The organism is Azospirillum sp. A1-3, from assembly GCF_023806445.1.
GTDB lineage: Bacteria > Pseudomonadota > Alphaproteobacteria > Azospirillales > Azospirillaceae > Azospirillum.
In genome coordinates this window covers 1-55588 of the sequence record NZ_JAMSLU010000002.1, presented here as the reverse complement: position 1 = coordinate 55588, position 55588 = coordinate 1, and the positions used below count along the sequence as shown (strand labels likewise).

Below are 55588 nucleotides of genomic sequence, written 5' to 3'. Positions count from 1 at the left end.
CCGCAGGCCCATGCGCTGGAGATCATGGCGTCCCATTACGGCGCTCTGCTGAACACCGCCCCGATCGCCGTGGCGCTGGAGCGGGGCGACTACAAGAAGAACGGCGTTGACGTCACCGACGTGATGAGTTCGGTTGGCGGCGGCACCGGCATCCGCAACATGGTGGGCGGCGGGCTAGGCTACGGCATCGTCAGCACCTCCACCGCGCTGGCCGGCATCAGGCAGGGCATGGACATCCGCATCGTCCACACCGCGATCCGCCGGGTGGACGATCTGCTGTGGGTGACGCGGCCAGACAGCGGCATCTCCTCGGTCAAGGATTTGGTTGGCCGGAAGGTCGGCATCACCGCGCCGAAATCATCCAGTGAACTGATGGTCGTCATGGCCTTCGAGGCGGCGGGCTTCCCCGGCAAGGCCGACATCGTGGCGCTGGGATCGATCGGTTCGGGCTTGTCGGCGCTGGAGCAGGGCGGGGTGGATGCGGCGCTGATCCTGGAGCCGCTCTACAGCGCCCGCAAGGACCGCTACAAGGTCGCCTTCTCGCTGGAGAACCTGCCGTCGATGACGCCGACCGTCGGCGTCGCCACCGGCGACTTCATGCGTAAGAGCCCGGACCAGCTGCGCGGGCTGCTCGCCGCCTGGCGGTCCGCGGTGAACTTCATCTACGAGAATCCGGAAGAGGCCGCGAAGATGGTCGCCAAACGCTATGGCGACACGCTGCCGGTCGATGTCGCCACCGCCTCGATGAAGCGCATGGCGGCGATCAAGTACTGGAGCCAGGGCGATTTCGCCATGGACGCCCTGAACATCTGGGTCAAGGGCATGGAGCGCATGGGCGAATGGTCCGGCCCGGTCGACTGGTCGAAGGTGCTGGACGACTCCTTCCTCGCCGCAGATCTGCGCAAGTGACGGGGCAATCCGCCATGACGCAGCAGACCTCGACCACGGACGGCGCGCTGGCCGTCGTCATCGGCGGCGGCAACGGCATCGGCGAGGAGACCGCCCGGCTGATGGCGGGGCGCGGCTGGCGGCTGGCCATCGCCGACCTCGACCCGGATGCCGCGGAGCGGGTGGCCGGCGACCTCGGCGGAGCCGCGCTGGCGCTCGACATCGCCGACGCCGGCGCGGTGGAGAGGGCGGCCGCCGCCATCGAGGCGGCGCATGGCCCGGTCGGCGCGCTGGTGGTCGCCGCCGCCGTCTTCCAGCCGGTGCTGCCGCCGGCCGAGCTGCCGCTGGAGGTGTGGGAGCGCACGGTCCACGTCAACCTGACCGGCACCTATTACGCCAACCGGGCCTTCGGCACCCGCATGGCGCGGCAGGGGCGGGGCAGCATCGTCAACATCGCGTCGATCGCCGCCATCGGCTCGGTGCCGGTCCATGCCTATGCGTCGAGCAAGGCGGGGGTAGTCAGCCTGACGCTGAACCTCGCCGGGGAATGGGGCCGCGCCGGGGTCCGGGTCAACTGCGTCTCGCCCGGCTCGACCCTGGTGCCGCGGGTGGTCGAACGGATCCGGTCGGGCCGCTACGCCGCCGATCCGGCCGAATTCACCGCGCTCGGCCGGATCGTGCAGCCGCGCGAGGTGGCGGAAAGCATCGAGTTCCTGGCCTCCGACCGGGCCTCGGCGATCACCGGCGTCAATCTGGTGGTGGATGCCGGATGGCACGTCGCCGGCAGCTGGGCGCAGTATGGCGGCGTCCGTCCGGCCCCGTCTCCGCTCCAGGCGGAAGGAGGCACGGCATGAACCCGCTGTCGCTCTCCTACTACACGGTGCCGGAGCTGTCGCCGCCGGACATGGTGACGGTGGCGGCGGACCAGGGCTGCGCCCATGTCGGCCTGCGCCTGCTGGGCGGCCAGCCCGACGGCGATCCGATGCCGCTGCTGGCCGACCCCGCCCTGCGGCGCGAGATGAAGCGGCGCATGGCCGACCGCGGCGTCACCGCGCTCGACGCCAACACCGCCCGCGTCCTGCCCCACACCGACCTCGACGCCTTTGGTCCCTTCCTGGAGGTCGCAGCCGAGCTGGGCGCCCGCCATGTGCTGGCGACTGGCGACGATCCAGACGAGGGGCGGCTGGCGGCGAGGCTGGCACGGCTGTGCGACGATGCCGCCGCTTTCGGCCTGACCGTGCAGTTCGAGTTCGTGTCCTGGATGAGCGTGCCGAGTGCCGCCGCCGCCGCCCGGCTGATCGGCCGGGTGGGGCGCCCGAACATCGGCATCGCGCTCGACGCGCTGCATTACGACCGCTCCGGCGGCACGTCGGCCGAGGTGGCGGCGATCCCGCCCGGCCTGTTCGCCTACATGCATCTCTGCGACGCCCCGCACGACCATGAGACCGACCGCGAATCCCTGCTGCACACGGCGGTGAAGGAGCGGCTGTTTCCGGGTGAAGGCGGCATCGACCTGGCCGGGCTGCTGCGCGCGCTTCCGCCCGGCCTGCCGCTCGCCCTCGAAATCCCGACCGCCACTCTGGCGCGGACGATGGACGCGCCGGCCCGCGTGGCCCGCGCGGTCGCCGCCACCCGCCGCCTGCTGGCGGCGCTCTGAACCCCGCCTTTCAGGAGGATTCATCATGGTCGCCAGCCCCGAGACCGGTACCGCCATCCGCGCCTGCGCCCAGGCGGTGATCCGGGCGATCGAGACGCACGGACACGACACCGCCCGCCTGACGGAGGTGCTGAGCGAACCGCTGGCCGCGCTGGCCGCCCGGCCCGACCTGTGCACGGCCGGCGTGCCGCGCATCGGCAACCACGTCGCCAATTCCCAGTACCTCTACTATGACGGCGACCTGTCGATCCTGCTGTTCGAGCTGCCCGACGGCCAGCCCATCGCCGTCCACGACCATGGCAACTGGGAGAGCATGGCGATCTACCGGGGGCGGGTGAAGCACACCGTCTACGAGCGGCGCGACGATGGCTCGGTTCCCGGTAAGGCCGACCTGAGCGTGGTCGAGGACCGCGTGCTGGCGCCGGGCGACAGCGTGGTGATCGCCCCGCCCGCCGACATCCACGGCTTCATGGCGCTGGAGCAGGGAAGCTGGGGCATCACCGTGGCGAGCGGAACCTACAAGCCCGAGCGCTGCTATTTCGAGCCCGAGGCCGGAACCGTCGTCAGCAAGCGCCCGCGCGGCTGAGTGTCCGCCGCCGCATCCGGAACAAGAAAGACCACAGCGATGGATATGGAACTGAAGGGCAAGGTCGCGCTGGTGCTTGGCGGCAGCCAGGGCATCGGACGGGCGGCGGCGCTGGGGTTCGCGCGCGAAGGCTGCGCGGTCGCCATCTGCGGCCGCGACCTCGGCCGGCTGGAGGAGGCGAGGGCGCTTCTGGAGGCGGCCGGCGGCCCGGTTCTGGCGGTGCCGGCCGACGTCGGCGACCCGGAGGCAGTGGAGCGGCTGGTCGATGAGGTTGCCGACGCCTTCGGCACCATCCACATCCTGGTCAACAACGCCGCCGGTCCGAAACCCGGCACCTTCGACGGGCTGAGCGGCGCGGACTGGGAGGACGCCTTCCGCCTGACGCTGATGTCGGCGGTCAACGCCACCCGCGCCGCCCTTCCCCACATGCGCCGGCAGCGCTGGGGGCGGGTGGTCAACATCAGCTCCTATTCCGTCAAGCAGCCCATCGGCGAGCTGATGCTGTCCAACAGCCTGCGGCTGGGGGCGCTGGGCTGGGCCAAGACGATGGCGACGCAGCTGGCGCCGGAGAACATCCTGGTCAACACCGTCTGCCCCGGCTGGACGGCGACCGACCGCATGACCCAGGTGGTCGGCGCCCGCGCCGCCGCCCAGGGCCGGGCTGCGGAGGACACCGCGGCCGGCATCGCCGCCGGCATCCCGCTCGGTCGCTTCGCCCGGCCCGAGGAGGTCGCCGACCTGATCGTCTTCCTGGCATCCGAACGCGCCAGCTACCTGACCGGCACCGCCATCCCGGTGGACGGCGGCATCGTGCAGAGCACGCTGTGATGATCGCAGAGCAAGTTGTGATGAGTGCAGAGCGCGCCGTGACGGGGAACCCGTCTACCTTCAAAACCCGCTTTTCCGGGAGGATCGAATGACCAAGACCGCTCTGGTGACCGGAGCCGGCGGCGGACTGGGCGCCGCCATTGCGCGCCGTCTGGCCGGCGAAGGATACCGCGTGGCGCTGCTCGACCTCGATGCCGCCGGGCTGGAGGTCGAAGCCGCGCGCATTCCCGGCGCCCTGGCCTTCACCGCCGACGTGACCGACGAGGCGCAGATCGACGCGGTGGTCGCCGCGATGACCGAAGCGTTCGGCGACGGCCCCGACCTGCTGGTCAACAATGCCGGCATCGTCCGCTTCGGCGACCTGCTGGAGCACAGCGTCGCCGATTTCCGCCGCGTAGTGGACGTCAACCTGACCGGCACCTTCATCGTCACCCGCGCCGTCGCGCGGCGGATGGCGGAACGCGGGTCGGGGGCCATCGTCAACATCACCTCGCTGAACGCCGTCGCCCCCAGCCCCGACGCCGGGGCCTATCCGGCGACCAAGGCGGCGGTCGCGCTGCTGACCGAACATCTGGCGCTGGCGCTGGCACCGCGCGGCGTGCGGGTCAACGCCGTCGCCCCCGGCTTCATCGATGCCGGCATGTCGGCGCCGATCTACGCGGATGCGGAGGTGCGCGCGGTGCGCGGCGCCGCCGTCCCCGCACGGTCGCTCGGCACCGCCGACGATGTCGCCGACGCGGTGCTGTTCCTGGCCTCGGACCGGGCGCGCTACATCCACGGACAGCATCTGATGGTCGATGGCGGCGTGTCCTTCAGCCTGAAGATGCACCTGCCCCGCCGCGCGCCGGCGGTGAAGCCCCTGGTGGCCGACCGATGAGCGGGGCGGTCCGCAACCTGATCCTGACCGGCGGCATCGGCCACCCCTTCGCCGACGCCGCTCCGGCTTTGGAGGAAATTCTGGCCGGTGTGGGAGTCGTCTCGACTGTCACCGACGACATCGAAGGCGGACTGGCGGCATTGGAGCAGGGCGGCTTCGACCTGCTCACCGTCTATGCGCTGCGCTGGCGGATGCTGGCCAGCGAGAAATACGCCCCGCATCGCGAGCGCTGGGCCTTCTCGCTGTCGCCCGACGGACGGGAGCGGCTGTCGCGTTTCGTCACCGGCGGGGGCGGGCTGCTGGGCCTGCACACCGCGTTGATCTGCTTCGACGACTGGCCGGACTGGAGGGATCTGCTGGGCGGCGCCTGGGTGTGGGGCCGCTCCTCCCATCTGCCGCGCGGTCCGGTCACCCTGGCCCCCACCGACCTTCCCCATCCCCTGACCGCCGGCTTACCGCCCTTCACCGTCACCGACGAGGCTTACGGCGACTTCGATCTGGCCGGCGATGTCCGGCCGCTGGCGCTCGTGGCGCCGGAAGGGGGACGCGCCTGGCCCGCCCTGTGGGCGCGCGACGTCGGGCTGGGGCGGGTGGTGGCCGACACGCTGGGCCATGACCACGCGTCCCTGGAACACCCAGTCCACCGCCAAATCCTGACGCGCGCTGCCCTCTGGGCCTGCCGCCGACCGCTTTGAAAACCAACCGACCTGCACGAGGAACCGTCCCGATGACCAGCCTCTATGCGCCAGCCGCCCCTTCCGCCGCCATTCCCCTGTTCACGCCGCTCGACGGCATCATCGGGGCGGAAACCGACAGACTCGACTTGTCCCGGCCGCTCGACGACGCGACGGTCGATGCGGTGCGGACGGCCTTCCGCGACCATCATCTGCTGGTAATCCGCAACCAGTCGCTGGACAAGGAGCGCATGTACCGCTTCGCCGAACTGTTCGGCCCCATCGAGGGCCACATGATCCGGCTGGCCGACGGGTCGAAGTGGGACGCGGTCCACACCATCACCAACCTGGATGCCGCCGGCAACCCGGTGGCCAAGCCCTTCATCAGCTCCAACTATTTCTGGCACACCGACAAGTCCTTCCTGCGCGAGCCGTCGCTGCTGACGATGCTGCAGGCGGTGGAACTGCCGCCCAACGGCGGCGACACCCAGTTCGCCGACATGACCGCCGCCTACGACGCGTTGCCGGAGGCCACGCGCCGGCGGATCGACGGGCTGAAGTCGGTGCAGAGCCTGGAGTTCATGCGCCGCTACACCGGCAGCGCCCCGCCGACCGAGGACGACATCGCCGCCGCTCCGCCCATCGCCCATCCGCTGGTCCGCACCCATCCCGAGACCGGGCGCAAGAGCCTCTACATCGGCATGTACAGCTCCCACATCGAAGGCATGCCGGAGGAGGAGGGGCGCACCCTGCTGGAGGAACTGCTGGAGCATGCGACGCAGGACCGCTTCGTCCACACCCACCGCTGGCGGCACGGTGACCTCGTCTTCTGGGACAACCGCTGCCTGCTGCACCGCGCCACCGCCAATTTCGAGATGGGCAAGCACCGCCGCGTGCTGATGCGCGTCGTGGTGAAAGGCTCCGTGCCGGAGTGACGGGTGCGGCATGCCCGGCAGCGGAAACCGGGCATGCCCCGCCTCACGGGATGGTGGCGCCGGGAGCCGTCGTTCGCCCGAGCGCAAGCGCTTCCTCGATCTGGCGGTTCTCCATCGCCGGAGCGATGGCCCGCATGTCCTGCCCGGTCATGCCGAGCCTCGTTCCGATTTGCCGCCACTCGGCGGAAATCGCATTGGCCATGCCAATGGCGATCTTGCGGGCATCGTCCTTGCTCGTCTGGAAATACGGAGCGGCCTCGATCAAGCGGGCCACGCTGAGGTCGTTGCCGTGGATCTCGGAGATGGCGGTTTTCAGGGTGCCCTCTTCCGGAACCGGGTTCACGTCGAACGCCGGAGAGAGGCTCCACTTGCCTCCGGGCGCGGCGAGGAAGCCGTGGTTCCGCAGATGGTCGTCGGTGTTCCGGATCAGGATGCTGAACATCACCCGCCGGAAGAGTTCGCGCATGTCGGTCCGTGGGGCTGCGCAGTGCGTAAGCATCCGCTGGGCCAGATCCACGTAGTTGCCCGGCTCGGCACCGCGCAGCCCCATGAAGGTCTGTGCCGAGATGAAGGGGACACGGGCGTGCGGCTGACCGGCTGCGCGGCCGGCAATGCGGTCGAAACGCCGGATGATCGCGACGGGGAAGCGCTGGCCGGTCGGCAGCACGTCGGCCGTGGACGCCTTGATGCCGACGCGCTCGGCCAGGCGGAGCGCCAGAACCTCGGCACGGGCGACAGCATACTCGTCGTCCATCTTCGCCAGCTTCACGATCCACAGAGCGCCATGCTCATCGCGGGCGTTCACCTTCGGCCTCGCGCCGCCGAGCGATCCGATGGCGGTCTTGAGCAGACCGCCGTGAAGCATCTTCGCCCGGCTCTCCCGGTAGTGGATGGGATCCGCCTCGAATGCCCGGGACTCGGCCACGATCTGCTCGAGGTCGAAAAGGCGCGGAATGGAGATCTCGCCCGCCTCCCTGGGGGCTGCGAGCGGCTTTCCGGCAGGGCCCGGCTTGTCGAAGTAGCGAAGCGCTCCGGAGCGGAGTTCGTCGTCGGCCTCCAACAGGTAGTCGAGTTCCGAGTCCACGCGGCCGCCCAGGGCCATCTTGATGATGGCGCGGCCCCAAGAATCCGGGGAACCATCGGCAATCGGGCCGGGAAGCGCGGAGGCGTTGCCCGTGCGCGCGTGGTAGAATGGAGCTACCTGGAGCGGCAGGTCGGGCGCGATGGCGAAGGCCCGCGGGTTGTCCAGCCACGAGGCGTGATAGGTGAATGCAGACGTTTCGCGGGCGCCCGTGCTCTCGTGGATGAACTCTCCTACCGGAACGGCATTCGTTCCGAGCCGGACGTCGATCTTGCGTGTCGTCATCTCACCAACCCTCCACCTCTCCGTTGGAGACGATGGGGCCGGTCGTGGCTTCATCGAGCTTCGACCCGTTTTTCTTCGCCCGAGGCTTCGAAACGCGGGTTGGCACGTCCTGGCGGAGCATCATCAAGGCAACGTCGTCTTTTGTCTGGTCGAGGAGGTTCGTAAGCAGATCCAGTCGGCCGAGCGCGTTGAGTGCCATCGCGAGCGTGTTGAGCGAGACGCCGGCATCGCCCTTCTCCAGCCGATGCAGGGTCGCTCGGGACACACCCATCGCCCGCGCGAAATCTTCGGCCGGAATGCGGCGGGACCGGCGTGCGAGAGAGATGTCCTGCCCGAGCTTCCCAATTGCCCGAGCCACCGTCGGATAGACCGGCGATCCTTTGATCCTGTGGGTTCCGTCTTCCGCTTTCATCGTCTTACACCTGATACGCAATTTGGTAATTATGTCTCATGTGCGAGACATTATACAGATCCGAGCGAAGCCTTGGGCCGCGCCAGTTTGCGTCTCATAGATAGTACGTTATTCCCAATTTGTGTAGCGTCTGCGATACATTATCAGATATCAGGACGACGCCATGACGCGGGTGCCCGGCCTCAGCTGGGGGCCGCTGCATGGGGTTCCGTTGCAAAGTTTGACGGTGGCTGCGGTGAGCCGCGGTATCGACACCGTTAGGCGGCGGCTCCGAACAGGTGGGCGATGAAGGTCGCCTGAGCGGGCATGTCGTTGACAGGCATGGCGGCAATCTGCCCCTTGCGGACCATCGCCAGGATCTCGTAGCCACCACCGCGATCCGGCGCGCGGGTGGCGGAACGTCCCTGTGTCATCCCTTGTGCCGACCCAGATCCACGATGCCGTCACGGTGGTCCTGCAGCAGATGACGCTGCACCTTCTGTGTCGCGGTCTTGGGGATTTCCGTCCTCGTCTCAACGAAGCGCGGGATCATGAAGGTGGGGATGCGGCTGGCCAGGAAGGCCGGAAGCTTTCGGGGGTCAAAGCCAGAACGGGGAACGATCACCGCCTTGATCTCTTCGCCGAGGATGTCGTCCGCCACGCCGACGACGGCGCAGTCCTGAACGGCCGGATGCTTCAGCAGGGCCATCTCGATTTCCACCGGGGCGATCATCTCCCCGGCGCGCCGGATCAGTTCCTTCATCCGGCCGTGGAAATGCAGGAAGCCGTCGGCGTCGATCATGCCGCGGTCGCAGGTGTGTAGCCACAGGTTCCGCGTCACAGCCCACTACCACCTGCGCACGCTAGTGGAGGCCTGCTTCAGCCGCTACAAACATGTCATCGGAACTCTTATAGGGTTTGACACCGACGACCGCCAGCAGACCGAGATTGGTGTCGCCGTTCTGTTCCAGAAGCCGCATACTCGTTCTTTTTTGTCTTCAATTTTTGGATGGGCCGCACTGCCGGCATCAGCTCTCGTCATTTCGGCGCAATGGCATCGTGGCGCATTCTTGCTAACCGGAGCGAGGTCGCATCATGGTTCAAGCCCCTTTCCAAATGGAGACAGCGGCCGAAACTGCGATCACATTCGGTGCCTTTCGCCTTCATTCAAACCGGCATCTCCTGTTCAAGGATAACAAGCCGGTCGTATTGGGTTCGCGCGCACTCGACATCTTGATTGCGTTGATAGAACGGGCCGGAAATTTGGTCACGAAGGACGAACTGGTCAAACGCGCGTGGCCGAACACAATTGTTGATGAGTCGAATCTCAGAGCGCAGATAGCTTTGCTTCGCAAGGCTCTTGGTGACACCGGGAGCTCAGCCAGTTTTATTGTGGCTGTTCCAGGTCGGGGCTACCGCTTCGTGGCGCCAATCTCATCCTCAATCTTTGCAGATGGAGCCGAAGCTGCGGGCATCCAGAACAACCTCCCACAATTGCTGAGACCACCTATCGGGCGAGATGAGGCCATAAAAGCCGTGCGAGGCCGTTTTCAACGTTATCGCCTCACAACCATCGTGGGACCAGGCGGCATCGGCAAGACCACACTTTGCGTCGCCGTCGCTCAGCAGCTGCTGCCGTCATATAAGGACGGCGTGTGCTTTCTCGATCTGGCTCCGCTGTCGAACGCTCAACTCGTGTCGAGTGTGCTGGCAGCCACACTCGGCCTTGCCATAAGTTCCAAGGATCCGCTTCCCGGCATCATCATGCACTTGCGTGAACGGCGGATTCTGCTTGTCTTCGACAGTTGCGAGTTGGTTGTCGATGCGACTGTGCAACTGGCAGAAGCGCTCCTCCGACAGGCCCCGGAAGTCCACATCCTTGCAACGAGTCGGGAAGGTTTGCGAGCGGAGGGCGAGAGCGTCTATCGATTGGCGCCCCTGGACCTGCCTCCGGTTTCTGCTGGACTGACCTCCAGGGAGGCACTGACCTTCTCGGCCGTGCAGCTCTTCGTCGAACATGCATCGTCTCGCGGCACCGGATTTGCGTTTGATGACAGTGAGGCGCCTCTCGTTGCTGATATTTGCCGTCAACTCGATGGCATCCCCTTGGCCATCGAACTGGCGGCAGGTCGGGTCGGAGCGTTTGGTACGCGAGGCGTAGCAAAACTACTGGACGATCGCTTCCGGCTGCTCGCTGGCGGCAGGCGTACCGCCCTGCCCAGGCATCAAACCCTGGAGGCCACGATCGACTGGAGTTACGAGGCGCTATCGGGTCCAGAGCAGACGCTCTTGCGCTGTGTTGGCGTATTCTCGGGTGATTTCACGCTCGACATGGTTGTTGCCATAATGACGGGGTTCAGTGATCTCGATACCAACATTCCTCTTCATCTTTCCAACCTGATCTCAAAATCTCTTGTCGCGGTCGATGCTCATCAGACAGTCGCAGAGTATAGATTGCTTGATACAACCCGTGCCTACGCGTTGGCCAAACTTTCGCAGCGCGGTGAACTCAATGAGGTCGTACTGCGAGTGGCTGACTATCTGTGCAGGGTCCTTAAACACTCGCATAGCGAAATTGAATCTATACCAGCTGGCGAATGGTTAAGTCGGTACAGCCACCATATCAACAATGTGCGTATGGTGCTGGACTGGGCCTATTCCCCCAAGGGCGATCCTGAAATTGGGCTTGCCATGACCGTGACCGCCATTCCGCTGTGGTATCAGCTTTCGTCGGTCGATGAATGTCTGAGCTGTGTTCAACGCGCACTGTCGAGTATCAACCCAGGACCAGACCGGGATGCGCAGGCACGCGAAGTCATGCAGCTTTACAGAGCGCTTGGTCTGTCTCAGGCTTTCAAGGTTGGCTTCGCTCTCCAGGCGCCGGCGGCCTTCGCCAAAGCTCTGGAAATTGCCGAAACCCTCGGCGATGTGGATGCTCAGTCGGAAGCGCTTTGGGGATTGTGGCTTTGCCAGATCGGGATGGGTGAGTACCGATCATCACTTGGCATCGCGCAACGATTTATGAAACTCGCGGGAAACAGCCTCGATCGCTTCATTGGTGATCGGATGATCAGCATGACGCTTTTCTGCATGGGAGATTGCAGGGGGGCTCGCACCCACGCGGATCGCATGCTTGCTCACGACACGTCCATCTCGGAAACCATTTCGACCAGTTCGGTTCGGTTTCGATTTGGGCAATCGGTGGCCGCCCGCGTTCAGCCTGCCCAACTCCTTTGGATACAGGGCTTTCCTGATCAGGCTATTTTGGCGGTGAAGAGTGCCGTCGACGCCGCACGTGCGTCGGGCCATGCGATTTCGCTGTGCGAAGCACTGGCACGGTGGGCATGCCCTGTCTGGATCCACGTCGGCGATCTGGCGGCTGCGGACGCCTCGATCACCAGCCTGTTGGACTTGGCGGCCACGAATTCGCTTGGTCCATGGGAGGTGTTCGGTCGTTGTTGGAGAGGCACACTTCTGATCAAGCAAGGTCATGTGGATCGCGGCATTCCACTTCTTCGCACGGCTCTGGAGGAGCTTGGAAAGGGAAGAATGTTCACGCTCTACAATGTTAGATTTCTCGGGTTCCTTGCCGAAGGTCTGGCGGCCGCGGGACAGAGCGCGGAAGGTTTCGCACTTGTCGACGCTGCCATCCGACAAAGCGAGGAAAAGGAAGAGCTTTGGTGCGTTGCCGAACTCTTGCGCGTGAAAGGTGAGATTCTGCTGCATGACGGCACAGGTTCTGCTTTGGCCGAGCAATGCTTCCTACAGTCGGTCAAATTCGCGCGACAGCAGGATGCTCTATCCTGGGAGCTCCGCACGGGCATGAGCATGTCTCGTTTGCTGTCTCAATGTGGAGAGATAACGAAAGCACATCGCTCTTTGATGAATTTATACCATCGCTTCACCGAAGGCTTCGAGACCGCCGATTTGAAAGATGCGAAGGCTCTTCTCCACAACTTTTCATAGTAATCGGTTGGGGGTTCACTCCTTCGCGTCCCAGCGTGGACACACCGGAATTCACAACGATTCACTGGCTACTCTTCGGCCTCTTGGGTCATCGTCTTCCAATGCCGATCATTCGGCAATGTGCGATTGAACCACTGTTGAGAGGAGCGAACATGACCAACGCTGTAATGGATGCGCTCGTCCTGCATGGGCCCAACGCACCCTTCACTCTTGCCAGCATCGCTCGCCCGGAACCCGTGGCAGGCCAGGTCTTGGTTCGTATAAAGGCGAGCAGCGTCAACCCGTTGGATCTCAAGATCAGAAGCGGCAGCGCGGCGCACGCGAAACAACCCTTTCCCGCGATCCTGGGAATGGACTTTGCCGGAACCATCGAGGCGCTCGGTGCAGGCGAGTGCGGTTTCGCCGTCGGAGACGATGTGTATGGACTGGCCGGCGGCGTGGGTGGCCTTCAAGGGTCGCTGGCACAGTTTGCCGCCGTTGATGCCAGCCTTTTGGCGCCGAAGCCATCCAATCTCGGCATGCGCGAGGCTGCCGCGCTCCCCCTTGTCTTCATCACGGCTTGGGAAGGTTTGGTCGACCGGGCCCAGGTCCAAGCCCGCCAGAAGGTGCTTGTTCTGGGTGCCGGAGGAGTTGGGCAGATGGCGATCCAGATCGCTTCGGCGTTTGGAGCCGAAGTCTTCGCTGTCGACACAGCTGCGAAGGGAGCAACCATCGAACAATTAGGCGCAACAGCAATCGACCGTGAGCGGACAACTGCTCAGGAGTATGTCGGCGATCACACCGGTGGTCTCGGTTTCGACGTCGTCTATGACACCGTAGGGGGCGCAGCACTTGACACCGCGTTCAACGTCGTTCGGCGTTTCGGTCATGTGGTGAGTTGCCTCGGGTGGAGCACACATTCACTTGCTCCCCTGTCATTCCGCGCCGCGACCTATTCGGGTGTCTTCACGCTTTTGCCGATGTTGACAGGCGAGGGTCGCGCACACCACGGCGACATCATGCGTGAGGCGACAAGGCTTGTTGAGGCGGGAAAGGTCGTGCCCTTCGTCGATCCTCGAAGCTTCAAACTCAACGCGGTCGCCGATGCTCATCGCGAGATCGAAAATCGCACAGCCGCGGGCAAGATCGTGATCGAGATCGCGGATTGAAATGCGACTCCTGCCACCCAGTGCCGCGATCGGTGTCATGCCATTCCCTGACCTGTAACTGATCGACGGCGTCTTTACACGACAACCCGGCCACCCAGGCCGAAGCCTTTCATGGCCGGATCGACATTTCCGGCACCCACTTGCCCGCGCAATCGGGCGGCACCCCGGCACTTTACCGGCGATCCACGCCGGATTGACAAGTGGCCTTCAATTCGAAGGTGCTCTTCAAGGCCCTCCGGCCGGCGACCGTCATCGCCGTTGATCCCGACTTGCTCGCGCTCCGACCTCGTAGACAAGTCCATGCGCGAAGCTCCCGTATTGCTGCTGGTCTTCATCACGGCATGGAAAGATGTCGCAGATCGCGAACAGGTCTGGGCTTCCATTTCGAGACCGTCGCGAAAGCAAAAAACGAAATCGAAAGACGCACTGTCAACGGCAAGATTGCCGTCGACGTCGCCGAATATTGAAGAATTGTCACCCCCCTGAAGAAAGGAAAGATGTCATGCCATTCGTCAATGTGAAACTGGTCGACGGCGTTTTCACGCCGGAAGAGAAACACGCCATGGCCAAAGCCCTGACCGATGTCATGGTGAAGTTCGAGGGCTCCGAGGCCTTCCGCGAGGTGGTGTGGGTCCTCATCGAGGAACTTCATACCGACGGCTGGCACATCGGCGGCAGGCCGTTCGAGGGGCCCAAGTCGTTGATGACGACTCTCTCGAAATCCAAGGACGTCGTTGAAATGATCGACGGCACGCCGACAACCCGCAAAGAGTGGGCCGCGGCAGCGCCAGTCTTGGGCTGACCACCTCGCACTCTCCAACACGGTGACCATGGAGAACCGCTCGACCTAAGTCGGGCGACTGACGGTGGAACCGTGCCCGCCCGACAGAGGGAAGAGACATGAATGCGAGAGAAGCGTTTTCAGCACCCGGTGCGACGAGACGGGATGTCTTGATTGGCACCGCCGCCGTCCTCGCCACGACGTTGCCTCTGGAGACCTTGGCCGCCACGGTGTCGTCGAACTCAACCAGAGCAACCACTGCAGATGGGAGTGAAACCATGAGCAGCATCAAAACGAAAGACGGTGCGCAGATCTTCTATAAGGACTGGGGCAGCGGGCAGCCGATCGTGTTCCATCACGGGTGGCCGCTGAGCAGCGACGACTGGGACAACCAGATGCTGTTCTTTCTCGGAAAGGGTTTCCGGGTCATTGCCCACGACCGCAGGGGCCATGGCCGTTCAAGTCAGACCTCGGGCGGCAACGACATGGACACGTACGCGGCCGATGTCGCCGCGCTCGCCGAAGCGCTCGACCTCCGCAATGCAATTCACATCGGCCATTCGACAGGCGGCGGGGAGGTCACCAGATACGTCGCCCGGCACGGCAAAGGCCGGGTCGCCAAAGCGGTTCTCATCTCCGCCATTCCACCCGTGATGGTCAAGTCCGCGAAAAATCCGGGAGGACTTCCCATCGAAGTCTTCGACGGCTACCGTGCGGCTCTGGCGGCCAACCGGGCGCAGCTCTACCTCGATATAGCAAGCGGCCCCTTCTACGGCTTCAACCGCCCCGGTGCGGCTGTCTCCGAAGGCACGATCCGCAACTGGTGGCGTCAGGGCATGATGGGCGGAGCGCACGCGCATTATGAGTGCATCAAGGTCTTCTCGGAGACCGATTTCACCGACGACCTGCGGATCATCGACATTCCGGTTTTGGTGATGCACGGCAGCGACGACCAAGTGGTGCCCATCGCGGACTCCGCCGAACTCTCGGTCAAGCTGCTCGAGAAGGGCAAGCTCAAGATCTACGACGGCTATCCGCACGGGATGTTCACCACCCACGCCGACGTCATTAACGCGGACATCCTGGCCTTCATCAACTCGTGACGGCCCGGGCAGGCCGATATGCCCGCCCTCAAGCTTCCACATCGGATTTGATAGCTGCCGGCTCAACTGAGACCGGCTGCGGAAAGGTATGTCGTGAAATCCGAACACATGCTCTCCCGCCGTGGATTCTGCCTTTGCTGCATGGGCGCAGCGGGTCTCGCCGCCACAGGGGGTTGGCTGAGTCCACGCGAGGCCTATGCCGAGGCGCGCGGCTTGGTGAGCCTCATCAAGGACAGCGCCGCCAAGTCCGTGATCGCCACCCACGAACTGAGGAACAACATCACCATCCTCGAAGGCTCCGGCGGCAACGTGGCGGTTTCGGGGGGCAAGGACGGCCTCGTCATGGTCGATGCCGGCATCAGCGTGTCGCGCGCCCAAATGACGAAAGCACTCTCCGCGCTCTCTCCGGACCCTGTGACCCATCTCATCAACACCCACTGGCACTTCGATCACGCGGACGGCAACGCGTGGATCGGTGCGGGTGGAGCCAAAATCATCGCACACGAGAACACCCGCAAGTACCTCTCTCAAGTGCAGCGGGTGGAGGACTGGGATTACAATTTCGTTCCGCTGGAACAGAGTGGAGTGCCGAAGCACGTCTTCGCCACGGAGCATTCGCTCAAGCTGAACGGCCAGTCGCTCGCCATGAAGCATTACGGTCCGGCGCACACCGACGGCGACATTTCAGTGATGTTCGGCGAGGCAGACGTCCTCCACGTTGGCGACACCTACTGGAACGGAATATATCCGTTTATCGACTATTCGACGGGGGGCAGCATCGATGGGATGATCGCCGCCTCGGATGCAAACCTCGCTGCGGCGACCAGCAACACGATCATCATTCCGGGCCACGGAAATCCGGTGAGCAACCGCGCTGAGCTGCAGGACTTCCGGGACATGCTCGTCGTCATCCGCGAGAATGTCGCCGTGCTGAAGCGCCAGGGACGCACGCGGGAAGAGGCGGTTGCGGCCAAACCGACGGCGGCTTTCGACGCCAAGTGGGGCAATTTCGTCATCGATCCGGGCTTCTTCACGCGGCTGGTCTATGCGGGCGTCTAGCACGCTCCTTCGGTCATCCGGTAATCCGGGCGCTCTCCTTCCCCCGGTTCCGGCGCGTCGACGGACCCCGATCTGCCGACCATCGAACCAACTTTGGAGATGACCATGTCCGAAACAAAAAGCGCTCTGCTCATCGATATTCCTGTCGAGCTGAAGGAGGTGAAGTCAGTCCACAGCATCGGCGGCCTCGAGTTCGAAGGCGACCTGCCGGCGTCGCTGTTCCATCTTCATTTGATCACCACGGACATTGCGAATTGGAAAGCGGCATCGGACGTGATCGTGGTCTTCCATACCAATGCGGGCCACGTCACGTTGAACGACGCCGCCTACAATGCTTCGCGCAATATCGCCACTGGCAATCCCTACAAAAAGCTGGTAGCCGACCTCATTGATGTCGGCGTCAAGGTCGAACTCTGCGGCGCGACCGCACAGGTGAACGGCTGGGGAAATGCCGATCTTCTCCCCAACATAAAGGTCAATCTCGATGCCATGGCTCGCACGATTCAGCTTGTGCAGCAGGGCTTCGTCAAGATCACGGAGTGACGATCGGTATCCCTGATACAGGCGCTACGATAGCGCCGAAGAGGCCGCCATGCTCCAATCGCCATTCGGATTTCATTCGACCGCATCGGAAGTCCTGAGAGGCGTCGACCTCCGGGGGACGACGATGATCGTCACCGGCGGAGCAAGCGGTATCGGAATCGAGACGACGGCGGCACTCGCCGCGGCCGGGGCATCTGTCGTCATCGCCGCTCGCCGCCCGAAAGCCGCTGAAGAAGTCGCAGCGGACATCCGGATCAGAACCGTCAATCCGGGCATCTCGGTCCGCCAATTGGACCTCGCGGACCTCCGCTCCGTCGGGCATTTTGTCGACAACTGGGAAGGCCCCATTCACGCGCTCGTCAACAACGCGGGCATCATGGCGCTGCCGGACCTGCAGCGCTCTCCCCAAGGATGGGAGATGCAGTTCGCGACCAACTTTCTGGGGCATTTCGCCTTAACCCTCGGCCTCCGTCGCTCCCTCGCCCAAGCCCAAGGCGCACGCGTCGTGTCCGTGAGCTCCAGTGGGAGCCTGTTCGGCCCGATTTTCTGGGACGACCCGCATTTCCGCTTCATCCCCTACGATCCGCTCCTCGCGTATGCGCAGTCGAAGACGGCATGCACACTTCTGTCGGTGGGCATCAAGGATCGATGGGCCGATGACGGGATCGTGTCGAACGCGCTCAATCCGGGAGCCATCGCGACCAACCTCCAGCGTCACACAGGCGGGCTCCGTACGCCCGAGCACCTTCGTAAGACCCCCGAGGAAGGCGCGGCGACGTCGGTGCTCCTCGCGGCTTCGCCGTTGATCAAGGGAGCGAACGGACGCTATTTCGAAAATTGTGTCGAGGCTCAAATCGTGCCTGGTCGCCCCCAGTCGGTGTTGGAGGGCGTCGCTGCATATGCGCTCGACAGCGCGAACGCTCAAAAGCTCTGGGAGATGGGCCTCGGACTTTTGGAAAAATGCAAATGACGTTATCCCGGAATTAGGATTCATCGGTCTCGGCAACCAAGGGCCTTCCACGGCGAGAAATTATCGCGCAGGGGAATGTGCTTCATCTCTAAGCTACTCACCCGCCATCCGTCGAACGTCTGGAGAACACTTGCGACGAATCCGCCGTGGGGTTCCCAGACGCGCGGGCACGGAGGCGCGCAGCCTCACGACGTTCGCCGAGTGCCGCTGAGGCACCTGCGTTCGACGTGAGGAAGTCATCTGCACCATCGCACCGGAATCGAACGAGTGTCCGATAGCGAGATGAACGGGACATGGTCAATGGAGGACCGTCTCGTCTTCCCGCCAACCGACGATACACGGTCGGCCCACTGCACAGCTACGGGCTCCACCGCGAAGCCTGGGAATTCACGGATGGGCCGTCGCGGGTTGGCAAGCTTGAACTTCGCCGCGCCATTCTGGAAATCACGTCAAGGGAGCGCGCCCAATGACCCATGCACCGATCAGAGTTGGCATCATCGGCGTTCACCCCGACCGCGGTTGGGCCTCGACCGCCCATGTGCCTGCGTTGAGGGACCTGCCGCAGTTCCGACTCTCTGCCCTGAGCCACAGCCGGATCGAAACCGCGAGGGCGTCGGCTGAAAAGTTTGGTTTCGAACACGCGGTGTCATCGACCGACGAACTTGTGAACCATCCTGATGTCGACTTGGTGGTCGTGACCGTGAGGGTGCCGGAACACCGTGGTCTCGTGACCGCGGCGCTTCAAGCAGGAAAGTCGGTGTTTTCCGAATGGCCACTCGGCATGAACCTTCGGGACGCCGAGATGATGAACTCGCTCGCCGGCGAAAAAGGCGTCTCGGCGATGATTGGCCTTCAAACCCGTGCTAACCCGACCCTCCGGCACATGCGCAACCTGATCAAACAGGGTTATCTCGGCGAGGTGCTCTCGGCGTCCGTCATCGGGTCGGGTATCACCTGGGGGGAGGAACTCGAGGTGGCTTTTCGCTACACCTTGGACCCGGCCAAGGGCGCGAGCATGCTGCATGTGCCGTTCGCCCATACGATCGACGCCTTGTTGTTCGTGCTCGGCGAGGACTTCCACAGTGTGTCCGGGACGCTGATTCGTCGCCGTCAGACGATAAGGATCATCGGGAGCAAGGAAGTCGTCCCGCTCGACGTCGCGGATCAGATAGCTTTCATCGGCAAGCTCACGTCCGGCGGCTTGGTGACGAGCCATTTCCGCGGCGGGTTGTCGCGCGCAACCAATTTCCATGTGGAGATCAACGGCACTAAGGGCGACCTGTTGCTGACGAGCCCCGTTGGCTACATAGGTCTGGGCGGATTCAAGCTCATGGGTGCACAAGCGGACGAGACCCTTCACCCGATCTCCATACCCGAAGGCTTCGGTGCCGACGACAATGTTCTGACGGGCAATGTGAGGAGGCTCTACCAACTGATCGCTTCCGACATGACGTCCGGTACCTCTCAAAGTCCAACGTTCGGAGATGCCGTCAAACTGCATCGGTTGATCGACGCGATCGAGCAAAGCGGCGGGGTGGCACGCTATGTCTGAATTGACGCGGGTGCCGTGGATGTATGTGCCCGTTGGACCTGTGGTCCTGCAGGTCCGGGGGATTCACACCGAGTTTCTCAGAGACGCGCTGCCCCAATCAGTCAGACTGTCCGGCGGTGGCGGGGCATTTTGCCTATACACTCATCAATGCCCATGCCCTTATCAATGAAGGATCTGGTGCAGGAAGTTGCGCGTCCGTTCGTGACGCGGTGCATCGAAGAACTCGTCGGGTGCGGCGCACTCCACAATGCGGCCGCCGTCCATGAAGACCACCTTGTCGGCGACCCGACGGGCGAAGCCCATCTCATGCGTCACCACGATCATGGTCATGCCGTCCTCAGCCAGGGACACCATGGTCTCCAACACCTCCTTGACCATCTCCGGATCGAGCGCGGAAGTTGGCTCGTCGAACAGCATCACCCGCGGCTCCATGCACAGGGCGCGGGCGATCGCCACCCGCTGCTGCTGCCCGCCGGAGAGCTGGCCGGGGAATTTTGCCGCCTGCTCGGCGATGCGGACGCGGCGCAACAGATGCATCGCGCGGTCTTCGGCCTCCCGGCGCGACGTCCCACGCGCCAGCATCTGCGGCAGTGCGCAATTGTCGAGGATCGACAGATGGGGAAACAGGTTGAAGTGCTGGAACACCATGCCGACCTCACGGCGGACGGCATCGATGTTGCGCACGCTGTCGGTCAGCTCCACCCCATTGACGGCAATGCGGCCGGCCTGATGCTCCTCCAGGCGGTTGATGCAGCGGATCAGCGTCGATTTGCCCGACCCCGATGGGCCGCAGACGACGATGCGTTCACCGGCCGCCACCGTCAGGCTGACCTGGGCGAGAACCTGGAAGGTGCCGTACCATTTGTCGACCGCTTCCAGTAGGATGGCAGGGCCGCCGTCGGTTCGGGCGGCAAGTTCGGGCGTGGTCATCAGCGGATGTCCTTTTCCTTGACGCGGCCTTCCAGCCAGCGGGCATAGAGCGAGATGGCGAAGCAGATGAGGAAATAGACCGCTCCCACGAACAGGTACCCTTCGGCGTAGGGAGCCGGCCAGACAGGGTCGGAGGCGGCGGTGCGCGCGGCGCTCAGCATGTCGAAGACGCCGACGATCAGCACGAGGCTGGTGTTCTTGACCATCACGATGGCGGTGTTGGTCAGCGGCGGAATGACCTTCTGGATCGCCTGAGGCAGCACGACGTGCCATACCGCCTTCCACACCGGGATGCCCAGCGCGCGGGCGGCCTCCATCTGCCCGCCAGGGACGCCCTGCAAGCCGCCGCGAATCACCTCCGCCAGATAGGCGGCGGCGAAGATGGTCAGAGCGGCCAGCGTGCGGCCCAGCTTGTCGACCGTCCAACCCGCCGGCAGCAGCAGCGGCATCATGATCGAGGAGATGAAGAGCAGCCCGACCAGCGGCATGCCGCGGATGGTCTCGATCACCAGCACCGAGAGGAAGCGCGGGACCGGCACCTTGGAGCGGCGGCCGAGCGCCAGCGTGACGGCAATGGGAAAGCCCATCCCCAGGGAGAGGATCGCCAACAGCAGCGTGACCGGCAGGCCGCCCCAGTTGGCGGTGGAGACGAAGGGTAGGCCGGCGAAGCCGCCCCACATCAGCGTTAGCATCACCCCAACCGCCACACCCCATGTCGTCAGCAGGCGGCGTCCCCAGTGCCGTGGCGGCAGCGACACCAACACCATGGCCAGCACCAGCCCGATCACCGCCAACGGGCGCCATTGTTCGTCCGCGGGATAGACGCCGAACAGGATGAAGCGGATTTTGGCTGCGACGAAGGCCCAGCAGGCACCGCCAGCACCGCAGCGGCTGGGATCTGCCGTGCTCCACACGGCATCCAGCACGCCCCAGCGCAGCACCGGCAGCAGCGACAGGACAAGGACGCCGGTCAGCACGGTCAAGCCCGCCGCGATCAGGTCGCCGAACAAGATTTGCAAAATGGGGGTGCGGCGTCGCCGCGGCGGTCCGTCCGGTGCCGCAGCGGGAATCACAGTTGTCATCGTCATGATCTGAAACTTTCCCATCAGCCGGCTCATCGGGTGACCAGCGCGGTTCTGGCGTTGCACCAGTTCATCAGCAGCGAGACCGCGGTGCCGATGGTCAGATAGACGGCGAGTAGAATGGCGATGCTCTCCAGCGCCTGGCCGGTCTGGTTGATGACGGTGCCGATCACCAGCCCCAACTCCGGAAAGCCGACGGCAAGCGCCAGGGTGGAATTCTTGACCGTCGAGAGATACTGCGTGGTCAGCGGCGGGATGATGACCCGCAACGCCTGCGGCATGACGATCCGCATGAGCGTCTGCCGCTCGCTGAGGCCGAGCGCCCGCCCGGCCTCCCACTGGCCGCGACCGACGGCGTCGATGCCGCCGCGGATGATCTCGCCGATGAAGACGGAGGTGTAGAGCACCAACCCAACCATCAGCGCTGCTAGTTCCGGCGACAGCCGCATTCCACCGGTAAAGTTGAAGCCACGCAGCTCGGGCAGGCTCGCAACAGCGCCGATGCCGGTCGTCCAGGAGAGGAGCAGGACAGCCACCGCCGCTCCGGCGACGGGCAGGACGCGCGCCATCCCCCTTGGACGATCCTGCCGGCGCAGCAGCCGAGCCAGCAACACTGCAACGGCGAGGATGGCCGTCGTTCCTAAAGCGAAACCCCAGCCGTTGCCGCTCCATTCGATGCCCGGCAGATAGAGGCCGCGCTGCGACAGATAGATGCCGGGCAGGGGGTGCACGGCGTTGCGCGGTGCCGGCAGCGCCGTGGTGGCGAGCGCGTACCAGAACAGCAGTTGCACGATCAGCGGCGTGTTGCGAACCACTGTGACGAAGACGGCCGCCACGCCCGTCAGCATCGGGTGCGCCGCCCGCTGCGCCAACCCGACGAACAGGCCGAGCAGGGTGGCGAACAGGATGGCGAGAGCCGAGATCATGAGGGTATTGCCGATCCCCACCACATAGGCCCAGGCGAAGCTGTCCGCCGGGCTGTAGGGGATCACGCTTTCCGAAATCGGGAAGTTGGCGGGCCGGGTGAGGAAGTCGAAGCCGACGCGGATGCTGCGGACGGCCAGATTCTCGACCGTGTTGACGGCGAGCCAAGCCAGCGTCCCGACGAAGAGGAAAAGAAGAAGTGCCTGACCGGCCCAGGCCCGGAGGCGGGGGCTGTCCCAGAGGGCGGCGAGCATGGGCCGATCTCCTGGATGCTGTGTGGATGCGCGGGGATTACTGGAAGGCGAGCGGGAACATCAGCCCATCGTCGCGGAACAGGCGGTTGTAGCCGCGGTCGATCTTCAGCGGGCTGCCCGTGCCGAGGTTGCGGTCGAAGACCTCGCCATAATTCCCGAGCTGCCTGACGATGTTGTAGGCGAACTTGTCGTCCAACCCGAGCCCCGTTCCATTGCCGGGCTCCAGCCCCAGGAAGCGGCGGATGCGGGGATCGCTGGAGCTGAGCTTCTGGTCGAGGTTGGCCTGGGTGATGCCAAACATCTCCGCCGCGGTCAATGCCTGGAAAGACCAGTTGACGATGTCCATCCACTGGTCGTCGCCATGCCGCACCGCCGGGGTCAGGGCGTCCATGTAGGGGGTGGCCGGGAAGATGACGTAGTCGGCCGGGGTCTTCGCTTGGGTGGCGCGGATGGAGGCGAGTGCCGCCGCGTCGGTGATCAGCGCGTCACAGCGGCCAGAGAAGAAGGCTTGGCGCAGCGCCGACACGCTGTCGAAGACCACGGTCGTCAGATCGAGCTGATGCTCGCGGGACACGTCGTTCACCACCACTTCGGTGGTCGAGCCCGTCTGCACGCACACCGACGCGCCCTTCATGTCCTGAACCTTGGTGACGCCAAGGCTCTTCGGCATCAGGAAGCCGGTGAACTCGTAATAATTGGGGGTGGTGAAGTTGATGCCGTTGCCGTCGCGCTGGATCGTCCAGGTCAGGGTGCGGGGCAGGATGTCGATCTCGCCGCTCTGCAGGGCCGGAATGCGCTGCTGCCCGCTGAGCGGCACGAATTCGGCCTTGTCCTTGTCGTTGAACACCGCGACTGCCACGGCGCGGCAGGTCTCGACGTCCAGTCCGCGCCAATAGCCCTTGTCGTCCGGCGCGCTGAAGCCGATGGTGCCGGAGCTGGCGGCGCAGATCACCCTGCCACGGGCCTTCACAGCGTCGAGGGTGGTGCCGGCCGTCGCCGGACGCGTGGTCGCCGAGCCAAGAGCCAGGACTGCCGCGGTTGTTGCGAGGGCGAGGCGGGCGGCGCGGCGCCAGCCGGATGTCTTTTTGGTCATGCGGGAAACTCCTGTTCGTCGTCTTGTTTGTTGTGCGCCCGCCATTGTCAGGGGTGCGTGTTTGCGTCCGCCGCGGCTAGGCGGCCTGCGCCCTGGCCGTCCGTGCGGCGATGTCGTCGAGGAAGGCGGTGAGGTCGTCCTGCAGGTCGGACGGATCCTCCAGCCCAACGCTGATGCGCAGGATCAGGTCCTCACCGGCCCAGAGGCGGGCGGTGCGGTTCCGCTTGACTGGCATCGGCGCCATCAGGCTGCGGGTGCCGCCCCAGGAGGCGCCGATGGCAAAGGTGCGCAGCACGTCGAGGGCCGGCGAGACATGCGGCGTCGCCGCGGGCGTGAACACGACGCTGAAGACGCCGCTGGCCCCGAGGAAGTCGCGTTTCCACACCGCATGGCCGGGAGAGCCGGCGAGAGCCGGATACAGCACCTCCTCCACAAGCGGGTGGCCGGCTAGCCGTTTAACCAGCGCCATCGCCCCGTCGGACGCCTGCCGCATTCGCACGCCCAGTGTCTCCATCCCCCGCAGCACCAGCGAGGCATCATCGGGCGAAACACCGATCCCGTAGCGGCCGAGCGCGCTGCGGATTGGCGTGATCAGGGCCTCGTTCCGCACGGTGAGGGACCCCATTAGCAGATCGGAATGGCCGCTGACGTACTTCGTCAGCGCTTCGGTCACCAGATCGGCGCCATAATCCAGAGGCTTGAAGTTCAGCGGGGTGGCCCAGGTGTTGTCGCAGCCGACCAGGGCGTCATGGCGGTGCGCCACCGCCGCGATGGCCGGCAGGTCCTGGACCTCCATGGTGGTGGAGCCGGGGGATTCGCACCAGACGATCTTGGTGCGTCCATCGATCCGCCGCTCCAGGTCAGCGACGGAGGTCGGATCGTAATAGTCGACCTCAATGCCGAATTTGACCAGATCGCGGTTGGCGAAGTCGCGCACCGGTGGATAGGAGGTGTCGGCGATCAACATCCTGTCGCCGGCTTGCAGGAAGGGCAGCACGGCAAAGCTGTTGGCTGCCTGCCCGGACGGCAGAAGGAAGGTCCAGATGCCGTTTTCAAGCGCCGTTAGCTTGGCCTCCAGCGTCCGGGTCGTTGGGGTGCCGTAAAGGCCGTAGGTATAGCCGGTGTGCCCGCGTTCGCCACGTGTCGCGTAGCCTTCGGCATTGGCGAATACGATTGTCGATCCACGATGGACGGGCACGCTGAGGCTGTCGAATCCTTCGGTGGCAACCGAAGGATTCACCACGCACTGGGTGAGATCTTTCATGGGAGGCGTCCTTTGACTGACGCCCCCGATTTGACGCCACCAACCCTATTTCGTCCAATATTGATTTCCAGCTAGTCTATTCTCCCAGGTTATAAGGAGCCCGCCATGAATCTGCGACAGGTCGAAGTGTTCCACGCGGTGATGACCAATGGCACTGCGTCGCGTGCGGCGGAGGTGCTGCGCATTTCGCAGCCCGCCGTCAGCAAGGCGATACAGGAGTTGGAGCGGGATATCGGTTTTTCGCTGTTCCACCGCGCGAAGGGGCGCATGATCGCGACGGAGGAGGCGCGACTGTTCTTTCAGGAAGTGTCCTCGTCCTTTGCCGGCCTGATCCATCTGCGAGCCGCCGCCGCCCGCATCCGCGACTTCGGCTCGGGCGAAATCCGGGTCGCCTGCCAGTCGGCGATCAGCACCACCATACTTCCGAAAGCACTGCGCGCTTTCCAGCTGCGGCACCCAGATGTGTCGATCACCGTCCAAGCACGTATGTCGTCGGTGGTGAAGGACCTGATCGCCTCCGGCCAGTTCGATGTTGGGCTGGCGGCCGACGAAATCGACGTCACCGGGGTGGATGCAACGCTGTTCATGCAGCAGCGCCTGGTGATCGCAGTTCCGACCGACCACCCGCTGGCGCAGCGCAAGGTTCTGCATCCCGCCGATCTTCACGGCACCCCCTTCATCGCTCTCGCTCCGGAGGACACCGCGCGCCGACGGCTGGATGGCGTGCTGGCGGCCCACGGCGTGATGCCGAAGATCGTGTTGGAAACCCCCTATTCCACGACGGTCTGCGCCATGGTGCAGGCCGGGATCGGCTGTGGTTTGGTCAGTCCGCTGACCACGGAACCCTATCTCGGCCATGGTTTGGTCGCTTGCGCATTTGAGCCGGTGATCCGTTCCCGCACCCTGCTCCTTCTGCCACCAAACCGCCGTCCGTCTCGCATCGTTGCCGATTGCATTAAGGAGCTGATGGCTTTTTCGTCTGTCGAAGCGGGCGCAATCGACTGATCATCAATAGGTCTAAGTGGTGCATCCACCAAGCTGTTTAGACATTCGGGAGCGCGGCGACACCCACTCGGCTCGGCGCGCGATGGGGTTCTGTTGCAGCATTTGCAACAGGGCTGGGATCGGGTGGAACCTCGGCCGGTTCGGCAGCTGGGGTGGCGAGGTGATACGATCCAAGAAGAGCCCGTTCAAGGGCCGGCAGTTCACGGCGGCGGTGATCCTGTGGGCAGTGCGCTGGTATCTGCAGTTCCCGATCAGCTATCGTGATCTCGAGCGGATGTTGGCCGACCGCGGCGTGGCGGTCGATCACACCACGCTCTATCGCTGGATCCAAGCCTACGCGCCGGAGCTGGACAAGCGCCTGCGCCCGCACTTGCGCATGACGACCGGCTCCTGGCGGGTGGACGAGACCTACGTTAAGGTGAAGGGGCGCTGGATGTATCTGTACCGCGCCGTCGATGCGCGCGGGCACACCATCGACTTCCTACTTAGCGCCAAGCGTGATGCCGCGGCCGCGCGCCGCTTCGTCCGCAATGCCCTGAGGCAGCAGCACACGGTCAACCCGTGCACCCTCACGGTGGACAAGAACGCCGCCTATCCGAGTGCGATCATGGCGATGAAGAAGGACGGCGAGCTCTGGCGATTTGCCAAGCTGCGGCAAGTCAAGTATCTCAACAATATCGTTGAACAAGATCACCGACGGATTAAGCGGTTGATCCGGCCAGGGCTCGGGTTCAAGAGCTTCCACACGGCGCGCCGGACTATCGCTGGTTACGAGGTCCTGGCGATGGTGCGCAAGGGGCAGGTTGCCGCCATTCCCGCCAACGACATGCCCAACCAAGCGACTTTTATTGCCAGCCTGTTCGGCGTCGCCGCCTAAGGTTGTTCGCTCTGGAGCGACCTTCACCCATGCTCAGACTTTGCAACGGAACCTATCGGTCAGGCCGCTCAGAAAACCATCTCCAACGGCATATGGATAGAAATCTCTGAGACGGGAAACTAGCCTCGGCCGCGCACATGTGTGGCGGGATAGAAGCCGGACCCGCTGATGCAACACAGCCATCATGTGTGTAACAAGTTGCCCACCGGAACCACCACCGTTGCTCAGAGCTGGACAAGTTCATTGCACTGTGAGGTGCTGGGCGGTTCCGGAGCCGTGGTCGGTGGAGGTAGCATGGACGGTCGTACGCGCGATCCGATTGCAAGGCTGATCTGGGTCTTGCGCCGCGGAGGACACTTGGCGCGCAGGCTAGCGGTCGTCTTGGTACTGCTGGCCCCGGTCGCAGCAGCAGGTCGGGACCTGACGGGCACAGAGTCGGGGACGATCATCGTCTTGACGTCGTTTCCCGCCGGATTCTACGAGCCGGTGCGGGAGGCCTTCGAGCGCGCTCATCCGGACCGGCATTTGCGCGTTATCAACACAAAAACCACCGCGGCGATCACCCGGCTGCAGGACCGCGAAGGGGAGGGCGTTGATGTTTTCTGGGCCTCTGCCCCAGATGCTTTTGAGGTTCTGAAGGCGGCGGGATTGCTGACCCCGATCGCATCCCGGCCGACCGGCGCCCCGTCGACCATCGGCAACCAGCCGGTCGATGATCCTGACGGTAGCTATCTCGGCTTCGCGTTGTCCGGTTACGGGCTGGTCTGGGATCAGTTCTACCTCGACCAGCATGGGCTTGCCGCTCCTCGGGGATGGGAGGATCTGCGGCGTCCCGGATATGCCCGGCACCTGGGCATAACAGCGCCGTCGCGGTCGGGCACCATGCATCTGATGGTGGAGACGGTGCTGCAACTCCAGGGCTGGGAGCGCGGCTGGGCGACATGGCTTGAAATCGCAGGCAACCTCGCCACGGTGACGGCGCGCAGCTACGGCGTGGTGGAGGGGGTTGCCAAGGGTCGTTTCGGCATTGGATTGGCCATCGATTTTCTGGGACAAGGGGTAGGCCAATCGGCGGAGCAGGGGCCGGAGGTGGAAGAAAAGCTACCTGCTACAGGCGGCTTGCGGTTTGCCTATCCGGTCGACAGCGTTTTCCTCCCGGCCAGCGTCGCGATTCTGCGCGGTGCTCCCAATCCGGCGGGGGCGAATGTCTTTGTCGATTTCCTGCTGTCACAGGCTGGGCAGGAACTGATGCTGCGTCCCGACATCGGACGGCTGCCGGTGCGTCCAGACAGCTATGTGGACGCACCCGCCGGCTACCCAAATCCCTATGCACGGGAAACCGGCGACGACCTCTTCCTGTTCGACCGGGGCCTGTCCAGCCGTCGCTACGAACTGGTCAACCTGCTGTTCGACGAGCTGATCACCTTCCGGGTGAAGACGCTCAACCGTGTCTGGCAACTGATCCATGAGGGTGAAACCCGTCTCGCCACCACCCCCGATCCGGTGGCGCGCGACCTGCTTCGCGCCGCGCGAAAGGCCGCCACCGGGGTTCCGGTCAGCGCCGCCCAGGCTGCCGATCCGGCCTTTTCCGCCGCGCTGCGCCGTCCCGCCCGCGGTATGCCGGTCTCGGCACGGCAGGGAGAGCTGGAGGCGGAATGGCGAGCCTTTTCCAAAGACCGGCTGGAGGCGGCTCTGTCGGCGTCCGAACGGGCCCTGGTCATCCTGCGCGTGGCGGCCGGAGAGGGGGGATGGCCATGAGCGCCCAGGCAAGTGTCCAGGCGGCCCCGCCGTCCGCGATGGGTGGCGGGACGTGGCCGGTACGCTTCGGCATCCGGGTTCGCCTCTTTCTTGCCTTCGTCGCCGTCGCGGTCCTGTCAGTAGTGGCCTGCGCGCTCGGCTGGCTGTCCTATGACCGGCTGGGCGGCACGCTCGACGAGTTCGCGGAAAGCCACCTGCCTGCCCTGGGCCTGGCGGCCAAGCTGGCGGAGGAGGGTGGAGCCATCATCGCCACCGCTCCCGTCCTGGCCGGCAGCCGGACGGAGGCCGAGATGGACGCGATCCGCGAGGCGCTGGGCCGCCGTCTGGCCGCCCTGCATTCACTGACGGACGCCATCGAAGGCGGCGTTCCCGGCCTGCGTCCGGTGGTGGATGCGCTCAGCCGCAATCTGTCGGAGCTGGACGGCACGGTACGTCACCGCTTGGCGCTTGGCCGCCGCAACCAGGAGGCCATCGAGCGTCTGCGCTGGCTACACGCTGATTTCCTCGACGAGATCGAACCCCTGGTGGCGGACGCGCGCTTCAACATCCAGAGCGCCCTGGCGTCGGTGGAAAGTGGGAAGCCTTCGGCGGATGCCGTCCGCGTCCTGCGGGAAGAGAACCGGCGGAGCGAGGCGGTGCTGCAGATCGGCGCCAACGGCAATCTTGCGGTCGGGCTGATCGCGCGAGCGGCGACGCTCGCCACGCCTGAGATGCTTGACGACAACGCCGGATTCCTCGACGAGACCGCCGACCGGCTGCAACGCGACCTCACAGCGCTGGCCGACTGGCCCGACGGCGTGTCGCTGGGTCAGGTGGTGGGCCAACTCCTCGCCCTCGCCCGCGGGGCGGACGGCAGTGTGCCGGCGTTGCGCCGGGAAGAGCTGGAGACCACCGCCCGTGGGCAGGCGCTGCTCGCCCGGAACCGGGACATCGTGGCCCGGCTGAATGGCCTGATCACCCGACAGGTCCAGGCGGTGGAAAGCGATTCCCGCGCCGCCGCCGGGCGCTCCGCCCAGGCCATCGCGTTCGGCCGCTCCGCCCTGCTGGCGAGCGCCGTGGTCAGCTTGCTGGTGGCTGTGCTGGTGGCGTGGCTCTACGTCAATCGCAATCTGATCTCCCGCCTGACCCGGCTGGGGGACGCCGCCCGCGCCATCGCCGCCGGGGACCTGAAGGCTGAGATCCCGTTGGGCGGCAACGACGAGTTGTCGGACATGGCGGCGGCGCTTCTGGTTTTCCGCGACACGGCCATCGCGGTGGAGGAGGCGAATGCCCAGGCGATGATCGACAACGCCCAGGCAGGTCTGGCGATCACCGACGGGGATGGCGTGATTGAGTTCGTCAACCCGCTCGCCGCCGCCCTGATCGCCCCGCCGTCCGACGGTCGTGCCGAACAGGGTGGAGGGGCGCCCCGCCTTGCCGACCGGCTTGACGCCGAGGGCGCCGCCCGCGTCACGGCGTTCTTCGCCCAGGCGTCCGCCGGTCCCGAGGAGGGCGCCGCGCCGGCCCTGTCGATCCTGACCACAGGGCGGCGTCCGGACGGCGGGGCCGTGCCGGTGCAGGTCGGCGTCCGTCCCTTCTGGCGCCGCCAGCAGCAGCGCTTCATCGTCACGCTGACTGACATGACCGAGCGGGTGGAGGCTCAGCACATCCTGGAACGCACGGTGCAGGAGCGCACCGCGGACCTCCGGGCCACCAACGACCGGCTCGAACGGGCCATCGCCGAGCACCGGCGCACCGAGCGCGACCTGCGCGAGGCGCAGGCGGAACTGGTCCAGGCCGGCAAGCTGGCGGCGCTCGGCCAGCTTGCCGCCGGCGTTGGACATGAGCTGAACCAACCGCTCGCCGCCATCCGTTCCTACGCCCACAACGGCCGCAAGCTGATCGAGCTTGGCCGGACGGAGGAGGCCGGCGGTAATCTGGGCAAGATCGCCGACCTGACGTCCCGCATGGCGAACATCACCAACCACCTGAAGCGCTTCGCCCGGCGCCCCGATACCCGGCTGGGCGCGGTTGAACTGGGGCCGGTGATCCAGGGGGCGCTGTCCCTGTTCGGCGATCGTTTGCGCGAAGAGGCGGTTGCCGTCGCGATCGAACTGCCGGATGCCGGTACCCCCTTGCGGGTCCGTGCCGAGGAGGTGCGGCTGGAGCAGGTCCTGGTCAATCTGCTGAGCAATGCGCTGGATGCCGTGGCCGCCGCCCCGGTCCGCCGCATCCTGATCCGGGCGGAGGCTTCGGGCGGCGCGCAGGCCGGGGAACCCGACACCGTCCTTATCGAGGTGCGCGACAGCGGTCCCGGGATCGCCGCCGAACTGGCCGGGCAGATCTTCGATCCGTTCTTCACGACCAAGCCGATGGGAACGGGGCTGGGTCTGGGGCTGTCGATCTCGTACAACATCGTCCGCGACTTCGGCGGCGTGCTGTCGGTGGCCGAGAGCGGCCCCGGCGGAACCGCCTTCGTCCTCACCCTGATCCGTGCGTGAAAGCCCCGCCATGACCGTCCTGCTGATTGACGACGATCCGGAAGTGCTCGATTCCAGCCGCCAGACATTGGAGTTGGAAGGGTTGGCCGTCCTGGCGGTGACCGAGGCCGAGGCGGCTTTGGCACGGCTCGGAGCATCCTGGCCGGGAATCGTGGTGACCGACGTGCGGATGCCGGGCATGGACGGCTTCGCCCTGCTGGACCGGATCCGGGCGGTGGATCCGGAGGTTCCGGTCGTGCTGATCACCGGGCACGGCGACATCGCCATGGCGATCCGCGCGGTTCGCGAGGGCGCTTACGACTTCATCGAGAAGCCCGCCGAACCCGGACATCTGGTCGAGCTGGTGAGGCGCGCCCTGGACCACCGCGCGCTGGTTCTGGAGAATCGGCGCCTGCGCGCCCAGCTCGCCGACGGCGGGCTGGAGGGACGCATCATCGGCCGCTCGCCGGCCATCGAGCGCCTGCGTGCCGCCGTGGCGAACCTCGCCGATGCGGAAGTCGATGTTCTGCTGTTCGGCGAGACCGGCACCGGCAAGGAGCTGGTCGCCCGCAGCCTGCACGAGGCCGGGCGGCGGCGGAGCGGCAATTTCGTGGCGCTGAACTGCGGCGCCATGCCGGATTCCATTATCGAAAGCGAGCTGTTCGGCCATGAGCCCGGGGCCTTCACCGGGGCGCAGGGCCGGCGGATCGGCAAGCTGGAATTCGCGGCCGGCGGCACGCTGTTCCTCGACGAGATCGAGAGTATGCCGATGCATCTCCAGGTCAAGCTGCTCCGCGTCCTGCAGGAACGGGCGATCGAGCGCATCGGCGCCAATCGGACGATCCCGCTCGACCTGCGGGTGATCGCCGCCACCAAGGTGGATCTGCTGAAACTGGCGGGCGAAGGTAGGTTCCGCGAGGATCTCTATTACCGGCTGAACGTCGTCACCGTCCCGTTGCCCCCGTTGCGGGAACGGCGGGAGGACGTCCCTCTGCTGTTCCGCCATTTCCTCGATGCCGCCGCGACCCGGTCGCGCCGGACGGCGCCGCCGCTCGACGCAGCCACGCTCGGTCGCCTCGCCGCCCACGCCTGGCCGGGCAACGTCCGCGAGCTGCGCAATGTCGCCGAACGAGTGGCGCTGGGGTTGGGCGACGGCCTCACGCCAGCCTCTTCCGCCCTGTCGGCGGCCGGAACGGCGGAGATCGAGCCGCTGGCCGACCAGATCGACCGCATCGAGAAGCAGTTGATCGAGGACGCCCTTGCCCGCTGCGGCGGACGGGTCGGCGAAACGGCGGAGCGGCTGGGGATCACCCGCAAGACGCTGTATCTGAAGATGCGCCACCATGGCCTAAGCCGGGACGATTTCACGGAGGAGTGAGCGGAGCGGCCCCAGCTATATTCTCGGGCATGTTCCAGGCATTACCCAGCCGCACCGGCGGATGTTCCCATCCTGACCCATCGATGTCGTGCGAAGTCAGACCGCGCAAGACCTGACCTTTTGGCACGCGGATTGCTGAACTTCCAAGCATAAGACATCATGGGAGGAACAACACCGATGCTTCGCACCACGCTCGCCAGGCGCACCCTTGGCAATGCAGCCGCCGCCCTGGCCGTTCTGCTGCTGTCCGGCACCGCCGCCTTCGCCCAGGACACCAGCGGCAAGCTGGTCATCGTCACCTCCTTTCCCAAAGACCTGACGACCGCTTACCAGCAGGCCTTCCAGAAGGCCCATCCGCAGGTCACGGTCGAGATCCTGAACCGCAACACCAACGCCGGCGTGAAGTATCTCCAGGAAACCGCGTCTAACAACGGCGTCGACCTGTTCTGGGCGTCGGCTCCCGATGCGTTCGAGGTGCTGAAGTCCGCTCAGCTCCTGCAGCCTTACAAGCCCAAGGTGGAGGGCATTCCGGAGAAGGTCGGCGCCTATCCGGTCAATGATCCCGAAGGGATGTATTCCGGCTTCGCCGCGTCCGGCTACGGCATCATGTGGAACACCCGCTACATGAAGGCCAACGATCTGCCGGTTCCCAAGGAATGGGCCGATCTGACCAAGCCGGCCTATTACGACCATGTCGCGATCTCGGCCCCGTCGCGCTCCGGCACGACGCACCTGACCATCGAGACCATCCTCCAGGGCGAAGGCTGGGAGAAGGGCTGGCGTACCAACAAGGAGATGGCCGGCAACTACCGCACCATCACCGAACGCAGCTTCGGCGTGCCGGACGGCGTCAATTCCGGAGCCTTCGGTGTCGGCATCGTCATCGATTTCTTCGCGCTGTCCTCCCAGGCATCGGGCTTCCCGGTGGAGTTCGTCTATCCCACCGTCACCACCATCGTTCCGGCCAACATCGGCGTGGTGAAGAACGCCCCCAACAAGGCGGCGGCCGAGACCTTCGTCGATTTCCTGCTGTCGCCGAAGGGCCAGGAGGTGCTGCTGGAGCCGGCGATCCGCCGCCTGCCGGTCAATCCCGCGACCTATGAGAAGGCGCCGGCCGGCTACCCCAACCCGTTCAAGGACAAGTCGCTGGGTGCCCAGGTGAACTTCGACGTCAACGTCTCGCAGGCCCGCTACAATGTGGTGGATGCGCTGTTCGACCAGCTCATCACCTTCCAGCTCGACGACCTCAAGGCGGCGACCAAGGCGATCCAGCAGGGCGAGGTGGCGCTCGCCAAGAAGCCCAACGACAAGGCCAAGGCGCTGCTGGCCGAGGCGCGCGACCTCGTCGCCGCCATGCCGGTGACGGCGGAGCAGGCCGCCGACCCGCAGCTGGCCGGCGCCTTCACGGTGGAGCGCAAGTCGGCCAAGGACGCGGTGCCGGAACGCCAGGCGCAGATCGAGCAGAAGTGGGCCGCCTTCGCCAAGGAAAACTACGCCGCCGCCCGCAAGAAGGCCGACGAGGCGATGGCTTTGGTGCGCTGACGCGCCGTCGCGTCGCGCACGGGGGACGCGACGGTTGCGTCCCCTTTCTTCTCCCCAGATCAAGGGGCCTTTTCCATGACGTCACTTGCGCTCACGCGCGACCGCATCGCGCGCGTGCGGCCGGGGCCGGCGCTGGCCGCGCTGCTGATCGCCGCCTTCCTGCTGCTGTTCCTTGTCGTTCCGGTGGTCCAGGTCATCTTCGTCGCCTTCCAGGACAAGACGACGGGGGCCTTCACCCTGGTCAATTTCGCCGACTTCTTCCGCAACGACCTGTTCATGCGGTCGTTTGGCAACTCCGTCTACGTCTCGGCGATGTCGGTGGTGGTGGCGAGCCTGCTGGCACTGCCGCTCGCTTATCTGACCACGCGGTTCGAGTTCCGCGGTGCCGTGCTGATCCAGAGCCTGGGCATCATCCCGCTGATCATGCCGCCCTTCATCGGCGCCGTCGCCATGCAGCTGCTGTTCGGGCGCAACGGCACGGTCAACCTGCTGCTGCGCGACCATTTCGGCTTTTCGATCCCCTTCATGGAGGGGCTGAACGGCGTCATCTTCGTCCAGAGCATCCATTATTTCCCCTTCATCCTCATCAACCTGTCGGCCAGCCTGAAGAACATCGACCGGGCGATGGAGGAATCGGCGCAGAATCTCGGCTGCCACGGCTTCCGCCTGTTCCGCCGCATCGTCTTCCCGCTGGCGATGCCGGGCTATGTCGCCGGTGCGTCGCTGGTCTTCATCAAAGTGTTCGACGATCTCGGCACGCCCCTGCTGCTGAACGTCAACGACATGCTGGCGCCGCAGGCCTATCTGCGCATCTCCTCGATCGGCATCGCCGACCCGATGGGCTACGTCATCTCTGTCGTGCTGATCGCCTGCTCGCTGCTGGCGCTCTGGGTGTCGGCACTGGCGATGCGCGGTAAGGATTACGCCACGGTGCAGCGCGGCGGCGGCGGTCTGGCCAAGCGGCGCCTGAAGCCGCTGGAACTGGTGGCGGCTTACGGCATCGTGCTGCTGATCCTGGTGCTGGTTCTGGCGCCGCATATCGGGCTGGGGCTGCTGTCCTTCGCCACCATCTGGTCCTTCAGCCCGCTGCCCGACGCCTTCACGCTGAAGCACTATCACACTGTCTTCACCGAGAGCGGGCAGTACATCACCAACACGCTGCTTTACGCTTCGCTGGCGGCGTTGCTCGACGTGGCGATCGGCACCGCCATCGCCTATCTGGTCCTGCGCACAAAGCTGCCTGGGCGGCAATGGCTGGATTACGTCGCGATGGCGGCGCTGGCGGTGCCGGGCGTGGTGCTGGGCATCGGCTATCTGCGCAGCTTCTACGGCGTGCCGATGCCCTTCTCGGGCCAGCCGCTGTCGAACTTCTGGCTGATCCTGGTCTTCGCGCTGGCGATCCGCCGGCTGCCCTACGCGCTGCGCGCCTGCACTGCGGCCCTGCAGCAGGTCAGCTCCTCGCTGGAGGAAGCGGCGGAGAATCTCGGCGCCACCAAGCTGCGCACGGTCGGGCGCATCGTCGTGCCGCTGATGTCGGGCGGCATCCTCGCCGGCTTCGTCACCAGCTTCGCAACGGCGGCCGTCGAGCTGTCGGCGACCATCATGCTGGTTCACTCGCAAAGCGACGCGCCGCTGGCCTACGGCCTCTACGTCTACATGCAGTCGGCGGCGGGGCGCGGTCCGGGTGCGGCGCTGGGCATCTTCGCCGTCATCATCGTCGGTCTGGGCACCTACCTGTCGCATGTCGTGATCGAGCGCGGTCGCCGCGAACGCGGCCAGGACCATTGACGGTGAAGACCACTGACAGAGCCCCCGAAGGGAACCCCATCATGAACCACCAGTTTTCTCCGGCCGCGCTCGTCCCCCGGATCGAGAGCGTCGGCGTCGACATCGAGGGCGTCAATCTCTCCTACGGCAGCAACCTTGTCCTGAAGGACGTGAATCTCGCCATCAGGCCGGGCGAGTTCTTTGCGTTCCTCGGCCCGTCCGGCTGCGGCAAGACCACGCTCCTGCGGCTGATCGCCGGCTTCAACACCGCACAGGGTGGGGAGGTCCGCATCGGCGGGCGCGACATCTCCACCCTGCCGCCGCACCGCCGCGACGTCGGCATGGTGTTCCAGAGCTACGCCCTGTGGCCGCACATGACCGTGCGTCGCAACGTCGCCTTCGGGCTGGAGGAGCGTCGCGTGCCCCGCGCCGAGATCGAGCGGCGGGTGGATGCCGCCCTCGATCTGGTCGGGCTGAAGCATCTGGCCGACCGCCGGCCGTCGCAGCTGTCGGGCGGCCAGCAGCAGCGCGTGGCGCTCGCCCGCACCGTGGTGATCGAGCCGAAGATCCTGCTGCTCGACGAGCCGCTGTCGAATCTCGATGCCAAGCTGCGCGTGCAGATGCGCCAGGAGCTGCTGAGTCTCCAGCGTAAGCTCGGCCTGACCACCATCTTCGTCACCCACGACCAGGAGGAGGCCAACACCATCTGCGACCGCATCGCGGTGATGGACGACGGCAAGGTACAGCAGGTCGGTACGCCGCAGGACCTCTACGACCATCCGGCCAACCTGTTCGTCGCCGGGTTCCTCGGCACCGCCAATGTGCTCGACGGCACGGTGCAGGGCCGCGACGGCGGCACCGTCTTCGTCGCCGGCGGCGTCACGCCGGTGGCGCTGCCGCCGTCGGTGGCGCCGGGGGCAGCGGGCAAGCTGATGTTCCGTCCGCAGAACCTGATAATCCGTGAGGATGGCCGCCAGGACGGCGGCCCCCCGGCCCCCGGCCACGCCCGGCTGACCGGCACCGTCCGGCACCGGGAATTCCTGGGCGCCTCCATCCGCTACGCGGTTGACGTCGGTGGACAGCTGGTGCAGGTGGACGCGCCGCATCAGGCGGGCGATGCTCTGCTCGCCCCGGATGCCCCGATCATTCTCGACCTCGCGGCCGACAAGGCCCGCTTTCTCAGCCGATAAGGTGCCGCCATCGTGACCGATCCCGCCGCCGACAGCCCCATCCGTCGCCCCATCCGCGCCGTCGCCTTCGATCTGGACGGCACGCTGGTGGACAGCGCGGCCGACCTCATGCATGCCTCCAACGCCCTGCTCGCCGAACTGGGGCGACCGCCGGTCGATCTGCCGGCGGTGCGTTCCTTCATCGGCGATGGAGCGCCCAAGCTGGTGGAGCGCGTGCTGGCAGCCACCGGCGGGGTCCCTGCTCCGGAGGAAGCCGCCCGCTGCCTCCAGCGGTTTCTGTCCATCTACGAGGCCGACCCCAGCGCCCACAGCGCCCTCTATCCGGGCGTTGCCGAAACGCTGGAGGCCCTGGCGACAGCAGGCTTGCGGCTCGGCGTCTGCACCAATAAGCCGATGGGGGCGACGGCACGGCTGCTGGACGATCTGGGCATCGCTGGCCTCTTCGCGGCGGTGGTCGGCGGCGATAGCTACCCGACCCGCAAACCCTCGCCCGAGCCGGTCCTGGGTCTGCTGGATCGGTTGGAGGTGCGGCCGGACGAGGCGGCCTTCGTCGGCGACAACGAGCACGACGTGGCCGCCGCCCGCGCAGCGAAGGTCGCGCGGGTGCTTGTGGTGCCTTATGGCTACGCCCGGGTGCCGCTCGATGGCCTGCCGCATGACGGCATCCTCGATGGGTTCGCCGATCTGCCGCGACGGCTGTCATGCTGAACGCCGTGATCTTCTGCCGCCATGGCGAGACCGAGAGCAATCTCGGCGGCTGGCTCGCCGGGTCGCGGGACGTGTCGCTGACCGAACGGGGCCGGGCGCAGGCGCAGGATGCCGCCGCGGCCCTGCTCGCCGAAGGGCGGACAGTGCCGGTCGTCTACAGCAGCCCGCAACGCCGGGCGCTGGAGACGGCGGCCATTCTGGCTGATGCCCTGAAAGCTCCCGTCATGCCTGTACCCGGATTGGAGGAGCGGCGCTGGGGCGATCTTGAAGGTGGCGCCATTCCCGCCGATCTGTTGCGGGAGCAGGTGCCGAACGGGGAAAGCCTGACCGGCTTTCACGCCCGCGTCACCGCGGCACTCGATGGCCTGCCGGTGCCGGCGGACGGCCGTCCACCGCTGATCGTCGCGCATGCCGGCACATGGCCGGTGCTCTGCCGATGGATGGGCCGGCACTCCAAAATGCTGTGGCCGCCGAATGCATCCCCCGTCCATCTGACGCGGCAGACGGGCATGGTTGGGGTGGACGTGCCCGGCTGAAGTGGCGAGGCTGAGATCAATGGGCTTGGTCCATAACCCCGCTCAGGTGGATGGCGAGTTCGACCGAGAAGCGTCGTTCCGGGCTTTCGACGTCGATGCCGAATAGCTCGGCGATGCGCGTCAAGCGATAGCGCAGAGTGGTGACGTGCACGCCAAGATGGTCTGAACAGGCCTTGGTGCGGCATCCGGTCTTCAGATAAGCGGAAAGCGTCTCCAGGTAGGGCGTTCCATGCCGGCGGTCGTACTCGACAAGAGCGCCGATGCTGTCGGCGACATAGCCGCGCACCTCGTGGGTGTTCGCCGCGGCCAGCAGCATCGGCAGCGGGCCGAACTGCCGGGCATCCAGCACGCCGGGGCGACCGAACTCCTCGGCGACCCGGATCATCCGCCACGAGCGCTCCCATGCCTCCGCATAGTCCGGCGGAGCCGTGCAGCGGCTCGTCAGCACGACGAAAGGTTCGGCGTGCAGGATATCGGCGACGGAACGCGCAATCTGCGCCATCAGCCGCTTGACCGGCGCCTGGCTGCGCTCGTCGACGGCAGGAATGAGGCAGACCAGTCCGGCCGGAACGGTGACGAGCGTACCGGTAACCCCGCTCGGCCCCAGCAGCCGCTGGACCGGAAGGTGGAGGTCTGCCGCGGCGCTCACCGCCCGCGGACTGCGGCCGGGCAGTCCGACCACGATCATCTGGGTCGGCAGAACGAGGTTGAGGCCGAGCCGAAGCGCGCGCTCCCCGATGTCGCGATGGTCGCGCCAGCGCCGTTCCACCAGTTCCAGGAACAGATCGGTGAGCGTGCGGTTCTCGTAGCGAAAGCGGATGACGTTGCGCAGCATCTGGATGCTGAGAGCATGCTTGATGCCGTCGAGCAGGAGCTGATCGGACTGGCCGTAGGGCTGCGGCCCCGGAAAGATCATCAGCGCACCGACCACCTCGCCGTCGGCGGTCAGCGGGTCGATGCGCGGGGCCGTGCGGATGCGCTTGCCGCCGACCTCCCAGAACAGGGTCGCTTCGCCGGCAGCGGGATGGTCGATCGCATCGCGCGCCGCCTTCATGATCGACGGGCCGAGGCTGGTCGCGACCGCCGCCTGCCAGTCGACATCGCCGATGTCGCTGCCGCAAGGCGCCCTATCGGCGGTGACGAGGTTTGCGGTGAAGTCGACGATGACGATCGAGTAGGGCAGCAGGTCGCGGAAGAGCGGCAGGAGAGTGGCCATCGCCCCGTCTTCCAGCGCTTGCCGCAGAAGCGACGTATTCACCTCCAGAGCCCGCTGCAAACGTTCGGCGGCAAGGGACTCCGCCCGCAATCGGTGCTGGCGTTCCACCGCGATCTCGCCGAGCTGGACGATCATGCCGATGAAGGTCAGGTCTTCCTCGCTCACCTCGACTATGCTGCGGGAGACGACGCTCAGCACCAGCGGCCGGCCGCTGTCGTCGGTGCAGTTCATCGGTACGACCAGCACGCTGTGATAGTCGCGCTCGAACGCCTCCCGGCGGTAACCGGGAAATTCCTCCGATACCCGGGCGTCGGGGATGAAAACCGGCTCGTTCCGCCGCAGGGCGACCAGCGATGGGCTGGTCGCAAGCTCCCAGCGGTCGGGCAGGGGGCGCTGGATCAGCGTCGGGTCGTGACGGACGACGACCAGGGCATAGCCATGCTCGACGTCCACCGCCATGATCGACCCCATCGACCAGTTGGCATGCCGGCAGGCGGCCAGGACCAGGCGCTGAAGCACCGTCGCCAGATCGCCGCCTGAATTGATCAGGCTTGCCACCACGCGCAACGACTGGATGCGCGATGTCTCGACCACGTTTCCTCCGCTGAAGGGACAGGCCCCGGATCAAATCCTGCTGACTCTAACCCGACTATGGCGGTCGGAAAAAGCCGGAACCTCAGCGTCCCTCCGTCGGTTCCCCGTCCGCCGTCTCAACGCCTGTCGCGTCGACGATCATTTGCGGCTTGGAGATTGCGACCCCGGTCAGGCTTTCGGCCGGCAGCGGGAGGAAAGCCGCAAGTCCGGACTTCTGCCCCCGTTCCCGTATGACGCGACGGACGAGGACGAAGCCGGTCAGTCCGGCGCAGCCGGCAGCGGCATAGACGAACAGGCCCGACGGGCCGAAGCTGTCCATCAGCAGGGCGCCGGGGACGGGGCCGATCATCGCTCCGGCGGCCCAGACCACCAGCAGGCCGCTGACCGTGGGAATGATGCGACCGGCTGGGACCACGTCGCAGGCATGGGCGACGCACAGGGCGTAGATGCACAGGACCTGACTGCCCCACAGTGCGAAGCCCGTCCATACCAGCCACTCGGGGCTTCCGGCCGGCAACAGCGCCATGCCGGCGGACAGAATGGCGCCGTTCGCCGCCACGGCCGCGATGACGATGCGCCGGTCGCGCCGGTCCGACAGCGCGCCGAGCGGCCATTGGGCGAGCAGGCTGCCGCCCTGGAGCGCAACGAGCAGTGTGGCGGCGGCCGACGCGGACATGCCGATGCGCAGCCCGTACAGTGGAGCGAACGCGGTCATCGTGCCGGTTACCACGCCGACCGCGAAGCAGCCGACCAGGGCGGACGGCGCCAGCCTGAACAGCCCGCGCAGGTCGAGCGTCACGGCCGTCGGCAGGGCAGTGCGGGCAGGGCGGGCGGCGGCAACCGGTAGCACCGAGAGCAGGATCAGGAGGATCAGCAGGCGGAAGGGCTGGTCGCCGCCGGGGTCGAGCAGAAGGGGACCGGCCATCAGCGCCAGCTTGGTGGTGACCATGTAGATCGCCAGGATGCGCCCGCGCTGGCCATTCTGCGCTCCGGTGCCGATCCATCCTTCGACCACCGTGAACAGGCCTGCGAACCCGACGCCGGTCATCGCGCGCAACAGGAACCAACCGATGCCGCCACCGGCCAGCGGCAAGGCCAGGACCAGGATCGCCATGAGCGCGGCCAGTCCGGCATAGGCACGGACGAAGCCGAGACGGCGAACCACCCTGGGGGCGGCAAGGCAGCCGGCGGCGAAGCCGATGCCGTAACCGGACGCGACCATGCCGATATCGGCCGCCGACAGGCCCTGTGCCTGCATGCGCAACGGCAGCAGGGCCTGGAGCAGTCCGTTTCCGGCCTGAAGCAGAATGGCAGCGGCCATGACCGGCAGCAACGGCGGCATCAATCTCCGCGTCTCCGTCCGGCTCAGGTCCGGGCGGGGGTGAGGGCGCCGACCTTTTCGGCCTCCATCTCCTCCATGTCGAGAAAGCGGTCGCCGATGCGCGGGTGGGCGCGGCTGCCGTCCGACGCGCCGATGGCAACCAGCAACTCGTCGGGACCGGGTGCGTCGGGAACCTGGAAGTTCGCGGTCAGGAAATGGGCCCGCTTGCCGGTCTCGGTCTTGTGGATCATCGGCAGGGCGAGCAGCGCGCCCGGGGCGTTGCGGGTGTTGGTGAAGCTGAGGAAGGTGGTTCCCTGCGCCGCTTCGCGGAACATGTTGCCGAAGCGCAGGGTATGGATCAGGGCCGAGGCATGCTCGACCTCGCCGTTGACGCCGACCGAAGCGGCCTTGCCGTAGGCTTCGATACGTTCTGCCGGCATCAGGGCGACAAGCCGTCGCGTCATCTCCGCCCCCAGCACCGGCGCCACGCGCAGGATTTCCGGCCGCAGATTTTCGACGAAGCCCCGGCCGGCCCAGGGATTGCGCAGCACGGCGGCAACCACGACCGACGTGATCGGCCGTTCGGCCGGCTTGCCGCCTTCGACGATGGTCTCCTCGATGAAGGTGGAGATCTTTCGCAGTCCAATGTCCATGATGGTCCGTTCGATTTTCTTGAATTTCGATCCCGTCGCCGGCCGAACCGGGTGAGTGCGGCCGGCGACCTGACGCTGTTTAATTGGGCGCTGCCTGGTCCGCGCGACGGTTCAGCTTGCCGCCTTGGCGCTGGCAACCCATTGCTCGAACGTGGGTTTGTTGGCGGAGAGCCATTCCTGGGCGAGTGCGCGGATGTGGCTCTCGCTGGCGCCCTTCTCGCTGATGCTGCGTTCCCAGCCGGCCCAGGTCTGCAGCGGAAAGCCGATGGATTCGACCAGAGCCTTCACCGCGGGGTTGGCGGCGATGAAGTCGCGGTTGGCAACGGTGTTCCAGTTCCACGACGCCATGGCCATCCGGCAGGGATCAGCGTCGCCGGCGCAGCCCGATACGCCTTTGACGAGGGCGGTTCCCTTGTTGGGCACCGACGGCGGCAGGGCGTCGAACGGAGTGGGCAGCCAGACCACGTCCTTGCCCGGGATCAGCGTGTTGGTGACGCAGGACGGACTCCAGGCATAGAAGAAGGCCGGTTCGCCGCGGCGGACGCGGGCGACGGCCTCCACCATCAGCGGCTCGTACTTGCCGCGGACCGAGTTGACCGTGTCCTTCAGGCCGAACTTGTCGAGCTGGTAATCGACCACGTCGCCGCAGCTCCAGCCGGGATCGCAATTGACCAGATCGGCCTTGCCGCCCTTGCCGAACAGCGCGGCGATCTTCGGATCCTTCATCTGCTCCAGCGAGGTGATGTGATGGGCGTCCGCCGTCTTCTTGTCGATCAGATAGCCGTTGACGCCGCCTTCCTTGATCAGTCCGCCGCCGACGATCATCGCCTGCTGCTCCACCTTGCGGAAGGCGGGTTCGCGCTGGGGGAAGTTGATGTCGGTGGCGATGTCCAGGTCGCCCTGTGCGGCCGCCTGGAAGAACAGGGTCGTGCTGAGTGTGCTGAGCTTGACCGAATACCCCAATTCCTTGAAGGCGGCGGAGACGATCTGGGCGGTGACGTAGTTGGCGCCCAGACTGTCGGATTGGGCGTAGCGGATGGTCTTTCCCTTGCCGGGCAGGTCGGCGGCAAGTGAGGGTTGGGCGCCGGCCAGGGCGAGGAACGCGGCGACGGACAGGGATTTGACGGCCGATCTGGCGGTGAAGAAGCGCATGGCGGTCTCCTCGAGCGGGGCGGGACGGGATTGGATGAGGCCGGGACTGGAAGTACGGCGCGGGCTGGGATCACTGGTCCGGACTGGAGATGACGGGATTGGAGACGGCCGATCGGGCGACCCCTTTGTCCTCCACCGGTCTGCCGGAGCGGACCAGCGCCCGCAGGCTGCGAAGCAGCGGGCGTCCGCCTGGGCCGCCGGGCTGGGCCAGCTTCTGGGTGATGCGGTCGAGCACCATGGCGAGCAGGACGATGGCGATGCCCCCCACCGCGGCGCGGCCGACGTCGAGCCGACCGAGGCCCTGGAGCACCACCAGCCCCAGCCCCTCCGCCCCGATCATGGCGACGACCACCGACATCACCATCGCGGTCAGCACCGTCTGGTTCAGGCCGCCGAGGATGGTCGGCACGGCGAGGGGAAGCTGGACCTCCCACAGCAGCTGCCGCTTGGTGGCGCCGAAGGCGAGGCCCGCCTCGACCATCTCGGTCTCGACCATGCGGATGCCGAGATTGGTGAAGCGGATCAGCGGCGGTGCCGCCGCCGTCACCACCGCCACCTCGCCCGGTACCGTGCCGACGCCGAACAGCATCACCACCGGAACCAGATACACGAAGGTCGGGGTGGTCTGCATGATGTCGAGGATCGGACGGACCACGCCCCACAAACGGTCGCTGCGGGCGCAGCCGATGCCGATCGGGATGCCGACGGCCGCGCAGATGACGATGGCGGTGGTGATCAGCGACAGGGTCGTCATCGCTTCCGACCACACCCCCAGGGCGGCGATGGCGATCAGGGCGACGCCGGTGAAGCAGGCGACGCCCAGGCTTGCGAGGCGCCAGGCCAGCAGCACCGCCACCGCCACGACGGCGAGGAAGGGGATTTCCTGAAGCAGGAAGATGTTGAGGGTCAGGACATATTCGACCGGCCATTTGATGGCGAGGAAGAGCGGGCGCAGGTTCAGCGCGATCCAGGCGACGCCGTCCTGAATCCAGGCGTCGACGGGGAAGACGTTCAGGTCGTTGGCGTCAAGCATGCAGACCTCCCACGGGGTGAGGAGGGGCCGACGCGATGCCGGCCAGGATGCGGTCGCCGGCGAGCGTTCCGGTCAACCGGCCCTCCTCGTCGACGACCGCCATCGGTCGTCCGGCCCGGTGAGCGCGGGCGGCATCGAGGAGGCTGTCGCATTCGCGCACGGTGACGAAATCCTTGCGGAGGGTTCCGAAGTTTGCGTCCCCATAGGGCTTGCCCTCGCGCAGGCCCCGCAGCGTCTCGGCGTCCAGCACGCCGACGACGTGCCCGCCGTCGTCCAGCACCAGCCCGCCGCCATCGCCGGTCTCGGCGAGGCACAGTCCGGCGGTCAGCGGCACGGGCTGCACCGGGCTCATCGCCGAGCGGGCATCGAACAGGCGCGAGCGGTCGACCTCGCGGGTGAAGGCAGCAACATAGTCGCTGCCGGGCTCCAGCACGATCGACTGGGGCGTGCCTTCGCGGACCAGTTCGCCATCGGCCATGATGGCGATCCGGGTGCCGAGCTTCAGCGCTTCCTGGAAGTCATGGGTGATGAACAGGATGGTCTTCTTCAGCGTGCGCTGGAGGCGCAGCAATTCGTCCTGCATCTCCGTCCGGATCAGCGGATCAAGCGCGCTGAACGCCTCGTCCATGATGAGCACGTCGGCGTCGGTGGCAAGCGCGCGGGCCAAGCCGACCCGCTGGCGCATTCCGCCGCTCAACTCGTGGGGATAATGGTTTCCCCAGCGCGCCAGTCCGACGATCGACAGAACCTCTTCCGCCCGGCGCCGCCGGACCTGGGGGGACACCCCCTGGAGCTTCAGGCCGAATTCCGCGTTCTCGGCGACGGTGCGATTGGGCAGCAGGGCGAAGTGTTGGAACACCATCGAGATCCGCGTGCGGCGAATGTCGCGGAGTTCCGCCTCTCCGGCGGCGACGATGTCCTGGCCGTCCAGCAGGATGCGGCCGGCGCTCGGTTCGTTCAGCCGGTTGATGCAGCGCGCCAGGGTGGACTTGCCCGACCCGGACAGCCCCATAACCATATAGATGGCGCCGCTCTGCACCGACAGTGAAACGTCGTTCAACCCTACGACAATTCCGGTCTTTGCCAGCACTTCGGACTTCTTCGCACCGGCCGCGAGCATTTTCAGAGCCGGCTCGGGAGATTTGGAGAAAACTTTACAAAGATTCTCTACCCTCAGTCGTTCGGTCACAACCGTCTCCCATCGTTGTGGTCGGTGGGCTTTCCCTGTCTTCAAAGTTTTTTACTTATGCCCATTTAGAAAAACTGAACCTCTTCCTGTCTTCCCGTCAAACGGAGGAAACGCAGCCCAATCATTCCTGCGAACCGGAGCATGCGGGCGCAGCCTCTCCGTCATCTCAGGGGCGAAAAAGCAGTCGGCAGCAGGATGCGGTTTTCCGCCGTTTCGATCAGTGCCGTTAGCTTCGGGATGAAGACCTGCCAGCGCGGATCCTCGGAGAGCCGTTGGCGGCGGGCGGTGCGGTCCTCGAAATCCGCGTATCCCCACATATGGACCACATGGTTGAGTGGGCCGATCTCGCTGACGAAGTAACCGATCAGGTTGCCGAGGATCGGTTGCTGAATCTCCAGCCCTTCATTCTGCACGAGCGCCAGATAGTCGCGCAGCTTGCCCGAGCGGATGCGGTACATCCGTTCCTCGACGATCATGGCGTGCCTCCCGTGCGGTCCTCGGCGATCTCCTGCCGGATTTTGCGGGCGATGCGGAAGCACTCGACGCCGGCGGGAATGCCGCAATAGACCGCGATCTGGATCAGCGCCGCCTGCAGTTCGGCGTCGGAAAGGCCGTTGCGGATGGCGCCGCGCAAATGAATCTCGAACTCGTGCATGCGGCCCAGCGCCGCGATCATGCCGAGGTTGAGCAGGCTGCGCTGGCGGCGGTCGAGCGCGTCGTCCGCCCAGCATTGCCCCCAGCAATATTCGTTGACCATCTGCTGAAAGGGGCGGGAGAAGTCGTCGGCCGCAGCCATCGCGCGGTCGACATAGGCGTCGCCGAGCACGTCGCGTCGGACGCGTTCACCCGCCCGTTGCAGGGGCTCATCCATGGCTTGCGATCTCCCTGGAATGGTTGGCGGAATGGTCGGCGGGCTTCAGGAAGCGTCTCATCAGCCCCGCCACCGCGTCCGGCGCCTCGATCAGGATCGAATGACGCAAGCCGGGCAGGATGTGCAGTTCGGAACCGGGAATGCTGTCGTGCATGGTGCGGGCCATGCGCGGGTTGGAGCCGATATCCTCTTCGCCCGTCGCGATCAGGGTTGGACAGCGGATCTGGTCGAGGAAGCCGCCGAAGTCGGTTTCCGCCAGGACGCGGTAGGCGGCAGCGTAGCAATCGGGGTCGTTCTCGGCGTTGCGCCGACGCAGCACCCGGATCAGGTCCGGATTGCGTTCCTGGAACCCCTCCGTCAGCCAGCGCGACAGGGAGGCATCATAGTGCGAACCCGGCCGGCCGGCCTGCAAGGCGGCCAGGCGGTCCAGCACCCGCCGCCGTTCCTCCGGGTTGCGGCCGGCGACGGTGGACAGCAGCACGAGACGCTTGACGCGCTCGGGGTGGTTCAAGGTCAGACGCTGCGCGATCAGCCCGCCGAGCGAGAATCCCGCCAGGTTGAAGCGGTCGAACCCGACATGGTCGGCCAGAGCCAGCGTCTCGCCGACGAAATCGTCGATCTCGTAGCGGCCCTTGATCCGGGTGGAACCGCCATGGCCGCGCAGGTCGAAGGTCAGGATGGTGAAGTGGTCGGCGAGCCGTTCGACCACACCGCTCCAGGCCTCCAGGTAGGAGCCGACGCCGTGGACGCAGACCAGCGGCTCCGGACCCCGGCCGTCAAGCCGGTAGTTCAGCGTCACCGGCCCGACTGTGAAGTGACGGGATGCCGCCATGGTCAACGTCCCGCCGCAGCCATGCGCGGCGCCGCCGCGGCAATGCGGCGATCCTCCTCGCGCTGCCGGTCCCGTTCGCGGGCGGCGAAGACGGGCAGCACCTCGCGGGTGAACAGGTCGAGCGTCTTGCGCTGCAACTCGAACGGCAGGTTGAAGGACAGGCCGAGCGAGAACTGGTCCACGCCCGCCGCCTCGTAATCCAGAAGCTTTTCGATCACCTCGTCCGGCGTGCCGAACATGAGGTTCTTCAGGACATTCTCCGGCTTGTAATTGTCGCGGCCGGCGACGCTTTCGTAGGAAACGGCGGTCGGGAATCCGTTGGTCACCGTGCCGATGTTCTGGAACAGGTTCTCGAAACTGCGGCCATAGTCGATGCTGTGCCGCACTGCCAGTTCGGCCTCCTCCGGCCGCTCGTAGCAGCAGGTGCGGCGCTGCATCATGAAGCGCGGGCGCGGCACCTCAGGATGGTCGGCCACCGCCTTGCGGAACTTTTCGCCCAGCACGGCGATCTCGGCGGCCGGGGCGGCCAGCGGCGTCGACAGGATGCTGGCACCGATGCCGACCGCCCAGTCGAAGGTGCCGGGATCGCGGGCGGCCACCCAGATGCGCGGGTGTGGCGTCTGCAACGGCTTGGGTACCGAGGTCGCCAGCGGGAATTTCCAGTAATGGCCGTCATGGGCGTAGTCGCCGGCCCACAGCTTCTGCACCGCCGGCACCAGCTCCTTCATGTAGGCGACACCCTCCTGCTGGGGCATGCCGCCGGCCATGCGGTCGAACTCGTACTGGTAGGCGCCGCGGGCGATGCCGAACTCCAGCCGGCCGCCGGTCAGATGGTCGCACAGCGCCGCCTCCCCGGCCAGCCGGATCGGACTCCAATAGGGAGCGACGACCGTGGCGGTGCCGAGGCGGATGCGCTCGGTATGCTGGGCGAGCCAGGTCAGGATGGTGAAGGGGTTGGGGGAGATCGTGCACTCGATCGTGTGATGTTCGGCGGTCCACAGGGTCTCGAAACCGCCCTGGTCGGCCATTCTCACCAGCTCCAGCATGGTGCTGGTCACGTCGCTCATCGGCGTGTCCGGTGAAAAGCGCTCCATGGCGAGCGCGACGGCGAACTTCATGTCCTGATCCTTTATTCGGGGGAGAAGAAGCCCGGTCGGGGCGGATCAGCGCAGCCGGATGACGAAGGGGTCCTGCATGGCGCCGGAGTAATCGATGACGACGTTCTTCGAGCGCGAGAACTCGCGCATCACGTCGAAGCCGCCACGCCGGCCGTAGCCGCTCTGCTTGAAGCCGCCGTTCGACGACATGTAGGCGGCGGCGCGGTAGGTGTTGATCCAGACCGTGCCGGCGTCGATCCGGGTGGCGAAGCGCATGGCGCGGTCGATGTCGCTGGTCCAGATGCCGGACGCGAGGCCATAGCGGGTGTCGTTCGCCATGGCGATCATCTCGTCTTCCGAGGCGAAGGGCACCACGCCGACGACCGGTCCGAAGATCTCGTCGCGCATGAAGCCCATGTCGTTGCGCGCGTCGGCCAGCACCGTCGGCTCGTAGTACCAGCCCTTTTCCAGGCCGGCCGCCTGGGGCCGCCGGCCGCCGGCCGCCAGCCGGGCACCGTCGCGCAACCCCGAGGCGACATAGCCCTCGACCTTGGCGAGCTGGGCCGACAGGGCGAGCGGACCGATGTCGGTGTTCTCCTCCATCGGATGGTTGACGGTGATGCGTCCGGTGCGGGCGACCAGGGCTTCGACGAAGCGGTCGTAGATGGAGGCCTCGACGAAGCAGCGCGACCCGGCGACGCAGGTCTGCCCGGCGGCGGCGAAGACGCCGGCGACCACACCGTTTACTGCCCGCTCGATGTCCACGTCACCGAACACCACATGGGGCGACTTGCCGCCCAACTCCATTTGGCACGGCACGAGGTTGGCGGCGGCATTGGCGGCGATGCGGCTGCCCGTCTGGGTGCTGCCGGTGAAGACGATCTTGGCGATGGCGGGATGGCGGGTCAGCGCCTCTCCGGCGGTTCCGCCGCCGCCGGTCACCACATTCACCACGCCGTCCGGAAAGCCGGCTTCCGTGACCAGCTCGGCAAGCGCCAGGGTAGAGACGGTGGCGTGTTCCGACGGTTTGATCACCACCGTGTTGCCGATGGCCAGACAGGGCGCCAGCGTGCCGGTCAGCAGCATCAGCGGCGAGTTCCACGGCGTGATCATGCCGACGACACCCAGCGGCTCACGCAGGTTGAAGTTCAGCATGTCGAGCTTGTTTACCGGGATGGTGTCGCCCTGCAGCTTGTCGGCCATCCCGGCGAAGTAGAGGTAGCTGTCGGGGATGGCGCGCATCTGGGCGCGCATCTCCTTGATCAGCTTGCCGTTGTCTCGGGTTTCCATCAGCGCCAGTTCTTCGGCGTTGGCGAGGATCAGCTCGGCCAGACGGCGCACGAGCTTGCCGCGGTCGCTCTGGGTCATGCGCCGCCAGGCCGGATCGACGAATGCGGCCCGTGCAGCGGCGACGGCGTCGTCGACATCCTCCGCGCCGGCGTCGGCCAGCTCGTACCAGGGCTCGGCGGTGGTGGGATCGTAGCTCGGGATGTAGCGGCCGCTTTTCGGTTCCACGAACCGTCCGCCGATATAGAGGGCGCGGCGGGTGCCTTCGAGCGATCTGCAGGTGGTGTGCATCGCGATCTCATATTTTTGTGAAGGAGCGGCGGGGGTCAGCCGTTTTCGGCGAAAGCGCCGGGCCAGGAAGAGGTGCTGCCGTCGACCATCGCCAGCCGCCCGCCATCGCTTGAGTCGATGTAGATGCCGAAGCGGTCCGCTTGCCGTTCCCGGACATAGCGGCGCAGCATCGCCCGGGTCTCGCGCATCGGCATGGCCTCGAAGGGCAGGGCGTCGAGCGCGAAGAAGCGAAAGCCCGGCGGCAGGGTCGTGGTTGCCGCGTCGGTGGAGAGGCGGGCGCGATAGACCAGACAGCCGGCGTCCTGTCCGGTGATGTCGAAGACCGAATAGAGGAAGCTGTCATCCGGCCGCAGCGGCAGCGTACCCCCGTCAGCCAGAAGCAGTGACCGTTCGGCTTTGCGGCTGCGACCACCCGGCAGGCGCCAACCGCCCGCTCCGTCGGACTGCAGCAGGATGCCGTCGTCCGCCTCGACGAGGTAGCCGACCTGAATGCCGTGCGGTGCCTCTGCACCGGCGTCCAGAGGGTCGCGCACCGTCGTGTACTTGCCTCGGCAGAAGCCGAGCGGAGCTGTCCGGCTTGCCGTTTCGCTTGGACCGAAGTCCTGTACACGACCGATGAGAATGAGATGGTCACCGGCGAAGACACGGTCATGCACCGTGCAATCGAACCAGGCGAGGCAATCGGTCAGGACCGGCGCGCCGGTGTGTTTCGGGCCAAACCCGGTTGAGCGGAATTTCTCAGGTGAACGGGAGGCGAAAAGGCTGGAGACATCGGCCTGTCCCTCGTGCAGCAGGTTCACGGCAAAGGATGGCGCGCTGCAGAAGATCGGAAAACTGTACGACCGGTTGCCGATACAGACCAGGACAAGCGGAGGATCGAGTGAAACGGACGTGAAGGAATTCGCCGTGATCCCACGCGGATTTCCCTCTTCGTCAAGCACGGTGACGACCGTGACCCCGGTCGGGAACATGCCGAATGCGTTTCGAAGGTCCCTTTGATTTATGGGCGTTGGTTCATTCGAAGAGACTGTCACGTCAACCTCCCTTCCATGACAAGGACGAGGCTACGCCAGGCGGACGCGGCCATCTTCCTCCGGGGCAGCGGAAGCTGCGACATTTTGTCCCATCGATTCCGAGGAACGCCTCCTGTCCCGGCAGCTACGACGCGGATGCATCGGTTACCGCCGCCCTGGTGGGCGTCGGGTTGATTGTGACGATATGGCCGGGCACAAGTGCCTTCTTATGCGATGTCGCATAATCGACGCCTTATTTCCATAAGGCTCCTTATGCGTTAAGTGAAAAGTTTCCCAAAATAGGATCGTAGCGAAATAAACTGTCTGCTAATTTCGTTTCCTTTCCGTTGCCTGTTTGTCCATGCATGTCAAATGCGATAGGTTTCCCCACATATTGTGTAAATAGGTTTCTGCATTTTCATCCTCTGGCGCATCTGTCCCGATGACGGATGAGCGTGTCGCCAAAAGCACAAGGCCGCCCAAGTGAGGCGGCCTTTGTCGTTGACGGGATAACCGTCCTGCGGCGTGATGAGGTATGAGCACGAAGGAATTTAGGTGCCTTGGCGACTGGTGCCGGCACAACGACACTGTCGCCGTCCGGTGCCGAGCCTGCGGCCGCATGGTGGAGCTTGACCCGCACCCGCTGCTGATGCGCTGGGGGTATGGCCGGCATCCGGCCAACTTGCCATGGCGGTGTAGCGCGTGCGGCGCCGGGCGGGATAGGATCGCTGTGGGGATTGATGCGAGGATACCGTGGCGGTAGTTAGCTGCCCTGCCCTACCGTAGCGCTACGCTCGCCAGATACAGCAGCAGCATCGTCCAGCAGCCGGATGCGTAGCCCTAGAGGAACTTGAGGCGCGGGCTCATGGCGTGCCCTTCCCTTCCGCCTCAGAGCGCAGGACAGATGCCGCCAGCCGGACAGGATCGTCAGGGCGCACCCACATGTTTCGGTTGGCGTTCCAGTTGTTTGGGTCGGATAACTGCCGCACCACCTCCATGATGGCTTTCCTGTCGGCCTCTGCTGTGGAGATGGCGGCCTGCAATTCCTTGATCTGCTGCGCTGCGCCGACAAGAGCCGGTCCCCACACATAGGGGTGGATCAAGCCGTCGTTGGCGCTTTCGCCCATGGTCTCCAGGGCTTCGGGGCTGAGTTTCATTGGGCTGGTCTCCTAGAATAAGGGCATCAGGTCGCACGTAGCGCCGTCAATCCGGCACTGCTTGGCTTTCGCCAGTAGCTCGTCAGCCTTGGCGGTGTCGCCGGCCCATTCAGCGGCGTCGGCAGCGCGCTTGAGGCTGGCGGCTTCTTCGCGGTAGCTGCCGAACAAGTGCGAATTGTCGGCCGGTGGGCGGTAGCGTGGTACGTGGCCGCGGGGAAGGCCGGTGATGGGCTTGGGCATGGTGGTCAGTCCTGGTAGTATCCGCGAAGGGCTTGGGCCAGCCTGATTTCCTTCTCCAGCGATTTCCGAAGATCGGGGGTGGCGTCCCTCGGGATAGGGCCGCTGAACACGCCCATGTTGGAACTGACTGTGCATTCGTCTCTCCCGCGCAGTATCTTCGCGCGCTTGATGTGTGCTCTGCGGCTCATTGTCAGGCTCCGTTGTCTTTCCGCTGGGGGATCGGGGGTGGGGGAGGAGAGGCTAGGCGGCGGTCATTTCGTCGGCGAACAGTTCCGTCCAGACAGGCACGCCGCCTTTCGGGGGAAACTTGACCGTGTACCGCAGGCCAAGCCGGCCGCACGGCTGCACGTTCGTTACCGTTCCAGCCACGCCACGCTGAGCGTACACGCCAACGTCGCCACCGAAGCGGTATGCGGCGTCTTTCGAAATCGTGACCTTGCTGCCGACGGTGAAGGTCATGCCGCAGCCCTTTCATTCATGCCGCGCTCGTAGCCGCGAAGGTACGCAGCCCGCAGCGGCGGGAAGCGCCAGCGAGACGAGCAGTCGCCGTTGTCCATCATGGCGTCGATCCAGCCGTCGCACTCCGCTTTCGCGGCTTGATCGCTGTGGCGAACCTGCGCTGTGGCTTGGGCGATGCTCATGCTGGCCTCCGTCGTTTTGTGTTGCCAAGTGTATTCGCTTCGCATACCATGGGCAAGAGAAAAAGGAGGTGGTATTGTGCGACAAACGGTAATCGGAGCGCATACCTTGGCTAAGAACAAGCCCACCACCTTCCGCCTGTCCGCCGATGTCCAGGCGGCGCTTGAGCGCTTCGCCGAAGACGAGCGCCGCTCAGTGTCGAGCGCGGCGGAGGTGTTGATGGAGGAAGGGCTTAAGCGCCGACGCTACCTGACGCCCACGGGCAAGCTCGGGAAGCTGGCGCAGGATCGGAGCGAATGAAATGAATAAGAGCGTGTACGTGATTGGGGCTTCATCCGGACCTGTGAAAATCGGCGTCGCCTCTGACGTAAAGCGCAGGTGCGTTGCCTTGCAGACCGGAAATCCGGAAGAACTCGTTGTTCACTTCGCGAAGGAAATACCAGACGGGAAGGCTCGCGCAATTGAGGCCGCCGCCCACTCTCTTCTGAGGGAGCGGAGAAAGTGCGGAGAATGGTTCGACATCAGCGTTCGTCAGGCCAGGGAGGCAATCAAGCAGGCGCTTGATACGCTTGATGAGGAACGCGAGAGAACGGATGAGGACAAGGAGGATGATAGGCGCGAGTTTATCGCCTTCCTCGAAAGGCACCAACTGACACAGGTCGAGTTCGCCGCTTGGCTGGGCACCGAAAAGGGCACGGTCTGGCGCTGGACCCTGCCACCGGACGACAAGAACAGCCGCGCCGTGCCGCTGGGCATCCGGGCGTTCTGCATCGCCTACGACCTGATGTCGCCACGGCTGCGTGACCAGCTCGTAAAGCGCCTCAAGTCAGGCGGTGCAGGCGTCCGCCGCGAGACAAAGGGGGATGAGTGATGCAGAGCGGCGACTACATCGACGTTGAGCAAGGCCAGTACGGCCATATCGACGCCTGCCCATTCTGCGGCCATGAGCACAAATACCCGCAGCTTTTCTATAACGGGTATGGGCCGCCTCCGTCCTACGCCGTGACGTGCGGGGCTTGTGGAGCGCAGGGACCGACCAGCCGAGGCCGCGAGCGTGATGACCACTTCGGGGCGCGTGAGGATGCGGTGCGCCTGTGGAACCAAGCGTCGGCTCGCCTGTCCGCCACCCCTTCCCAGGAGCCCAACCCATGAAGCTGACCAGCAATCAGTTAGCGACGCTCAATCGGTTGGCCTGCCTGACGCAGCCATGGAACCCGTCCGGCCGATCCAGCCAGCTTATCCTTGCCGCCCTTGGCCGAATGGGACTGGCGCAGCGCCGGGACGGCTATCCGGTTGGATGGGAGATCAACACGGCGGGCCGTACCGCTCTGTCCGCCAAGGAGGCCGAGAATGGCTAACCTCACCGACGCCGAAAAGGAGCAGGTAGCCGCCTTGGTCCACAGCCTCATCGGCTACCAGATGACCCTCGACAAAGAGGAAGAGATCGCCGCCATCACCGGATGCGATGCCGAGGACGCTGCCCTGGATCACAACATTGAGCGGTGCCAGGAATGCGGTATCTGGACTCAGTCGTGCAACATCAATGCGAACTTGGCAGCGGACGGGGAAGTCATCTGCGTGGACTGCATCCCGGAGGGCGAAGAGGATGGCGAAGATGATTGAGGCAGCGCGTCTGCCCTCCGCCACCGACACCGATACACAGGGGGGAAGCCATGTCTGAGACCATGACCAAGCGCATGGGCCGCACGCTGCATGAGATGGGCAACGCGCGGTCACAGGCGAGCGGTGAGTGGGTCGCACGGCATCTGCTGCAGGCGATGCGAGCCGCCACGGGACCGATGGTGCAGGCCGGGAACGGAGAGGTGTGGGCGGCAATGATCGATGCAGCGCTGAAAGAGGTAAAGACGCCATGACCGCCGCCGAATACTGGAAGCGCTGCGCCCTCTGGCTGGCAAGCGTCCACGGGGCCAATGCTGAGCATGCCGCATCCGTGAAGTCTGTGGGAAAGGGAGAGAAGCGGCGCCAGCGGGATATTGCCACCAAGGCAGCGGACATGATCCGTGGACACTGGCCGCCAGACACCCGCCCCTGCCCCACCGATGAGGGGGTGATTGACCGATTGGAACGGGCAAAGGCCGCACTGCAACCGGAAGGGACGCCATGAGCAAGGAAGACGACGCCATCATCCAGGCCGTGCAGGGCGCGCTCTTTGCCGCTAACCCCGACAACGAAGTTGGATGGGACGAGTGCGGGGAACTCGCCAAGGCAGCCATTGCGGCCTATCTGGGATCGCTGGAGGCGGCGGGATGGGCGGTGGTGCGGAAGGACGCGACGATCAAGCAGGTCTACGCGGCCATCAAGTCGCCAGACCAGTACGATCCGGCCATAGCGACCTATCGGACCATGGTCGCAGCATCTCCTAAGCCGCCAGGACTGGGGGATTGAATGCGCAAGCCGATTGATGCGTTGTTCGACACGGCGTCCTTTGCCTGCACCAAGTGCGGGGCGAAAGCCTGGACGTGCTCGTGCTGGGTGAAGTGCTCGTGCGGCTGGTCATTCGAGAATGGCGGGCAATGCCGCAACCCGGTCCACGGCAACCTCATCGCCCTGGAGTGCCCGACATGCGGCAGGAAGGGAGAGGCGCCACGGGAGAGCCACGATCTGCCAGGAACGGCGCGCGTTGTCACTCCCTGCCCCGACTGCGACAAGCCGGGCGACCGGCCGGAAGTCCTCTACTTCGACAAGGACGGCCGACAGATTTTCGATGACGTGGCGTTCTGAGTGATGCGGTAGGCCTGCGCTACCTGACGGACTTGGGGAGCTCTGAGCGACAGGACGCCGGGCGAGGCACTACCCGCCCGGCAGCAACGATCAACCATCCGCCATAATGGCAGCGTATTCCTTGTCCAACTCGTTCATCCGATGGCCGCCGCGCCAGTCGGTCTGGTCCC

At 65.4% G+C, this 55588-nt stretch carries 60 protein-coding genes (1 of these 60 cut by a window edge); 35 read left to right on the top strand and 25 right to left on the bottom strand.

Translation table 11 applies throughout. The features are described from left to right. The 8 genes from M5E06_RS13560 to M5E06_RS13525 all read left to right on the top strand — a co-directional run. Window positions 1–909 carry the 3' portion of an ABC transporter substrate-binding protein gene (locus M5E06_RS13560; protein ID WP_252138610.1) on the top strand. It extends 72 nt beyond the left edge of the window, so 909 of the gene's 981 nt are visible here — the last part of the coding sequence; its start codon lies beyond the left edge, outside the window; its stop codon occupies window positions 907–909. Between the two features lie 14 nt (window positions 910–923). Next, on the top strand, window positions 924–1742 hold the full coding sequence (locus tag M5E06_RS13555) for an SDR family NAD(P)-dependent oxidoreductase (RefSeq protein WP_252138609.1): 819 nt from the start codon (window positions 924–926) through the stop codon (window positions 1740–1742). Beyond that, window positions 1739–2545: a sugar phosphate isomerase/epimerase family protein gene (locus M5E06_RS13550; protein ID WP_252138608.1), complete on the top strand. Its 807-nt coding sequence runs from the start codon at window positions 1739–1741 to the stop codon at window positions 2543–2545. The genes M5E06_RS13555 and M5E06_RS13550 overlap by 4 nt, the downstream gene beginning before the upstream one ends. Window positions 2546–2570: 25 nt before the next feature. Further along, entirely contained in the window at window positions 2571–3131 is a 561-nt protein-coding gene (locus tag M5E06_RS13545) for a cupin domain-containing protein (protein WP_252138607.1), read from the top strand. 39 nt (window positions 3132–3170) lie between these two features. Then, window positions 3171–3959, top strand: a complete 789-nt coding sequence (locus M5E06_RS13540) for an SDR family oxidoreductase (protein WP_252138606.1) — start codon at window positions 3171–3173, stop codon at window positions 3957–3959. Between the two features lie 88 nt (window positions 3960–4047). Further along, the gene (locus tag M5E06_RS13535) at window positions 4048–4836 is read left to right on the top strand and encodes an SDR family NAD(P)-dependent oxidoreductase (protein WP_252138605.1); all 789 of its coding nucleotides are present in this window, start codon (window positions 4048–4050) and stop codon (window positions 4834–4836) included. Continuing rightward, window positions 4833–5531: a ThuA domain-containing protein gene (locus M5E06_RS13530; RefSeq protein WP_252138604.1), complete on the top strand. Its 699-nt coding sequence runs from the start codon at window positions 4833–4835 to the stop codon at window positions 5529–5531. Before M5E06_RS13535 ends, M5E06_RS13530 begins: the two co-directional genes overlap by 4 nt. A 32-nt stretch (window positions 5532–5563) precedes the next feature. Further along, window positions 5564–6445: a TauD/TfdA dioxygenase family protein gene (locus M5E06_RS13525; protein ID WP_252138603.1), complete on the top strand. Its 882-nt coding sequence runs from the start codon at window positions 5564–5566 to the stop codon at window positions 6443–6445. Window positions 6446–6488: 43 nt separating this feature from the next. Here M5E06_RS13525 and M5E06_RS13520 read toward each other — a convergent pair whose 3' ends face one another. From M5E06_RS13520 to M5E06_RS13505, 4 genes are all read right to left on the bottom strand, one after another. Then, a complete protein-coding gene (locus M5E06_RS13520; protein WP_252138602.1) occupies window positions 6489–7811 on the bottom strand; it encodes a type II toxin-antitoxin system HipA family toxin in 1323 nt (440 codons plus the stop codon). A 1-nt stretch (window position 7812) separates the two neighbouring features. Beyond that, window positions 7813–8223, bottom strand: a complete 411-nt coding sequence (locus M5E06_RS13515) for a helix-turn-helix domain-containing protein (protein WP_252138601.1) — start codon at window positions 8221–8223, stop codon at window positions 7813–7815. Between the two features lie 257 nt (window positions 8224–8480). Beyond that, window positions 8481–8636, bottom strand: a complete 156-nt coding sequence (locus M5E06_RS13510; RefSeq protein WP_252138600.1) for a hypothetical protein — start codon at window positions 8634–8636, stop codon at window positions 8481–8483. Beyond that, window positions 8633–9043: a class I adenylate-forming enzyme family protein gene (locus M5E06_RS13505; protein WP_252138599.1), complete on the bottom strand. Its 411-nt coding sequence runs from the start codon at window positions 9041–9043 to the stop codon at window positions 8633–8635. Before M5E06_RS13505 ends, M5E06_RS13510 begins: the two co-directional genes overlap by 4 nt. Before the next feature lie 254 nt (window positions 9044–9297). Between M5E06_RS13505 and M5E06_RS13500 the strand changes: the two genes are divergently transcribed. From M5E06_RS13500 to M5E06_RS13460, 9 genes are all read left to right on the top strand, one after another. After that, window positions 9298–12168, top strand: a complete 2871-nt coding sequence (locus M5E06_RS13500) for an ATP-binding protein (RefSeq protein WP_252138598.1) — start codon at window positions 9298–9300, stop codon at window positions 12166–12168. A 152-nt stretch (window positions 12169–12320) separates the two neighbouring features. After that, window positions 12321–13316, top strand: coding sequence for a zinc-dependent alcohol dehydrogenase family protein (locus tag M5E06_RS13495; RefSeq protein ID WP_252138597.1), 996 nt, complete (start codon window positions 12321–12323; stop codon window positions 13314–13316). Window positions 13317–13516: 200 nt separating this feature from the next. Further along, window positions 13517–13783 carry a hypothetical protein gene (locus M5E06_RS13490; RefSeq protein WP_252138596.1) on the top strand — a complete coding sequence of 89 codons (267 nt, stop codon included), beginning with the start codon at window positions 13517–13519 and terminating at the stop codon, window positions 13781–13783. A gap of 35 nt (window positions 13784–13818) precedes the next feature. Further along, window positions 13819–14118, top strand: coding sequence for a tautomerase family protein (locus M5E06_RS13485; RefSeq protein ID WP_149272682.1), 300 nt, complete (start codon window positions 13819–13821; stop codon window positions 14116–14118). A 257-nt stretch (window positions 14119–14375) separates the two neighbouring features. Continuing rightward, window positions 14376–15200 carry an alpha/beta fold hydrolase gene (locus M5E06_RS13480; RefSeq protein WP_252138595.1) on the top strand — a complete coding sequence of 275 codons (825 nt, stop codon included), beginning with the start codon at window positions 14376–14378 and terminating at the stop codon, window positions 15198–15200. Window positions 15201–15293: 93 nt separating this feature from the next. Continuing rightward, a complete protein-coding gene (locus M5E06_RS13475; RefSeq protein WP_252138594.1) occupies window positions 15294–16259 on the top strand; it encodes an MBL fold metallo-hydrolase in 966 nt (321 codons plus the stop codon). A gap of 105 nt (window positions 16260–16364) precedes the next feature. Next, window positions 16365–16802, top strand: coding sequence for a DsrE family protein (locus M5E06_RS13470; RefSeq protein WP_252138593.1), 438 nt, complete (start codon window positions 16365–16367; stop codon window positions 16800–16802). 124 nt (window positions 16803–16926) lie between these two features. Continuing rightward, window positions 16927–17772 carry an SDR family NAD(P)-dependent oxidoreductase gene (locus tag M5E06_RS13465; RefSeq protein WP_252138592.1) on the top strand — a complete coding sequence of 282 codons (846 nt, stop codon included), beginning with the start codon at window positions 16927–16929 and terminating at the stop codon, window positions 17770–17772. A 466-nt stretch (window positions 17773–18238) separates the two neighbouring features. Further along, window positions 18239–19324: a Gfo/Idh/MocA family protein gene (locus tag M5E06_RS13460; protein ID WP_252138591.1), complete on the top strand. Its 1086-nt coding sequence runs from the start codon at window positions 18239–18241 to the stop codon at window positions 19322–19324. A gap of 162 nt (window positions 19325–19486) precedes the next feature. On the opposite strand, the gene M5E06_RS13455 is transcribed toward M5E06_RS13460, so the two are convergent. The 5 genes from M5E06_RS13455 to M5E06_RS13435 form a co-directional block, all read right to left on the bottom strand. Further along, a complete protein-coding gene (locus M5E06_RS13455; protein ID WP_252138590.1) occupies window positions 19487–20254 on the bottom strand; it encodes an amino acid ABC transporter ATP-binding protein in 768 nt (255 codons plus the stop codon). Continuing rightward, on the bottom strand, window positions 20254–21342 hold the full coding sequence (locus M5E06_RS13450) for an amino acid ABC transporter permease (RefSeq protein WP_252138589.1): 1089 nt from the start codon (window positions 21340–21342) through the stop codon (window positions 20254–20256). The genes M5E06_RS13455 and M5E06_RS13450 overlap by 1 nt, the downstream gene beginning before the upstream one ends. Before the next feature lie 26 nt (window positions 21343–21368). Next, window positions 21369–22514, bottom strand: a complete 1146-nt coding sequence (locus M5E06_RS13445) for an amino acid ABC transporter permease (protein ID WP_252138588.1) — start codon at window positions 22512–22514, stop codon at window positions 21369–21371. A 37-nt stretch (window positions 22515–22551) separates the two neighbouring features. After that, on the bottom strand, window positions 22552–23607 hold the full coding sequence (locus M5E06_RS13440; protein WP_252138587.1) for an amino acid ABC transporter substrate-binding protein: 1056 nt from the start codon (window positions 23605–23607) through the stop codon (window positions 22552–22554). A 76-nt stretch (window positions 23608–23683) separates the two neighbouring features. Continuing rightward, on the bottom strand, window positions 23684–24871 hold the full coding sequence (locus tag M5E06_RS13435; protein ID WP_252138586.1) for a trans-sulfuration enzyme family protein: 1188 nt from the start codon (window positions 24869–24871) through the stop codon (window positions 23684–23686). 105 nt (window positions 24872–24976) lie between these two features. On the opposite strand from M5E06_RS13435, the gene M5E06_RS13430 reads away from it, so the two are divergent. The 10 genes from M5E06_RS13430 (at window position 24977) to M5E06_RS13385 (ending at window position 38091) form a co-directional block, all read left to right on the top strand. After that, complete coding sequence (locus tag M5E06_RS13430; RefSeq protein WP_252138585.1) at window positions 24977–25876, top strand: LysR substrate-binding domain-containing protein; 900 nt, start codon at window positions 24977–24979, stop codon at window positions 25874–25876. 160 nt (window positions 25877–26036) lie between these two features. Further along, window positions 26037–26753, top strand: a complete 717-nt coding sequence (locus M5E06_RS13425) for an IS6 family transposase (RefSeq protein WP_502801979.1) — start codon at window positions 26037–26039, stop codon at window positions 26751–26753. 294 nt (window positions 26754–27047) lie between these two features. Then, complete coding sequence (locus tag M5E06_RS13420; RefSeq protein ID WP_252138584.1) at window positions 27048–28511, top strand: ABC transporter substrate-binding protein; 1464 nt, start codon at window positions 27048–27050, stop codon at window positions 28509–28511. Next, entirely contained in the window at window positions 28508–30991 is a 2484-nt protein-coding gene (locus M5E06_RS13415) for an ATP-binding protein (RefSeq protein WP_252138583.1), read from the top strand. The genes M5E06_RS13420 and M5E06_RS13415 overlap by 4 nt, the downstream gene beginning before the upstream one ends. A 10-nt stretch (window positions 30992–31001) precedes the next feature. Continuing rightward, the gene (locus M5E06_RS13410; RefSeq protein ID WP_252138582.1) at window positions 31002–32348 is read left to right on the top strand and encodes a sigma-54-dependent transcriptional regulator; all 1347 of its coding nucleotides are present in this window, start codon (window positions 31002–31004) and stop codon (window positions 32346–32348) included. Between the two features lie 177 nt (window positions 32349–32525). Further along, window positions 32526–33890: an extracellular solute-binding protein gene (locus M5E06_RS13405; RefSeq protein WP_252138581.1), complete on the top strand. Its 1365-nt coding sequence runs from the start codon at window positions 32526–32528 to the stop codon at window positions 33888–33890. Window positions 33891–33965: 75 nt separating this feature from the next. Beyond that, window positions 33966–35678 (top strand): ABC transporter permease, encoded by a 1713-nt coding sequence (locus M5E06_RS13400; RefSeq protein WP_252138580.1) that lies wholly within the window; start codon window positions 33966–33968, stop codon window positions 35676–35678. 41 nt (window positions 35679–35719) lie between these two features. Continuing rightward, complete coding sequence (locus M5E06_RS13395) at window positions 35720–36847, top strand: ABC transporter ATP-binding protein (RefSeq protein ID WP_252138579.1); 1128 nt, start codon at window positions 35720–35722, stop codon at window positions 36845–36847. 12 nt (window positions 36848–36859) lie between these two features. Next, the gene (gph, locus tag M5E06_RS13390) at window positions 36860–37555 is read left to right on the top strand and encodes a phosphoglycolate phosphatase (protein WP_252138578.1); all 696 of its coding nucleotides are present in this window, start codon (window positions 36860–36862) and stop codon (window positions 37553–37555) included. Continuing rightward, on the top strand, window positions 37549–38091 hold the full coding sequence (locus M5E06_RS13385) for a histidine phosphatase family protein (RefSeq protein WP_252138577.1): 543 nt from the start codon (window positions 37549–37551) through the stop codon (window positions 38089–38091). The genes gph and M5E06_RS13385 overlap by 7 nt, the downstream gene beginning before the upstream one ends. Before the next feature lie 16 nt (window positions 38092–38107). On the opposite strand, the gene M5E06_RS13380 is transcribed toward M5E06_RS13385, so the two are convergent. The 16 genes from M5E06_RS13380 to M5E06_RS13305 form a co-directional block, all read right to left on the bottom strand. Continuing rightward, entirely contained in the window at window positions 38108–39901 is a 1794-nt protein-coding gene (locus tag M5E06_RS13380; RefSeq protein ID WP_252138576.1) for a helix-turn-helix domain-containing protein, read from the bottom strand. A gap of 82 nt (window positions 39902–39983) precedes the next feature. After that, window positions 39984–41243, bottom strand: coding sequence for an MFS transporter (locus M5E06_RS13375; protein ID WP_252138575.1), 1260 nt, complete (start codon window positions 41241–41243; stop codon window positions 39984–39986). 23 nt (window positions 41244–41266) lie between these two features. Continuing rightward, a complete protein-coding gene (locus M5E06_RS13370; protein ID WP_252138574.1) occupies window positions 41267–41875 on the bottom strand; it encodes an amino acid synthesis family protein in 609 nt (202 codons plus the stop codon). A 111-nt stretch (window positions 41876–41986) separates the two neighbouring features. Beyond that, window positions 41987–43027, bottom strand: coding sequence for a glycine betaine/L-proline ABC transporter substrate-binding protein ProX (proX, locus tag M5E06_RS13365; RefSeq protein ID WP_252138573.1), 1041 nt, complete (start codon window positions 43025–43027; stop codon window positions 41987–41989). 70 nt (window positions 43028–43097) lie between these two features. Further along, window positions 43098–44060, bottom strand: coding sequence for an ABC transporter permease (locus M5E06_RS13360; RefSeq protein ID WP_252138572.1), 963 nt, complete (start codon window positions 44058–44060; stop codon window positions 43098–43100). Continuing rightward, window positions 44053–45180 (bottom strand): quaternary amine ABC transporter ATP-binding protein, encoded by a 1128-nt coding sequence (locus M5E06_RS13355; protein WP_502801978.1) that lies wholly within the window; start codon window positions 45178–45180, stop codon window positions 44053–44055. The genes M5E06_RS13360 and M5E06_RS13355 overlap by 8 nt, the downstream gene beginning before the upstream one ends. Window positions 45181–45410: 230 nt before the next feature. Continuing rightward, entirely contained in the window at window positions 45411–45725 is a 315-nt protein-coding gene (locus M5E06_RS13350; RefSeq protein WP_252138570.1) for an NIPSNAP family protein, read from the bottom strand. After that, window positions 45722–46120: a carboxymuconolactone decarboxylase family protein gene (locus tag M5E06_RS13345; protein ID WP_252138569.1), complete on the bottom strand. Its 399-nt coding sequence runs from the start codon at window positions 46118–46120 to the stop codon at window positions 45722–45724. The genes M5E06_RS13350 and M5E06_RS13345 overlap by 4 nt, the downstream gene beginning before the upstream one ends. Further along, window positions 46113–46952 (bottom strand): alpha/beta fold hydrolase, encoded by an 840-nt coding sequence (locus tag M5E06_RS13340; protein ID WP_252138568.1) that lies wholly within the window; start codon window positions 46950–46952, stop codon window positions 46113–46115. The genes M5E06_RS13345 and M5E06_RS13340 overlap by 8 nt, the downstream gene beginning before the upstream one ends. A gap of 2 nt (window positions 46953–46954) precedes the next feature. Continuing rightward, on the bottom strand, window positions 46955–48070 hold the full coding sequence (locus M5E06_RS13335; protein ID WP_252138567.1) for an LLM class flavin-dependent oxidoreductase: 1116 nt from the start codon (window positions 48068–48070) through the stop codon (window positions 46955–46957). 45 nt (window positions 48071–48115) lie between these two features. Beyond that, on the bottom strand, window positions 48116–49627 hold the full coding sequence (locus tag M5E06_RS13330) for an aldehyde dehydrogenase (RefSeq protein ID WP_252138566.1): 1512 nt from the start codon (window positions 49625–49627) through the stop codon (window positions 48116–48118). 35 nt (window positions 49628–49662) lie between these two features. Next, window positions 49663–50598 carry a flavin reductase family protein gene (locus M5E06_RS13325; RefSeq protein WP_252138565.1) on the bottom strand — a complete coding sequence of 312 codons (936 nt, stop codon included), beginning with the start codon at window positions 50596–50598 and terminating at the stop codon, window positions 49663–49665. Window positions 50599–51503: 905 nt separating this feature from the next. Further along, complete coding sequence (locus M5E06_RS13320; protein ID WP_252138564.1) at window positions 51504–51797, bottom strand: hypothetical protein; 294 nt, start codon at window positions 51795–51797, stop codon at window positions 51504–51506. 12 nt (window positions 51798–51809) lie between these two features. After that, window positions 51810–52037 (bottom strand): hypothetical protein, encoded by a 228-nt coding sequence (locus M5E06_RS13315; RefSeq protein WP_252138563.1) that lies wholly within the window; start codon window positions 52035–52037, stop codon window positions 51810–51812. A gap of 240 nt (window positions 52038–52277) precedes the next feature. Further along, on the bottom strand, window positions 52278–52496 hold the full coding sequence (locus M5E06_RS13310) for a hypothetical protein (protein ID WP_252138562.1): 219 nt from the start codon (window positions 52494–52496) through the stop codon (window positions 52278–52280). Then, complete coding sequence (locus M5E06_RS13305; protein WP_252138561.1) at window positions 52493–52678, bottom strand: hypothetical protein; 186 nt, start codon at window positions 52676–52678, stop codon at window positions 52493–52495. The genes M5E06_RS13310 and M5E06_RS13305 overlap by 4 nt, the downstream gene beginning before the upstream one ends. Window positions 52679–52784: 106 nt before the next feature. On the opposite strand from M5E06_RS13305, the gene M5E06_RS13300 reads away from it, so the two are divergent. The 8 genes from M5E06_RS13300 (at window position 52785) to M5E06_RS13265 (ending at window position 55418) form a co-directional block, all read left to right on the top strand. Next, the gene (locus tag M5E06_RS13300; protein ID WP_252138560.1) at window positions 52785–52976 is read left to right on the top strand and encodes a ribbon-helix-helix domain-containing protein; all 192 of its coding nucleotides are present in this window, start codon (window positions 52785–52787) and stop codon (window positions 52974–52976) included. Between the two features lies 1 nt (window position 52977). Continuing rightward, window positions 52978–53547, top strand: coding sequence for a GIY-YIG nuclease family protein (locus M5E06_RS13295; protein ID WP_252138559.1), 570 nt, complete (start codon window positions 52978–52980; stop codon window positions 53545–53547). A 277-nt stretch (window positions 53548–53824) separates the two neighbouring features. Further along, window positions 53825–54034: a hypothetical protein gene (locus M5E06_RS13290; RefSeq protein WP_252138558.1), complete on the top strand. Its 210-nt coding sequence runs from the start codon at window positions 53825–53827 to the stop codon at window positions 54032–54034. Beyond that, window positions 54027–54299, top strand: a complete 273-nt coding sequence (locus M5E06_RS13285; RefSeq protein WP_252138557.1) for a hypothetical protein — start codon at window positions 54027–54029, stop codon at window positions 54297–54299. Before M5E06_RS13290 ends, M5E06_RS13285 begins: the two co-directional genes overlap by 8 nt. A gap of 50 nt (window positions 54300–54349) precedes the next feature. Further along, a complete protein-coding gene (locus tag M5E06_RS13280; RefSeq protein WP_252138556.1) occupies window positions 54350–54550 on the top strand; it encodes a hypothetical protein in 201 nt (66 codons plus the stop codon). After that, the gene (locus M5E06_RS13275) at window positions 54547–54801 is read left to right on the top strand and encodes a hypothetical protein (RefSeq protein WP_252138555.1); all 255 of its coding nucleotides are present in this window, start codon (window positions 54547–54549) and stop codon (window positions 54799–54801) included. Before M5E06_RS13280 ends, M5E06_RS13275 begins: the two co-directional genes overlap by 4 nt. Further along, the gene (locus M5E06_RS13270; protein WP_252138554.1) at window positions 54798–55082 is read left to right on the top strand and encodes a hypothetical protein; all 285 of its coding nucleotides are present in this window, start codon (window positions 54798–54800) and stop codon (window positions 55080–55082) included. Before M5E06_RS13275 ends, M5E06_RS13270 begins: the two co-directional genes overlap by 4 nt. Beyond that, a complete protein-coding gene (locus M5E06_RS13265; protein ID WP_252138553.1) occupies window positions 55083–55418 on the top strand; it encodes a hypothetical protein in 336 nt (111 codons plus the stop codon). The last annotated feature ends 170 nt before the right edge of the window (window positions 55419–55588 follow it).

Bases quoted from the DNA above. Each gene is read 5' to 3' on its own strand.
- M5E06_RS13435 (WP_252138586.1), bottom strand. From the start codon at position 24,871: ATGAAAGATCTCACCCAGTGCGTGGTGAATCCTTCGGTTGCCACCGAA.
- M5E06_RS13460 (WP_252138591.1), top strand. From the start codon at position 18,239: ATGACCCATGCACCGATCAGAGTTGGCATCATCGGCGTTCACCCCGAC.
- M5E06_RS13485 (WP_149272682.1), top strand. From the start codon at position 13,819: ATGCCATTCGTCAATGTGAAACTGGTCGACGGCGTTTTCACGCCGGAA.
- M5E06_RS13335 (WP_252138567.1), bottom strand. From the start codon at position 48,070: ATGAAGTTCGCCGTCGCGCTCGCCATGGAGCGCTTTTCACCGGACACG.
- M5E06_RS13270 (WP_252138554.1), top strand. From the start codon at position 54,798: ATGAGCAAGGAAGACGACGCCATCATCCAGGCCGTGCAGGGCGCGCTC.
- M5E06_RS13530 (WP_252138604.1), top strand. From the start codon at position 4,833: ATGAGCGGGGCGGTCCGCAACCTGATCCTGACCGGCGGCATCGGCCAC.
- M5E06_RS13520 (WP_252138602.1), bottom strand. From the start codon at position 7,811: ATGACGACACGCAAGATCGACGTCCGGCTCGGAACGAATGCCGTTCCG.
- M5E06_RS13430 (WP_252138585.1), top strand. From the start codon at position 24,977: ATGAATCTGCGACAGGTCGAAGTGTTCCACGCGGTGATGACCAATGGC.
- M5E06_RS13330 (WP_252138566.1), bottom strand. From the start codon at position 49,627: ATGCACACCACCTGCAGATCGCTCGAAGGCACCCGCCGCGCCCTCTAT.
- M5E06_RS13480 (WP_252138595.1), top strand. From the start codon at position 14,376: ATGAGCAGCATCAAAACGAAAGACGGTGCGCAGATCTTCTATAAGGAC.
- M5E06_RS13315 (WP_252138563.1), bottom strand. From the start codon at position 52,037: ATGCCCAAGCCCATCACCGGCCTTCCCCGCGGCCACGTACCACGCTAC.
- M5E06_RS13470 (WP_252138593.1), top strand. From the start codon at position 16,365: ATGTCCGAAACAAAAAGCGCTCTGCTCATCGATATTCCTGTCGAGCTG.
- M5E06_RS13410 (WP_252138582.1), top strand. From the start codon at position 31,002: ATGACCGTCCTGCTGATTGACGACGATCCGGAAGTGCTCGATTCCAGC.
- M5E06_RS13375 (WP_252138575.1), bottom strand. From the start codon at position 41,243: ATGCCGCCGTTGCTGCCGGTCATGGCCGCTGCCATTCTGCTTCAGGCC.
- M5E06_RS13295 (WP_252138559.1), top strand. From the start codon at position 52,978: ATGAATAAGAGCGTGTACGTGATTGGGGCTTCATCCGGACCTGTGAAA.
- M5E06_RS13445 (WP_252138588.1), bottom strand. From the start codon at position 22,514: ATGCTCGCCGCCCTCTGGGACAGCCCCCGCCTCCGGGCCTGGGCCGGT.
- M5E06_RS13320 (WP_252138564.1), bottom strand. From the start codon at position 51,797: ATGAAACTCAGCCCCGAAGCCCTGGAGACCATGGGCGAAAGCGCCAAC.
- M5E06_RS13280 (WP_252138556.1), top strand. From the start codon at position 54,350: ATGTCTGAGACCATGACCAAGCGCATGGGCCGCACGCTGCATGAGATG.
- M5E06_RS13535 (WP_252138605.1), top strand. From the start codon at position 4,048: ATGACCAAGACCGCTCTGGTGACCGGAGCCGGCGGCGGACTGGGCGCC.
- M5E06_RS13525 (WP_252138603.1), top strand. From the start codon at position 5,564: ATGACCAGCCTCTATGCGCCAGCCGCCCCTTCCGCCGCCATTCCCCTG.
- M5E06_RS13540 (WP_252138606.1), top strand. From the start codon at position 3,171: ATGGATATGGAACTGAAGGGCAAGGTCGCGCTGGTGCTTGGCGGCAGC.
- M5E06_RS13510 (WP_252138600.1), bottom strand. From the start codon at position 8,636: ATGACACAGGGACGTTCCGCCACCCGCGCGCCGGATCGCGGTGGTGGC.
- M5E06_RS13550 (WP_252138608.1), top strand. From the start codon at position 1,739: ATGAACCCGCTGTCGCTCTCCTACTACACGGTGCCGGAGCTGTCGCCG.
- M5E06_RS13395 (WP_252138579.1), top strand. From the start codon at position 35,720: ATGAACCACCAGTTTTCTCCGGCCGCGCTCGTCCCCCGGATCGAGAGC.
- M5E06_RS13275 (WP_252138555.1), top strand. From the start codon at position 54,547: ATGACCGCCGCCGAATACTGGAAGCGCTGCGCCCTCTGGCTGGCAAGC.
- M5E06_RS13345 (WP_252138569.1), bottom strand. From the start codon at position 46,120: ATGGATGAGCCCCTGCAACGGGCGGGTGAACGCGTCCGACGCGACGTG.
- M5E06_RS13415 (WP_252138583.1), top strand. From the start codon at position 28,508: ATGAGCGCCCAGGCAAGTGTCCAGGCGGCCCCGCCGTCCGCGATGGGT.
- M5E06_RS13500 (WP_252138598.1), top strand. From the start codon at position 9,298: ATGGTTCAAGCCCCTTTCCAAATGGAGACAGCGGCCGAAACTGCGATC.
- M5E06_RS13405 (WP_252138581.1), top strand. From the start codon at position 32,526: ATGCTTCGCACCACGCTCGCCAGGCGCACCCTTGGCAATGCAGCCGCC.
- M5E06_RS13285 (WP_252138557.1), top strand. From the start codon at position 54,027: ATGGCTAACCTCACCGACGCCGAAAAGGAGCAGGTAGCCGCCTTGGTC.
- M5E06_RS13495 (WP_252138597.1), top strand. From the start codon at position 12,321: ATGACCAACGCTGTAATGGATGCGCTCGTCCTGCATGGGCCCAACGCA.
- M5E06_RS13385 (WP_252138577.1), top strand. From the start codon at position 37,549: ATGCTGAACGCCGTGATCTTCTGCCGCCATGGCGAGACCGAGAGCAAT.
- M5E06_RS13455 (WP_252138590.1), bottom strand. From the start codon at position 20,254: ATGACCACGCCCGAACTTGCCGCCCGAACCGACGGCGGCCCTGCCATC.
- M5E06_RS13450 (WP_252138589.1), bottom strand. From the start codon at position 21,342: ATGACGATGACAACTGTGATTCCCGCTGCGGCACCGGACGGACCGCCG.
- M5E06_RS13515 (WP_252138601.1), bottom strand. From the start codon at position 8,223: ATGAAAGCGGAAGACGGAACCCACAGGATCAAAGGATCGCCGGTCTAT.
- M5E06_RS13265 (WP_252138553.1), top strand. From the start codon at position 55,083: ATGCGCAAGCCGATTGATGCGTTGTTCGACACGGCGTCCTTTGCCTGC.
- M5E06_RS13340 (WP_252138568.1), bottom strand. From the start codon at position 46,952: ATGGCGGCATCCCGTCACTTCACAGTCGGGCCGGTGACGCTGAACTAC.
- M5E06_RS13355 (WP_502801978.1), bottom strand. From the start codon at position 45,180: ATGCTCGCGGCCGGTGCGAAGAAGTCCGAAGTGCTGGCAAAGACCGGA.
- M5E06_RS13555 (WP_252138609.1), top strand. From the start codon at position 924: ATGACGCAGCAGACCTCGACCACGGACGGCGCGCTGGCCGTCGTCATC.
- M5E06_RS13465 (WP_252138592.1), top strand. From the start codon at position 16,927: ATGATCGTCACCGGCGGAGCAAGCGGTATCGGAATCGAGACGACGGCG.
- M5E06_RS13305 (WP_252138561.1), bottom strand. From the start codon at position 52,678: ATGAGCATCGCCCAAGCCACAGCGCAGGTTCGCCACAGCGATCAAGCC.
- M5E06_RS13360 (WP_252138572.1), bottom strand. From the start codon at position 44,060: ATGCTTGACGCCAACGACCTGAACGTCTTCCCCGTCGACGCCTGGATT.
- proX (WP_252138573.1), bottom strand. From the start codon at position 43,027: ATGCGCTTCTTCACCGCCAGATCGGCCGTCAAATCCCTGTCCGTCGCC.
- M5E06_RS13310 (WP_252138562.1), bottom strand. From the start codon at position 52,496: ATGACCTTCACCGTCGGCAGCAAGGTCACGATTTCGAAAGACGCCGCA.
- M5E06_RS13325 (WP_252138565.1), bottom strand. From the start codon at position 50,598: ATGTTCCCGACCGGGGTCACGGTCGTCACCGTGCTTGACGAAGAGGGA.
- M5E06_RS13350 (WP_252138570.1), bottom strand. From the start codon at position 45,725: ATGATCGTCGAGGAACGGATGTACCGCATCCGCTCGGGCAAGCTGCGC.
- M5E06_RS13400 (WP_252138580.1), top strand. From the start codon at position 33,966: ATGACGTCACTTGCGCTCACGCGCGACCGCATCGCGCGCGTGCGGCCG.
- M5E06_RS13440 (WP_252138587.1), bottom strand. From the start codon at position 23,607: ATGACCAAAAAGACATCCGGCTGGCGCCGCGCCGCCCGCCTCGCCCTC.
- M5E06_RS13420 (WP_252138584.1), top strand. From the start codon at position 27,048: ATGGACGGTCGTACGCGCGATCCGATTGCAAGGCTGATCTGGGTCTTG.
- M5E06_RS13370 (WP_252138574.1), bottom strand. From the start codon at position 41,875: ATGGACATTGGACTGCGAAAGATCTCCACCTTCATCGAGGAGACCATC.
- M5E06_RS13545 (WP_252138607.1), top strand. From the start codon at position 2,571: ATGGTCGCCAGCCCCGAGACCGGTACCGCCATCCGCGCCTGCGCCCAG.
- M5E06_RS13290 (WP_252138558.1), top strand. From the start codon at position 53,825: ATGAAGCTGACCAGCAATCAGTTAGCGACGCTCAATCGGTTGGCCTGC.